The 56,436-nt window shown below is 71.5% G+C and carries 52 protein-coding genes and 1 pseudogene (1 of these 53 only partly in view); 29 read left to right on the top strand and 24 right to left on the bottom strand.

Features of this window, described 5'->3' with window-relative positions:
* Window positions 1–177, top strand: partial view of a transglycosylase domain-containing protein gene (locus G6038_RS13320; RefSeq protein WP_165038346.1) — the 3' end only. Its footprint begins 945 nt before the window's first position; 177 of the gene's 1,122 nt are visible here — the last part of the coding sequence; its start codon lies beyond the left edge, outside the window; it ends in the stop codon at window positions 175–177.
* A 68-nt stretch (window positions 178–245) separates the two neighbouring features.
* Here the strand turns inward: G6038_RS13320 and G6038_RS13315 are convergent, their stop codons facing one another.
* Window positions 246–1,910 carry a class I adenylate-forming enzyme family protein gene (locus G6038_RS13315; RefSeq protein WP_165038345.1) on the bottom strand — a complete coding sequence of 555 codons (1,665 nt, stop codon included), beginning with the start codon at window positions 1,908–1,910 and terminating at the stop codon, window positions 246–248.
* Between the two features lie 217 nt (window positions 1,911–2,127).
* Here G6038_RS13315 and G6038_RS13310 point away from each other — a divergent pair, with 217 nt between their 5' ends.
* The 10 genes from G6038_RS13310 (at window position 2,128) to G6038_RS13265 (ending at window position 12,565) form a co-directional block, all read left to right on the top strand.
* A complete protein-coding gene (locus G6038_RS13310; protein WP_165038344.1) occupies window positions 2,128–3,321 on the top strand; it encodes an NADH:flavin oxidoreductase in 1,194 nt (397 codons plus the stop codon).
* Window positions 3,322–3,335: 14 nt separating this feature from the next.
* A complete protein-coding gene (locus G6038_RS13305) occupies window positions 3,336–5,033 on the top strand; it encodes an AMP-binding protein (RefSeq protein ID WP_165038343.1) in 1,698 nt (565 codons plus the stop codon).
* A 3-nt stretch (window positions 5,034–5,036) separates the two neighbouring features.
* A complete protein-coding gene (locus tag G6038_RS13300; RefSeq protein WP_165038342.1) occupies window positions 5,037–5,909 on the top strand; it encodes an SDR family oxidoreductase in 873 nt (290 codons plus the stop codon).
* Entirely contained in the window at window positions 5,906–6,790 is an 885-nt protein-coding gene (locus G6038_RS13295; RefSeq protein ID WP_165038341.1) for an LLM class F420-dependent oxidoreductase, read from the top strand. Before G6038_RS13300 ends, G6038_RS13295 begins: the two co-directional genes overlap by 4 nt.
* A gap of 99 nt (window positions 6,791–6,889) precedes the next feature.
* On the top strand, window positions 6,890–8,056 hold the full coding sequence (locus G6038_RS13290; protein WP_165038340.1) for an acyl-CoA dehydrogenase family protein: 1,167 nt from the start codon (window positions 6,890–6,892) through the stop codon (window positions 8,054–8,056).
* Window positions 8,053–9,012 (top strand): MaoC family dehydratase N-terminal domain-containing protein, encoded by a 960-nt coding sequence (locus G6038_RS13285; RefSeq protein ID WP_165038339.1) that lies wholly within the window; start codon window positions 8,053–8,055, stop codon window positions 9,010–9,012. Before G6038_RS13290 ends, G6038_RS13285 begins: the two co-directional genes overlap by 4 nt.
* On the top strand, window positions 9,013–10,125 hold the full coding sequence (locus G6038_RS13280) for an acyl-CoA dehydrogenase family protein (RefSeq protein ID WP_165038338.1): 1,113 nt from the start codon (window positions 9,013–9,015) through the stop codon (window positions 10,123–10,125). It begins immediately after the preceding gene.
* Window positions 10,122–10,562 carry a MaoC family dehydratase gene (locus tag G6038_RS13275; RefSeq protein WP_165038337.1) on the top strand — a complete coding sequence of 147 codons (441 nt, stop codon included), beginning with the start codon at window positions 10,122–10,124 and terminating at the stop codon, window positions 10,560–10,562. The genes G6038_RS13280 and G6038_RS13275 overlap by 4 nt, the downstream gene beginning before the upstream one ends.
* Window positions 10,559–11,734 (top strand): lipid-transfer protein, encoded by a 1,176-nt coding sequence (locus G6038_RS13270; RefSeq protein WP_165038336.1) that lies wholly within the window; start codon window positions 10,559–10,561, stop codon window positions 11,732–11,734. Before G6038_RS13275 ends, G6038_RS13270 begins: the two co-directional genes overlap by 4 nt.
* An 18-nt stretch (window positions 11,735–11,752) precedes the next feature.
* Entirely contained in the window at window positions 11,753–12,565 is an 813-nt protein-coding gene (locus tag G6038_RS13265) for a MaoC/PaaZ C-terminal domain-containing protein (protein ID WP_165038335.1), read from the top strand.
* Between the two features lie 42 nt (window positions 12,566–12,607).
* On the opposite strand, the gene G6038_RS13260 is transcribed toward G6038_RS13265, so the two are convergent.
* Window positions 12,608–13,384: an SDR family oxidoreductase gene (locus G6038_RS13260; protein ID WP_165038334.1), complete on the bottom strand. Its 777-nt coding sequence runs from the start codon at window positions 13,382–13,384 to the stop codon at window positions 12,608–12,610.
* Between the two features lie 170 nt (window positions 13,385–13,554).
* On the opposite strand from G6038_RS13260, the gene G6038_RS13255 reads away from it, so the two are divergent.
* Window positions 13,555–14,316: an SDR family oxidoreductase gene (locus tag G6038_RS13255; protein ID WP_165038333.1), complete on the top strand. Its 762-nt coding sequence runs from the start codon at window positions 13,555–13,557 to the stop codon at window positions 14,314–14,316.
* Between the two features lie 63 nt (window positions 14,317–14,379).
* Here the strand turns inward: G6038_RS13255 and G6038_RS13250 are convergent, their stop codons facing one another.
* The 6 genes from G6038_RS13250 to G6038_RS13225 all read right to left on the bottom strand — a co-directional run bounded on the left by G6038_RS13250 (window position 14,380) and on the right by G6038_RS13225 (window position 19,295).
* Window positions 14,380–15,216 (bottom strand): mycofactocin-coupled SDR family oxidoreductase, encoded by an 837-nt coding sequence (locus G6038_RS13250; RefSeq protein WP_165038332.1) that lies wholly within the window; start codon window positions 15,214–15,216, stop codon window positions 14,380–14,382.
* A gap of 107 nt (window positions 15,217–15,323) precedes the next feature.
* Window positions 15,324–15,695 (bottom strand): hypothetical protein, encoded by a 372-nt coding sequence (locus G6038_RS13245; protein ID WP_165038331.1) that lies wholly within the window; start codon window positions 15,693–15,695, stop codon window positions 15,324–15,326.
* A 79-nt stretch (window positions 15,696–15,774) separates the two neighbouring features.
* The gene (locus G6038_RS13240) at window positions 15,775–17,100 is read right to left on the bottom strand and encodes a glutamine synthetase (RefSeq protein ID WP_165038330.1); all 1,326 of its coding nucleotides are present in this window, start codon (window positions 17,098–17,100) and stop codon (window positions 15,775–15,777) included.
* A complete protein-coding gene (locus G6038_RS31300; RefSeq protein WP_165038274.1) occupies window positions 17,097–17,237 on the bottom strand; it encodes a hypothetical protein in 141 nt (46 codons plus the stop codon). Before G6038_RS31300 ends, G6038_RS13240 begins: the two co-directional genes overlap by 4 nt.
* 79 nt (window positions 17,238–17,316) lie before the next feature.
* On the bottom strand, window positions 17,317–18,333 hold the full coding sequence (locus tag G6038_RS13230) for an agmatine deiminase family protein (protein WP_165038328.1): 1,017 nt from the start codon (window positions 18,331–18,333) through the stop codon (window positions 17,317–17,319).
* Window positions 18,330–19,295 (bottom strand): nitrilase-related carbon-nitrogen hydrolase, encoded by a 966-nt coding sequence (locus G6038_RS13225; RefSeq protein WP_165038326.1) that lies wholly within the window; start codon window positions 19,293–19,295, stop codon window positions 18,330–18,332. The genes G6038_RS13230 and G6038_RS13225 overlap by 4 nt, the downstream gene beginning before the upstream one ends.
* A gap of 109 nt (window positions 19,296–19,404) precedes the next feature.
* On the opposite strand from G6038_RS13225, the gene G6038_RS13220 reads away from it, so the two are divergent.
* The gene (locus G6038_RS13220; RefSeq protein ID WP_165038324.1) at window positions 19,405–20,016 is read left to right on the top strand and encodes a TetR/AcrR family transcriptional regulator C-terminal domain-containing protein; all 612 of its coding nucleotides are present in this window, start codon (window positions 19,405–19,407) and stop codon (window positions 20,014–20,016) included.
* Window positions 20,017–20,059: 43 nt separating this feature from the next.
* Here the strand turns inward: G6038_RS13220 and G6038_RS13215 are convergent, their stop codons facing one another.
* The 4 genes from G6038_RS13215 to G6038_RS13200 all read right to left on the bottom strand — a co-directional run bounded on the left by G6038_RS13215 (window position 20,060) and on the right by G6038_RS13200 (window position 25,715).
* Window positions 20,060–21,646 carry an APC family permease gene (locus G6038_RS13215; RefSeq protein WP_165038322.1) on the bottom strand — a complete coding sequence of 529 codons (1,587 nt, stop codon included), beginning with the start codon at window positions 21,644–21,646 and terminating at the stop codon, window positions 20,060–20,062.
* 7 nt (window positions 21,647–21,653) lie between these two features.
* Entirely contained in the window at window positions 21,654–22,544 is an 891-nt protein-coding gene (locus G6038_RS13210) for a universal stress protein (protein WP_165038320.1), read from the bottom strand.
* A gap of 76 nt (window positions 22,545–22,620) precedes the next feature.
* On the bottom strand, window positions 22,621–24,048 hold the full coding sequence (locus tag G6038_RS13205; RefSeq protein ID WP_165038318.1) for a gamma-aminobutyraldehyde dehydrogenase: 1,428 nt from the start codon (window positions 24,046–24,048) through the stop codon (window positions 22,621–22,623).
* 254 nt (window positions 24,049–24,302) lie between these two features.
* Entirely contained in the window at window positions 24,303–25,715 is a 1,413-nt protein-coding gene (locus tag G6038_RS13200; protein WP_165038316.1) for an NAD(P)/FAD-dependent oxidoreductase, read from the bottom strand.
* 127 nt (window positions 25,716–25,842) lie between these two features.
* On the opposite strand from G6038_RS13200, the gene G6038_RS13195 reads away from it, so the two are divergent.
* Window positions 25,843–26,508 carry a TetR family transcriptional regulator gene (locus tag G6038_RS13195; protein ID WP_346772814.1) on the top strand — a complete coding sequence of 222 codons (666 nt, stop codon included), beginning with the start codon at window positions 25,843–25,845 and terminating at the stop codon, window positions 26,506–26,508.
* A 99-nt stretch (window positions 26,509–26,607) separates the two neighbouring features.
* Here the strand turns inward: G6038_RS13195 and G6038_RS13190 are convergent, their stop codons facing one another.
* Together G6038_RS13190 and gabT are read right to left on the bottom strand one after the other, a co-directional pair.
* Window positions 26,608–28,053, bottom strand: coding sequence for an NAD-dependent succinate-semialdehyde dehydrogenase (locus G6038_RS13190; RefSeq protein WP_165038314.1), 1,446 nt, complete (start codon window positions 28,051–28,053; stop codon window positions 26,608–26,610).
* Window positions 28,050–29,438, bottom strand: coding sequence for a 4-aminobutyrate--2-oxoglutarate transaminase (gene gabT / locus G6038_RS13185; RefSeq protein WP_165038312.1), 1,389 nt, complete (start codon window positions 29,436–29,438; stop codon window positions 28,050–28,052). Before gabT ends, G6038_RS13190 begins: the two co-directional genes overlap by 4 nt.
* Window positions 29,439–29,572: 134 nt before the next feature.
* Between gabT and G6038_RS13180 the strand changes: the two genes are divergently transcribed.
* Both G6038_RS13180 and G6038_RS13175 read left to right on the top strand, forming a co-directional pair.
* Window positions 29,573–31,096, top strand: a complete 1,524-nt coding sequence (locus G6038_RS13180) for a PucR family transcriptional regulator (RefSeq protein ID WP_165038311.1) — start codon at window positions 29,573–29,575, stop codon at window positions 31,094–31,096.
* A gap of 298 nt (window positions 31,097–31,394) precedes the next feature.
* Entirely contained in the window at window positions 31,395–33,233 is a 1,839-nt protein-coding gene (locus G6038_RS13175) for an FAD-dependent oxidoreductase (protein ID WP_165038309.1), read from the top strand.
* A 154-nt stretch (window positions 33,234–33,387) separates the two neighbouring features.
* Here G6038_RS13175 and G6038_RS13170 read toward each other — a convergent pair whose 3' ends face one another.
* Window positions 33,388–36,423: an NAD-glutamate dehydrogenase domain-containing protein gene (locus G6038_RS13170; protein WP_165038308.1), complete on the bottom strand. Its 3,036-nt coding sequence runs from the start codon at window positions 36,421–36,423 to the stop codon at window positions 33,388–33,390.
* Window positions 36,424–36,569: 146 nt separating this feature from the next.
* Complete coding sequence (locus G6038_RS13165; protein WP_165038306.1) at window positions 36,570–37,364, bottom strand: LysR family substrate-binding domain-containing protein; 795 nt, start codon at window positions 37,362–37,364, stop codon at window positions 36,570–36,572.
* Window positions 37,365–37,412: 48 nt separating this feature from the next.
* Between G6038_RS13165 and G6038_RS13160 the strand changes: the two genes are divergently transcribed.
* Window positions 37,413–37,949, top strand: a complete 537-nt coding sequence (locus G6038_RS13160; RefSeq protein WP_206024666.1) for a hypothetical protein — start codon at window positions 37,413–37,415, stop codon at window positions 37,947–37,949.
* Window positions 37,950–38,026: 77 nt separating this feature from the next.
* Window positions 38,027–39,409, top strand: coding sequence for an NAD-dependent succinate-semialdehyde dehydrogenase (locus G6038_RS13155; RefSeq protein ID WP_165038305.1), 1,383 nt, complete (start codon window positions 38,027–38,029; stop codon window positions 39,407–39,409).
* 77 nt (window positions 39,410–39,486) lie between these two features.
* On the opposite strand, the gene G6038_RS13150 is transcribed toward G6038_RS13155, so the two are convergent.
* Entirely contained in the window at window positions 39,487–40,449 is a 963-nt protein-coding gene (locus tag G6038_RS13150; RefSeq protein ID WP_165038303.1) for an intradiol ring-cleavage dioxygenase, read from the bottom strand.
* A 211-nt stretch (window positions 40,450–40,660) separates the two neighbouring features.
* On the opposite strand from G6038_RS13150, the gene G6038_RS13145 reads away from it, so the two are divergent.
* Window positions 40,661–40,858 (top strand): DUF4177 domain-containing protein, encoded by a 198-nt coding sequence (locus G6038_RS13145; protein ID WP_006935226.1) that lies wholly within the window; start codon window positions 40,661–40,663, stop codon window positions 40,856–40,858.
* 10 nt (window positions 40,859–40,868) lie between these two features.
* Here the strand turns inward: G6038_RS13145 and G6038_RS13140 are convergent, their stop codons facing one another.
* A complete protein-coding gene (locus tag G6038_RS13140) occupies window positions 40,869–41,474 on the bottom strand; it encodes a TetR/AcrR family transcriptional regulator (RefSeq protein WP_165038301.1) in 606 nt (201 codons plus the stop codon).
* 191 nt (window positions 41,475–41,665) lie between these two features.
* Between G6038_RS13140 and G6038_RS13135 the strand changes: the two genes are divergently transcribed.
* The 6 genes from G6038_RS13135 to G6038_RS13110 all read left to right on the top strand — a co-directional run bounded on the left by G6038_RS13135 (window position 41,666) and on the right by G6038_RS13110 (window position 49,334).
* Entirely contained in the window at window positions 41,666–42,988 is a 1,323-nt protein-coding gene (locus G6038_RS13135; protein WP_165038299.1) for an NAD(P)-binding domain-containing protein, read from the top strand.
* Window positions 42,989–43,026: 38 nt separating this feature from the next.
* Entirely contained in the window at window positions 43,027–43,989 is a 963-nt protein-coding gene (locus G6038_RS13130) for an alpha/beta hydrolase (protein WP_165038298.1), read from the top strand.
* Between the two features lie 3 nt (window positions 43,990–43,992).
* The gene (gene fadD1 / locus G6038_RS13125; protein ID WP_165038296.1) at window positions 43,993–45,597 is read left to right on the top strand and encodes a fatty-acid--CoA ligase FadD1; all 1,605 of its coding nucleotides are present in this window, start codon (window positions 43,993–43,995) and stop codon (window positions 45,595–45,597) included.
* Window positions 45,598–45,679: 82 nt separating this feature from the next.
* Window positions 45,680–47,110 (top strand): aldehyde dehydrogenase family protein, encoded by a 1,431-nt coding sequence (locus tag G6038_RS13120; protein WP_165038294.1) that lies wholly within the window; start codon window positions 45,680–45,682, stop codon window positions 47,108–47,110.
* 48 nt (window positions 47,111–47,158) lie between these two features.
* Entirely contained in the window at window positions 47,159–48,274 is a 1,116-nt protein-coding gene (locus tag G6038_RS13115) for an NDMA-dependent alcohol dehydrogenase (RefSeq protein ID WP_165038293.1), read from the top strand.
* Window positions 48,275–48,293: 19 nt separating this feature from the next.
* Window positions 48,294–49,334 carry a TIGR03617 family F420-dependent LLM class oxidoreductase gene (locus tag G6038_RS13110; protein WP_165038292.1) on the top strand — a complete coding sequence of 347 codons (1,041 nt, stop codon included), beginning with the start codon at window positions 48,294–48,296 and terminating at the stop codon, window positions 49,332–49,334.
* 28 nt (window positions 49,335–49,362) lie between these two features.
* Here G6038_RS13110 and G6038_RS13105 read toward each other — a convergent pair whose 3' ends face one another.
* Together G6038_RS13105 and G6038_RS13100 are read right to left on the bottom strand one after the other, a co-directional pair.
* Entirely contained in the window at window positions 49,363–50,043 is a 681-nt protein-coding gene (locus G6038_RS13105) for an IF2 family translation initiation factor (RefSeq protein ID WP_165038290.1), read from the bottom strand.
* Between the two features lie 29 nt (window positions 50,044–50,072).
* Complete coding sequence (locus tag G6038_RS13100; RefSeq protein ID WP_165038289.1) at window positions 50,073–50,630, bottom strand: CsbD family protein; 558 nt, start codon at window positions 50,628–50,630, stop codon at window positions 50,073–50,075.
* Between the two features lie 181 nt (window positions 50,631–50,811).
* Between G6038_RS13100 and G6038_RS13095 the strand changes: the two genes are divergently transcribed.
* Complete coding sequence (locus G6038_RS13095; protein ID WP_165038287.1) at window positions 50,812–52,248, top strand: protein kinase family protein; 1,437 nt, start codon at window positions 50,812–50,814, stop codon at window positions 52,246–52,248.
* A gap of 18 nt (window positions 52,249–52,266) precedes the next feature.
* Here G6038_RS13095 and G6038_RS13090 read toward each other — a convergent pair whose 3' ends face one another.
* Window positions 52,267–52,599, bottom strand: coding sequence for a hypothetical protein (locus tag G6038_RS13090; RefSeq protein ID WP_165038285.1), 333 nt, complete (start codon window positions 52,597–52,599; stop codon window positions 52,267–52,269).
* 223 nt (window positions 52,600–52,822) lie between these two features.
* Between G6038_RS13090 and G6038_RS13085 the strand changes: the two genes are divergently transcribed.
* From G6038_RS13085 to G6038_RS13075, 3 genes are all read left to right on the top strand, one after another.
* Window positions 52,823–53,062 carry a hypothetical protein gene (locus tag G6038_RS13085; protein WP_165038283.1) on the top strand — a complete coding sequence of 80 codons (240 nt, stop codon included), beginning with the start codon at window positions 52,823–52,825 and terminating at the stop codon, window positions 53,060–53,062.
* A gap of 146 nt (window positions 53,063–53,208) precedes the next feature.
* A complete protein-coding gene (locus G6038_RS13080; RefSeq protein ID WP_165038281.1) occupies window positions 53,209–54,525 on the top strand; it encodes an MFS transporter in 1,317 nt (438 codons plus the stop codon).
* Entirely contained in the window at window positions 54,518–55,183 is a 666-nt protein-coding gene (locus G6038_RS13075) for a metalloregulator ArsR/SmtB family transcription factor (protein ID WP_165038280.1), read from the top strand. Before G6038_RS13080 ends, G6038_RS13075 begins: the two co-directional genes overlap by 8 nt.
* 112 nt (window positions 55,184–55,295) lie before the next feature.
* On the opposite strand, the gene G6038_RS13070 is transcribed toward G6038_RS13075, so the two are convergent.
* The 3 genes and pseudogenes from G6038_RS13070 to G6038_RS13060 form a co-directional block, all read right to left on the bottom strand.
* Window positions 55,296–55,697 (bottom strand): TIGR03668 family PPOX class F420-dependent oxidoreductase, encoded by a 402-nt coding sequence (locus tag G6038_RS13070; protein WP_165038278.1) that lies wholly within the window; start codon window positions 55,695–55,697, stop codon window positions 55,296–55,298.
* A gap of 27 nt (window positions 55,698–55,724) precedes the next feature.
* Complete coding sequence (locus G6038_RS13065) at window positions 55,725–55,991, bottom strand: hypothetical protein (protein WP_165038276.1); 267 nt, start codon at window positions 55,989–55,991, stop codon at window positions 55,725–55,727.
* A 46-nt stretch (window positions 55,992–56,037) separates the two neighbouring features.
* Window positions 56,038–56,436: pseudogene (locus tag G6038_RS13060) on the bottom strand (cell division protein FtsH); the annotation flags it as partial.

The following is a 56,436-nucleotide window of genomic DNA, read 5'->3' as shown; positions in this document are numbered from 1 at the left end:
GCCCGCTTCGCCGGCTGGGGCGGCTGGGAGAACATCGTCGCGTCGGTGGGCATCGAGGACTCGGCCGCCGACCACGCCGACGACCGGCCCAGCGAGGATTCGTGCTCGACGATGCCCGAGCCGGTGCGCCAGCGTCTGGCGGTCGAGGATCCCGGGTTCGTGTCCCGGTCGCAGTAGCCGCATCCGCGACCGGCGGTGCTTCTTGCGCGCGTGAGAACGCGCGCAAGAAGCACCGCCCCGCGCAACTAGATGCTGACCTCGCGGCGCACCGTCTTGCCCGTCGCGTTGCGGGGCAGCAGGTCGGAGGTGATCCGCCAGCGGGTGGGGACCTTGAAGTACGACAGACGCTCGGCCGTGTACTCGCGCAGTTCCTCCTCCGTCACGCTCGCCCCGTCGGCGAGGACGACGACCGCCGCGACCTCCTGGCCGAGGTCGGGGTGCGGAACACCGATCACGGCGCACTCGCGCACCGCCGGGTGCTCGTCGAGGGTCTGCTCGATCTCGGTGGGATAGACGTTCTCGCCGCCGCGCAGGATCAGGTCGGAGCGACGGCCCGTCAGTCGCAGCCGGCCGTTCTCGATGACGCCGTAGTCGCCGGTGCGCAGCCACCGGTCCGGGGTGATGGCCGCGGCCGTGGCCTCCTCGTCCTCCCAGTAGCCGAGCATGACGAACGGGCTGCGCACGCACACCTCGCCCTCCACGCCGTCCGGCAACCACTCGCCGAACGGGTCGCGGATCTCGAGGCTCACCGTGATGATCGGCCGGCCGAGGGTGCCGGGGAACGCCTCGAGGTCCTGGGAGTTGGCCACCGCGATGGCGGTGCTGCACTCGGTGAGGCCGTAGCTGTCGACGAGGGCGTTGCGGGCGAACGGCACCTTCTCGCGCAGCCGGTCCTTGAACGCGATCGACGACGGCGCCGACGCGAGCGCGAACGCCGTCAGCGACGACAGGTCGTACTTGCCGAGGTCGTCGTGCTCGAGCAGCCGCGACGCCATCGTCGGCACCGCACCCCAGTTGGTGACGCGTTCGCGCTCGATCAGACTCAGTACCTTGTCCACGTCGAACGAGCCCTGGTGCATGATCACCGCGCTGCCCGTCGCCAGCCGCGGGATCACCAGGTTGTGCAGGCTCGCGATGTGGAACAGCGGCGAGGTGAGCAGGTACCGCAGGTCGCTGGGGACGTCGTCGCTGTAGGTCCGGCCGGTGAACGCCGCGAGCAGGGCGTCGCTGAACCGGTGGTAGTCGACGACCGCCAGCAGGTTGCGGTGCGAGTGCAGCGCGCCCTTGGGCCGGCCGCTGGTGCCGCTGGTGTAGAGGATGACGGACGGGTCGTCCTCGTCGATGTCGACGCGCGGCGGCACGGCGTCGGGGAACTGCGCGATCAGCCGCGGCAGGTCCTCCTCCATCGTCAGGACCGTGAGCCCGCCGGTGTCGACGTCGGCCAGGGCCGCGGCGCGCTTGGCGTCGACGACGAGGATCTTCGGGCGGCTGTGCTTCAGGCCGTACTCGATCTCCCGCGGCACCCACCAACCGTTGAGGCCCACGGTGATGGCACCGAGCACCTGGCTCGCCCAGAACGCGATCACCCATTCGGGAGTGTTCGCTCCCAGGATCGCGACGCGGTCGCCCTTCTCCACGCCGTACCGCTCGCGCAACGCATGGGCCAGGGAGTACGCCGCGGCGGCGTGCTCGGTGAACGACAGCCGGCGGTCGGCGGTGACGAGGTAGTCCCGCTCGCCCCAGCGCAGGGAGTCGGCGAGCAGATCTCCCACCGCCCTGCCGCGGTTCTTCATCACCGGCATCGAGGCGCCGAGCACCTCTTCCTCGACGATCTCGAACCGGCCACCCGGACCGGTGAGGCGGGAGACGACCTCGTCGAGGTACAGCCGGGGATCTGCGGACGCAGTCATGCGGGGACCTTTCCTTCGTGTCACGTGAATACCGTGTCGCCTGCTGCGATGGGCCTGGAACCCCACCCCGGCCGCGGCCGCGTGTGAGGCGTGCCACTGCAATTTCTCATGGCGGCTCGCGGCTGCGGAAGTGGTTACCACTGAGCGGGACTTCCCGTGATCCACCCGACAGCCGGGGCTACGTTCGGCGCAGAATCGCTGCCGGAGGAGCAACCGCATGTCCACATTTCTCGACAACCCGACGACGAGGATCGATCCCTTCGCCCCCGCGAAGCTCGGTCCGCTGACCCTGCGCAACCGGGTCATCAAGGCGGCCACGTTCGAGGGGCTCACCCCGAAGGGGCTCGTCACCGACGAGCTCATCGAGTTCCACCGCCGGCCCGCCGCCGGCGGCGTCGGCATGACGACGGTCGCGTACTGCGCCGTCGCGCCCGACGGCCGCACCGCGCCCGGCCAGCTGCAGTGGACCGACGAGACCCGGCCCGGCATGCGCAGGCTCACCGACGCGATCCACGCCGAGGGCGCCGCGGTGTCGGCGCAGATCGGGCACGCCGGACCGGTCGCCGCCGCCAAGTACCTCGGCACCCCGGCCCTCGGGCCGAGCCGCGCCTTCCGCATGACGACCCAGAACTTCAGCAAGCCCGCCACCAAGGCGGACATCGCCCGCATCACCGAGGGCCACGCCGAGGCCGCGCGCCGCGCCGTCGAGGCCGGCTTCGACGCCGTCGAGATCCACTTCGGGCACAACTACCTCATCAGCTCGTTCCTGAGCCCGAAGATCAACAAGCGCAAGGACGAGTACGGCGGGTCGCTCGAGAACCGCGCCCGCTTCGCGCGGGAGGCCGCCCGCGCCGTCCGCGACGCCGTCGGCGACAAGATCGCGATCCTCGCCAAGCTCAACATGGACGACGGCGTGCCCGGCGGCTTCTGGCTCGACGAGTCGATCCAGGTGGCCAGGTGGCTCGAGGCCGACGGCTCGCTCGACGCCCTCGAGCTGACCGCCGGCAGCTCCCTGCTCAACCCGATGTACCTGTTCAAGGGCGACGCGCCGCTGCGCGACTTCGCCGCCGTGATGCCGCAGCCGACGAAGCTGGGAATCCAGTTGGTGGGCAAGCACTTCCTGCGTGAATATCCCTACCGCGACGGCTACCTGCTCGAGGACGCCAAGCAGTTCCGGTCGCAGCTGAAGATGCCGCTGGTGCTGCTCGGCGGCATCACCAACCGGGCGATCATCGACGAGGCGATGGCCGAGGGCTTCCAGTTCGTCGCCGCCGCGCGGGCGCTGCTGCGCGACCCGGACCTCGTCAACCGCATGCAGGAGGACGCGGACGCCGCGTCGCTGTGCAACCACTGCAACAAGTGCATGACCGCCATCTACGGGGGCACCCACTGCGTGCTCCGGACGGCGTGAAGGGAGCCGCAACGATGACGAGCACCGTGAACCCCGGCACCGCCGCGACGGAAGCGGGGGTGCAGCGCGCCACCATCGCCGAGATGCTGCTCGACCGCGGCGGCGACGACCGGCTCGGCCTGCGGACCCGGGAACAGGACTGGACGTGGGACGCCGTGGTGCGCGAGAGCGCCGCGCGTGGCGCTCTCGCGCAGTCGCTGCGCGGCGACGGCCGGTTCCACATCGGCATCCTCCTCGACAACGTCCCGGACTTCCTGTTCTGGCTCGGCGGGGCCGCGCTGGTGGGCGCGACGGTCGTCGGCATCAATCCCACGCGCGGCGCGGCGGAACTCGAGGCCGAGATCCGGTATGTGGACTGCCAGCTCATCGTCACCGACACCGCCGGGATGGCGAAGCTGCGCGGCCTCGACCTGGGTCTCGACGAGGACCGATTCCTGCTGATCGACGATCCCGGCTACGCGGCGCGGCTCGATCGGGTGGAGCCGGCGATCGCCGACGGCGTCGGCGAGGACAGCCTGTTCCTGCTGCTGTTCACCTCCGGTACCACTGGCCGGTCCAAGGCCGTCAAGTGCTCCCAGGGCCGGTTGTCGCGGCTCGCGTACGCCAACACCGCCAAATACGGGCACCACCGCGACGACGTGGACTACTGCTGCATGCCGCTGTTCCACGGCAACGCGCTGATGGCACTGTGGGCGCCGGCCCTGGCCAACGGTGCGACGGTGTGCCTGACCCGCAAGTTCTCCGCGTCCGGGTTCCTGCCCGACGTGAAGTTCTTCGGCGCGACGTTCTTCACCTACGTCGGCAAGGCCCTGGCCTACCTGATGGCCACCCCCGAACAGCCCGACGACGCCGACAACCGGCTCGAGCGGGGCTTCGGCACCGAGGCCTCGCCGGAGGACAAGGCCGAGTTCGTGCGCCGGTTCGGCGCGGTGCTGTACGAGGGATACGGCTCGAGCGAGGGCGCCGGTTCGGTACGGCTCGATCCGGCGGCGCCGGAGGGCGCGCTCGGCCGGCCCGCGCACGCCGGGATCGCGGTGGTGCATCCCGACACGTTCGCCGAGTGTGCCCGCGCGGTGCTCGACGAGCACGGCCGGGTGCTCAACCCGGACGAGGCGATCGGCGAGATGATCAACAAGGAGGGCGCCCGCGCCTTCGAGGGCTACTACAAGAACGACGTCGCCGACGCCGAGCGGATCCGCAACGGCTGGTACTGGACCGGCGACCTCGGCTACGTCGACGAGGCCGGCTTCATCTACTTCGCGGGCCGCAAGGGCGACTGGATCCGGGTCGACGGCGAGAACACCTCGGCGCTGATGATCGAGCGGGTCCTGCGCCGGCACCCGAAGGTCGTGACCACCGGTGTCTATGCGGTGCCGGACCCGCGGTCGGGCGATCAGGTGATGGCGGCGATCGAGGTCGCTTCGCTCACCGACTTCGACCCGGCCGAGTTCGCCGAATTCCTCACCGGCCAAGCCGATCTCGGGTCGAAGGCGATTCCCCGGTTCGTGCGGGTGTCGACGAACCTTCCCGTGACCGGCTCGAACAAGGTCCTCAAGCGCGAGCTGCAGGCGCAGCGCTGGCACACCACCGAGCCCCTGTACCGGTGGGTGGGACGCGGCGCGCCGGAGTACACCGCGATGAGCGAGGCCGACAAGGCCGCCCTGGACGACGAATTCGCCGCACACGGTCGGCAGCGGCTGCTGAGCGTGTAGCCGATGCCCGGCACCCGCGTCGCCCTCGTCACGGGCGCCAGCCGCGGCATCGGACGCGAGACCGCCCTCGCGTTCGCCCGTGCGGGCTTCGACGTCGCCGTCACCGCCCGCACGGTCCGGGAGGGGCAGGGCGCCGTGCCGCCCCGCAGCCGCCGCGACGGCGACGAACCCATCGCCGTGCCCGGCAGCCTCGAGACCACCACCGCGGAGATCGAGGCACTGGGAGTGCGGGCGCTGCCCGTCCCGATGGACCTGCTCGACGTCGAATCGGTGCGCGGCGCGGGCCGGCGCGTCCTGGACGCGTGGGGCCGGATCGACGTGCTGGTCGCCAACGCCTACGCGCAGACCGCGGGAAACATGGACCGGCTGCTCGACATCGACCTCGCCGACGCCGCCGCCATGATCGACGGCAACTACCTGCACCAGGTGGCGTTGATGCAGACGGTGCTGCCGGCCATGCTCGAGCGCGGCAGCGGTGTGGTGATCGATCTGGTGTCCGGGTCGGCGGCGATCGACCCGCCCGCCCCACCGGGGGAGGGCGGCTGGGGCCTGTCCTATGCGGCGTCGAAGGCCGCGTTCGCCCGGATCGCCGGGATGATCAACGCCGAGTACCGCGCCCGCGGTATCCGGGCATTCAACCTCAGTCCGGGTTTCGTCGTCACCGAGTCGGGGCGGGCCCGGGGCGGCACCCGGGCGGTGCAGGACGCCGGCTTCGACGCGGTGCCGGCGACGGTGCCCGCCGACGCCGCCGTGTGGCTCGCGACCGCGCCCGACGCGGACCGCTTGCTGGGCAAGGTCGTGTGGGCGCCGACGCTGATCGAGAAGATGCCCGCTTCCGAGGCGGAGCGGCGGAACGAGAGGACGGACGTCACGTGAAGCTGGGTGTGGTGGTGCCGATCGAGCTGGGGCACAGCGGGGACCCCGAATGGATCCTCGAATTCGCCCGCACCGCCGAGAAACTGGGATTCGACGAGATCTCCGCCGTCGAGCATTCCGTCGTCGTCTCGAACACGGGCAGCGCGTACCCGTACTCGCCGACCGGCAAGTCGCACCTGCCCGACGACTGCGACCTGCCCGACCCGCTCGAGCTGCTGTCGTTCGTCGCCGGCGCGACCACCGACCTCGGGCTCGCTACGGGGGTGCTGGTGCTGCCCAACCACCACCCGGTGGTGCTGGCCAAACGCCTGGCCACCCTCGACCGGCTCTCCCGCGGCCGGGTGCGAATCTGCCTGGGGCTGGGCTGGATGCGGGAGGAGATCGAGGCGTGCGGCGGCGACTTCGACCGTCGCGGGAAGATCGCCGACGAGGCGATCGCGGTGATGCGCGCCCTGTGGGCCGGCACCGGCCCGGCCGGAGTGGACTTCGACGGCGAGTTCTTCGCGTTCCGCGGCGCCCACAGCTGGCCGAAGCCGCACCGCGAAACCGGCGTGCCGCTGTACATCGGCGGGCACAGCGCGGCCGCCGCGCGGCGGGCCGGCCGGCTCGGCGACGGGTTCCAGCCGCTCGGCCTGGCGGGGGAGGACCTCGACCGCGCGATCGGGCAGATGCGCCGCGCCGCCGAGGCGGCGGGCCGCGATCCCGGCGCCGTCGAACTGGTCCTCGGGGCGACGCTGCCGCGCCTGGACGAGGCCCGGATGGATCGGGCCCGGAAGCTGGGCGCCGGGCGGATGGTGCTGTCGGCCTCGCCGAAAGCCGGGTCGCTGAGCCGGGTCGTCGACGAGATGGCCGCCTGCGCCGAACGCCTCGGCCGGGTGTGACCGGCTGGTTCCCGCTGGTCGAGACGGTTCGCCCGCTCGGCGGCCACGCTGACTAGCGTCCGAGGTCACAACGACATTCGGTCGCTAGGAGAATTCGCGATGGATCTGAAGGAATCCCCGGAGCAGGTCGCGCTCCGGAAGGAGCTGCGCGCCTACTTCGCGTCGCTGCTGCCGGAGGACAAGCGCCGCCGCGCCGGTGAGCAGGGAGTGGGGGGCGAGCACTTCCGCGAGGTCGTCACGCTGCTCGGCAAGGACGGCTGGCTGGGGATCGGCTGGCCCACGGAGTACGGCGGGCAGGGCCGCTCGATCGAGGAGCAGTTCGTCTTCTTCGACGAGGTGCAGCGGGCGGGCCTGCCCTTCCCGTTCGTCACCGTCAACACGGTCGGGCCGACCCTGATGAAATACGGCACGCAGGAACAGAAGGACCGCTTCCTGCCCGGCATCCTCTCCGGCGACATCGTCTTCGCCATCGGCTACACCGAACCGGAGGCCGGCACCGACCTGGCGTCGCTGAAGACCCGCGCGGTGCGCGACGGCGACGAGTGGGTGGTCGACGGCAACAAGATCTTCACCTCGGGCGCGAACACGGCCGACTACGTGTGGCTCGCGTGCCGCACCGACCCGGACGTCCCGAAGCACAAGGGTATCTCGATCCTCATCGTGCCCACCGACGCGCCCGGGTTCTCGTGGTCGCCGATCCACACCGTCGGTGGCCTCTCCGTCACCGCCACCTACTACAGCGGTATCCGCGTCCCCGACCGGGACGTGGTCGGCGAGATCGGCGGTGGCTGGCCGCTGATCACCGCGCAGCTCAACCACGAACGCATCGGCCTCGCCGCGATCGGCGGTCGCACCTACGGGCTGTGGCAGCAGGTGCTGGACTGGGCGAGGGAGCACGGCGTCATCGAGATTCCCTGGGTGCAGCAGGAATTCGCCCGCACCCACGCCAAGCTCGAGGCGATGCGGCTGCTGAACTGGAAGATGACCGCCGCGGTCGCGGCCGACACCCTCTCCGGCGCCGACGCCGGCGCCACCAAGGTGTACGGCACCGAGACGCACGTCGACGTCTACCGGACGCTGCTGGGCATCCTCGGTGCCGCCGGCCGCATCCGTCCCGAGTCGCCGGGCGCGGTGCTGGCCGGTCAGATCGAGCAGATCTCCCGGCAGGGCATGGTCAACACGTTCGGCGGCGGCGTCAACGAGGTCCTGCGCGACATGGTCGGCACCATGGGCCTGGGCCTGGTGCGGGAGAAGAGGGTCAAGTGAGCGAACTGCTGACCGCGCTGCGGGCGTTCGAGGGACAGACCCTGACCCCCACCACGTGGGGTCCGGACCCGGTCAACACCCCGATGATCCGGCACTGGGTCGAGACCATGGGCGACGAGAACCCCGTCTACCTCGACGACGACGCCGCCCGCGCCACCGGCCGCGACGGCGCGGTCGCCCCCGCGCTCATGACGCAGGTGTGGACGATGCGCACCTTCACCGACAAGATGGCGAACAACGACCCGTCGCCGGTGTGGACCGAGCTGATCGCCACGCTCGACGCCGCCGGGTTCACCTCGGTCGTCGCCACCGACTCGGACTTCGAGTTCTTCGCCGAACTGCGCCCCGGCGACCGGGTTTCGCTCACCGAGGTGATCGAATCGATCTCCGAGGAGAAGACGACCGGGCTCGGCGCGGGACACTTCGTGACCACCCTCAAGACGTACCGCAGCGGGGACGGCGAGGTCGTCGCCACCCAGCGCTGGCGGACCCTGCGCTTCCGGCCGAAGTCCGGGAGCGGGTCCGGCGCGGAACCCGCCGCCCCGAAGGGCCTGCGCCCCCGTCCGGCGATCAACGCCGACAACGCCTTCTGGTTCGAGGCGGCCAGGGAACACCGCCTGGTGATCCAGCGCTGCACGGCGTGCGGCACGCTGCGGCACCCGACCGGGCCGATGTGCGGGCAGTGCCGTTCCCTCGACTGGGACACCGTCGACGCGGCGGGCCGCGGCACCGTCTACAGCTTCGTCGTCAACCACCACCCCCGGATCCCCGGGTTCGAGTACCCGCTCGTCGTCGCGACGATCGAACTCGAGGAGGGCACCCGGCTGATCGCGAACATGACCGGTGTCGAACCGCACGCGGTCGAGATCGGCATGGCGGTGGAACTGGACTGGATCGACGCCGACCCGGAGCTGACGCTGCCCGCGTTCCGGCCGGCCGCACGGGAGGATTCGTAGATGGATTTCAACTTCAGCGAAGAGCAGGAAGCGATTCGCGGCCTCGCGCACGAGGTCTTCACCGGCAAGGCCGGCATCGATCGGGTCAAGCAGGTCGAGCTGAGCGACGAGCGCCTCGACCGGGAGTTGTGGCGGGAGCTGGCCGTCACCGGTCTGCTCGGCATCGCCCTGCCGGAGGAACTGGGCGGCGGTGGGCTCGGCCTGGCGGAGCTGTACGTCCTGCTCGAGCAGCAGGGCCGGCACGTGGCGCCGGTGCCGATCTGGCAGTCGGTGCTCGCCGCGCTCGCCGTCGCCGAGTTCGGTACCGACGCCCAGCGCACCGCACTGGTGCCGGGTGTCGCCGACGGCAGCCGCTTCCTGACCGTCGGTCTCGAGGAGTTCGGCCCCTACGTCCCCGGTGACCCGCAGACCACCGCCACGGAGGCCGGCGGCCGGTGGACCCTGACCGGCGCGAAGGCCGTCGTCCCGGTCACCCACGTCGCATCCCGCGCGATCGTCTCGGCGACCACGCCGGCCGGTGCCGCGCTGTTCGTCGTCGATCTCGCCGGTGACGGTGTCGCCGTCGAGCAGACACACTCGACCAACTGGGAGATCTGCGGCAACGTCACGTTCGAGTCGGCCCCCGCCGAGCTGCTCGGCCCCACCGACGGCACCGCCGCGCAGTGGCTGCTCGACCGCGTCGAGATCGCGCTCGCCGCGATCCAGCTCGGTGTCGGCTCGGGTGCCGTCCAGCAGGCCGTCACCTACCTCAACGGGCGCATGCAGTTCGGACGTCCGCTTGCGACGTTCCAAGCCGTCAATCACCAACTGGCCGACTGCTACATCGACCTCGAGGCGATGCGCGTGACGCTGTGGCAGGCCGCGTGGCTGCTCGCCGAGGGACAGGACCCCGGCACCTCGGTGCTCGTCGCGAAGTGGTGGGCCACCGACGGCGGCCAGCGCGTCGTGCACCGCACCACGCACGTGCACGGCGGCATGGGCGTCGACACCGACTACCCGGTACACCGGCACCTGTTGTGGGGCAAGCAGATCGGTGCCACCCTCGGTGGCTCCGCATCGGATCTGGCGCGGCTGGGCGCCCAGCTCGCCGCCGGGGTCGAGGTGGTCGCGTGACCGCCACCGTGTCCACGGACCGCCGCTACGACGACATCGAGATCGGCGAGGTACTGCCCGAACTCGCGATCCCGCTCACCCGCACGCTGATCGTCGCGACGGCGCTCGCGACCCGCGACTTCCAGGACGTGCACCACGACCCCGAGTTGGCGCGCGAGCGCGGCTCGAAGGACGTGTTCATGAACATCCTCACCAGCAACGGTCTGGCGGGACGGTTCGTGACGGACTGGGCCGGCCCGTTCGCGACGGTGCGCCGGGTGAAGATCCGTCTCGGCGCCCCGAACTACCCGGGCGACACCATGACCATGACCGGCGAGGTGATCTCGAAGGAGAACGGCCTCGTCGAGGTGCGGATCCGAGGCGCGAACAGCCTCGGCAACCACCTCTCCGGAACCGTCACCGTCGCCTTCACCGATCGGCCGGGAGGAACCCGATGACCAGCCCGCTCTCCGGTGCCGCCGCGATCGTCGGCATCGGCGCCACCGAGTTCTCCAAGAAGTCCGGCCGCTCCGAGCTGCAGCTCGCGTGCGAGGCCGTCGTCGCGGCGCTGGCCGACGCCGGCATCGACCCGTCCGAGGTCGACGGACTGGCCACCTACACGATGGAGACCAACGGCGAGATCCTCGTCGCCCGCAACTGCGGACTCGGGGAACTGAAGTTCTTCTCCCGCATCGGCTACGGCGGTGGGGCGGCGTGTGCGACGGTGCAGCAGGCCGCGATGGCCGTCGCGACGGGCGTCGCCGAGGTCGTCGTGGTCTACCGCGCGTTCAACGAACGTTCCGGTATCCGGTTCGGCCTCGGCCAGCACGACCGGCCGATGGACACCACCGCGGACCGCGCCGCCTACGCCTGGCTCACCCCGCAGGGGCTGGCGACGCCCGCCCAGTGGGTCGCGATGTTCGCCCGCCGGTACATGCACCAGTACGGTGCCACGAGTGAGGATTTCGGCCGGGTCGCCGTCGTCGCCCGCAAGCACGCCGCGAACAACCCGGCCGCGTGGTTCCACGGCAAGCCCATCACGCTCGAGGACCACCAGAACTCGCGGTGGATCGCCGAGCCGCTGCACCTGCTCGACTGCTGCCAGGAGACCGACGGCGGCCAGGCCCTCGTCGTCGTCTCGGCGGAACGGGCCCGCGACCTGCGGCACCGGCCCGTGCTCGTCAAGGGGGCCGCGCAGGGCTCCGGCAGGGACCAGCACATGATGACCAGCTACTACCGCCCGGACATCACCGGCATCCCCGAGATGGGACTGGTGGGCCGCCAGCTCTACGGCCAGAGCGGCCTGAGTCCGGACCACATCGACGCGGCGATCCTCTACGACCACTTCACCCCGCTGGTGTTGCCGCAGCTCGAGGAACTCGGCTTCTGCGGCGTCGGCGAGGCCAAGGACTTCGTCCGCGAGGGCAACCTCGAGATCGGTGGCCGGCTGCCGTCCAACACCCACGGCGGGCAGGTCGGCGAGGCGTACCTGCACGGTGTCAACGGCATCGCCGAGGCGGTCCGTCTGGTGCGCGGCACCTCCACCAACCAACCCGACGGCGTCGAGAACGTGATCGTCACGGCGGGAACCGCGGTTCCCACGTCCGGACTGATCCTCGGTGCCGCCTGACCCCGGAAGGATTCGACAATGACGGCAGTGGAGCAGAAGGCCGGCGCGTGGCGCGGAGCCGGCCTCGGCACCCGCACGGTGGCCTACGACGAGCGCGACGCGATCCTCTATGCGCTCGCCGTCGGTGCCCAGCCGGCCACCGACCTGGACCTGGTGCTCGAGGACCGGCTGCGGGTGCTGCCGACGTTCGCGCTGACCCTGGCCCAGTGGGCACCGGACGAGCTGGGCTCGCGCGGCGCGTTCGACACCGGCTCGGCGCTGCACGGCTCGCAGGAGCTCACCGTGCTGGCCCCGCTGCCGCGTCGCGGCGAGGTGGAGCTGCGGGCATCGGTGGGTGAGGTGTGGGACAAGGGGGCAGCGGCCGTGTTCGAGGTCCGCGTCGAGTGCGAGTACTTCGTCGCGACGTGGTCGATCTTCGCGCCCGGCGCGGGCGGTTTCGGGGGCGAGCGCGGCCCGTCGAAGCCCGCGGCGCCGCAGGGCGAGCCCGAGCTGACCGGGGAACTGGCCACGGCCGCGAACCAGGCCGCGCTGTACCGGCTCACCGGCGACCGGCACCACATCCACATCGATCCGGAGGCGGCCGCCCGGATCGGTCAGCCGCGCCCGATCATGCACGGGCTGTGCACCCTGGCGGCGGCGACCCTGCCGCTGGCCCGGCTCCTCGGGGCGCACCCGGCGGACCTGACCGAACTGCAGGGCCGCTTCGCGGCGCCGGTCTTCCCCGGCGACGTCGCCGAACTGCGGGTATGGGGCGGACGCGACGACGCCTTATTCGAGCTGGCCGCGGACGGGCAGGCCGTGATCTCGGGGGCGCGCGCGTCGTTCGCGTGAGGCCGTGGACCGGTGCCCGGCTGCCGGGCACCGGTCCACGCGTCACTTGCCGTGCAGGGCCATGTAGCGGGCCGGGTACTCGCCGCCGCCGTGGACCGCCAGGTCGGCGCCGTTGACGTAGGACGCGAGGTCGCTGCCGAGGAACAGGCAGGCGCGCGCGATGTCCGACGGCACGGCCATCCGCTCCATCGGCAGGGTGCGGGTCACCGCGGCGCCGTCGTCGTCGCCGTACACCGCGGCCGCGGCCTCGGTGCGGATCAGGCCGGTGGTGATGTAGTTGACCCGCACCTTCGGCGCCCATTCGAGGGCGAGGGCCTTCGTCAGTCCCAGCAGGCCGGCCTTCGCGGCGGTGTACGCGGCGGTGCCGGGCTGCGGGTCGTGCGCCGAGACGCTGCCGATGTTGATGATCGAGCCGCCCTCGGGCCGCTCCTGCATCACCCGGTTGGCCGCCTGCGCGGCGTAGAACGGGGCGAGCAGGTTCAGGGCGACAATCTTCTCCACGAAGCGCGGGGAGACGGTGGCGGCGTCGGAGTCCGGCGACCCGCCGGCGTTGTTGACGAGCACGTCGAGCCGGCCGAACCGGGCGACGGCGTCGTCGACCAGGGCGGCCACGTCGGCGGGGTCGCGCACGTCGACGGCCCGGAACACCGCGCTCCGCCCGCCGGCCGAGGGCAACGTCCCGGGCTCGTTGCGGGCGCAGACCAGGACGTCGGCGCCGGCGGCGAGGAAGTGTTCGGCGACGACGAAGCCGATGCCCTTGGTGCCGCCGGTGACGATCACGGCGCGTCCGGTGTGGTCGACGGGATTGGGAAGGTGCACGTGGCTACCTTTCTGGAACTCGGGTCGGTTCGAGACTGATTGCCGTCGCGCGCCTTTCGTGGGCGCGCGCGGGAACCGACGTGGACAAGCAAGTGCTTGGTCAAGGATAGTGGACGGGACGCCTGGGACACCAGGACTTCCGCTGCGGCGAGAGAACGGGAGCAGGAGACATGGGCAAGCTGGACGGCAAGGTCGCGCTCATCACGGGCGCGGGACAGGGGATCGGACGGGGCATCGCCCTCGCGCTCGCCAAGGAGGGGGTGCACATCGCGGCCGCCGGCCGCACCGAATCCAAGGTGGTCGCGACGGCCGAGACGATCGAGGAACTCGGCGGCAAGGCGCTGGCGCTGCGCTGCGACGTCAGCAGTGCCGACGACGTCGGCGCGGCGGTGCGGCGCACCGTGGCGCACTTCGGCGGCGTGGACATCCTGGTCAACAACGCCAACGACTGCCGGCCCGGCCCGTTGCTGTCGTTCACCGACGCCGAGTACGAGCGGTCCTTCGCGACCGGACCGCTCGCGACGCTGCGGCTGATGCGGGCCTGCTACCCGGTGATGAAGGAGCGCGGAGGCGGCTCGATCGTCAACCTCGTCACGTCGGCGGCGGTCCGCTGGGACGCGAGCAACTACGGCGTCTACGGGTCGATCAAGGAGGGTATGCGGTCGCTGACCCGCGCCGCGGCCTGCGAGTGGGGTGTCGACGGGATCCGGGTCAACGCCATTGCACCACACGCGATGTCGCCCGGACTCGAGACCTGGATGGCGCGCAACCCGGAGGAGGCGGAGGAGTTCCGCGCGGGAATCCCGTTGCGCCGCATCGGCGACCCCGAGACGGACATCGGGCGGGCGGTGGTCTTCCTCGTCGGCGAGGACGCGGGATACCTCACCGGCGCGACGATCCCCCTGGACGGCGGTCAGTCGCGCTGGGGCTGACGCCCCCGGTGAGTCCTTTGGGCTGCCCTGGCCGCCCAAAGGACACACCGGCGCCGCAGGCGCCTATCCGGTGACTCGTCCCGCGTTACCGGCGTCGACCGGCAGCACGGTGCCGCTGATGTGGGCGCTCGCCTCGGCGGCGAAGAACAGCACCACGCGGGTGATCTCCGCCGGTTCGAGCCACGGCACCGGCTGCGCGTGCAGGCTCTGGAAGACCGGGGCCACGTCGTCGGCGCCGGGATGCTCGAGATCCGGGCGCATCAGGCCGTAGAGAAAGTCGTTGTGGATCATCGGTGTCGAGATGTTCCCCGGCGCGATCGCATTCACCGTGACACCGTGCGGTGCCAGATCCAGGGCGGCGCTCTTGGTCAGGCCGATCACGCCCCATTTCGACGCGCTGTACGCCGCCATGTTGGTGTTGCCCGCACGGCCGAGCATCGACGAGATCGTCACGATCCGCCCGTAGCCGCGCTCGACCATGCCGGGCGCCACCGCCCCGACGGTGTTGAAGACACCGGTCAGATTCGAGCCGATCGCCTCCGCCCACTGCGCCTCGGTCATCGCCTGGACCGGGGCGGCCACCGACACGCCCGCGTTCGCCACCGCGATGTCGATCCGGCCGAACTCGGCATGCGCCTGCGCCACGAGTTCGTCCATCGCGGGGCGGTCCGCGGTGTCCAGCTTCGCGGTCAGGCATCGGCGCCCGGTGGCGCGCACCGCCTCCGCGGTCTCCTCCAGGTCCGCCTCCGTGGCCAGCGGGTACGGCACCACCGGGCTGTCGGCACACCGGTCGCACAGCACGATGTCGGCGCCGTGCTCGGCCAGCGCCACCGCGTGGCTGCGGCCCTGGCCGCGTGCCCCACCCGTGATCAGCGCGACCCGGCCCTCGAACTCACTCATCGAATCCACTCCTGTCCTCGTCGGTCAGCAGGTCGATGCTCCTGCCCCGGCGGGCCCGCCGGGGTGCGGCGATCCCGCTCAGCGGGAAAAGGGCAGGCCGCGGGCCCTCACGCCACTGCTGCGGCGGGCACGAGCGCGGCGCCCAGGCCGGACGGCGCGTAGTTCGGCTGGTACGACGGCTGGGGCCGGTTCCCGGAGACGAGCAGTGCGACGACGACGAACGCGATCGCCAGCACGAGCGCGAGCGCGCCGACGATCGACCAGAAGTCCGGCCGCAACGATCGTCGGCGGGGTTCGTCGCCGTAGGTGAGCCGCTTGACGCGCCGGACCTCTGCGGCGGTGGGCGGGGCGGAGTGCGCGGCCGCCGCGCGCCGGGAAGCCGGCGGGCGCACCTGCTCCGCCGCGGAATCGCCCGGCGTGAGCACCTGTGCGATGGGCTGTGTGATCGCCTGGGGGTCCACCGACTCGAGGTTGTGCATGGCCGTCCGTTCTCTCCATTGCCGACGGCCGTGAATCGCCGATTCGGAGACGTCCGTTACCGTGATCTTCGCGACACGGTCAGTCGGTCCACGCGAAGCGGAACCGCTCCGCGAGTTCGGCGGGCGGCCGCGCGCGGTACTTCCCGAACTCGTAGCGTTTCACAGCGAGCAGGGCCTCCATGATCGACGGTCCGAACAGGCGCTGCGCGAGCAGGGAGGACCCGAGCGCGGCGAGCAGGCCGTCGGGGTCCGTCGGCAGGACGCGGACCCCGAGTTCGACGCGTTCGGCATCGGTCATCCGGCCCGGATCGACCGGGATCTCCGGCGGAACCGGGAGTGCGTCGGTGAGACCGGCGTGGGCTGCCCCGAGGATCGCCGCGCCGGCGAGGTAGGAGTTGGCCGACGGGTCCACTGGCTTGACCTCGAGGTGGGCGCCGTAGGGGTTGCCGGGCGTGAGCGCGCACAGCCGCAGCGCGGCTTCGCGGTTCTCGAGCCCCCAGCAGCACCACGCGCCGGCCCACATGCCCGGCTGCAGCCGCAGATGCGAGAGCACGGACCCGGTGAGGACCGCCCCGAACTCGGGCAGCGCGCGCAGGATGCCGGCGACGACGCTTCCGCCCGCGTCCGTCATCCCGTGCGGGCCGTCGCCGCCGGACAGGAGCGGCCGCCCGTCCCGGGTGAAGGACACGTGGACATGGGCCCCGTTGCCCGCCCCGCCGACGACGGGGACGGGGGAGAACGACGCACGCAGACCGTGCTCCCGGGCGGTGCGGCTGATCAGGATGCGAGCGAGCACAAGGTCGTCGACCGACTCCACGGGGGCTGCCGGGGACAGGGAGAGTTCGAACTGTTGCGCGCCCGCCTCGGCGTGGATCTGTTCGATGCCCAGACCCGCGTGGGCGGCCGCGTGCAACAGATCCGCGACGAACGGGTCCCGTCCGAGGACGGCACCGAGACCGTATGCGGACCATTCGCCGCGCCCGCCGTCGAAGAGCGTGAACTCGACCTCGTGCCCCACGCGGGCCTGCACGCCGGCCGCGGCGAGCTCCTCGACGACGCGTTCGAGCGCTCCGCGGGTACACAACGGCGACCGCGTCCCGTCCTGCTCGTACAGGCCGGCGGGCGCCCACCGGACGCCGTCGCCGACGGGTCGGAGCCGGTCGCGGTCGATCCGCAGCCGGAGATCGCCCGTCACCGACAGCGACGGCGTGAACGCCAGGTGGTCGTCGGCGCAGAAGACCGCCCAGCTCGGCGACGCGCCCGCGCCCGACTCGACGAACGACGAAAGCCTTTGTCCGGGAAACGCCTTCGCCCGCGAGATGCCGGTCGAGTCGACGACCGAGCCGACGATGCGTTCCTCGCGGGCGCGTTCGCCCGTCCCGGGGGCGAAGCGTTCCTCCGTCACAGGACCTCCCGCCCGCGCCGTCGGCCACCGGCGGCATCGCGGGGCACCAGGACGCTGGGCACGAGGACGCCGGGTACGAGGACGCTGGGCACGAGGACGCCGGGTACGAGGACGCTGGGCACGAGGACGCCGGGCACAGGGACACAGTAGAGGCGAGGGCGGGTCACGGGGACCGTCTTCGCCGACACCGGACCGTGCCGGCGACGACGGGCGTCGTCACCGCGGTTGATGCTGGGTGATGCAGTGGATGCCGCCGCCGCGGCGGAAGAGGGGGCGCGCGTCCACACCCACGACGCGGCGGCCCGGATACGCGTCCGCCAGGATCTCCGCGGCCTCGTCGTCGGCGGGGTCGCCGAAGCGGCAGGCGATCACCCCACCGTTGACGACGTAGTGGTTGATGTAGCTGTAGTCCACCCAGCCCTCGTCGTCGCGGACCGTCGCCGGGGCCGGCACCCGGACGATGCGCCACGGCTCGCCGCGCACGTCGGTCGTGCGCTGCAGGCGATCGACGATCAGCGCGGTGACGCCGAAATCCGGGTGGTCCCGGTTGCGCTGGTCGTGGACGAGGACCACACCCGGGGACGCGATCGCGGCGACGATGTCGACGTGACCGCGGGTGCCGTAGCGCTCCTGGTCCCGCGTCAGCCCGCGCGGGAGCCAGATCGCGCAGGTCGCGCCGATGGTGCGCCGCAGTTCCGCTTCGACCGCGGCCTTGTCGAGGTGCGGGTTGCGCCCGGGGTCGAGCTGGACGGTCTCGGTGAGCAGGACGGTGCCGAGACCGTCCACCTGCATGCCACCGCCCTCGTTGACGAGTGTCGACGCGATCCGTTCCACGCCGGCCCGCTCGAGCACGAACGACGCGATCCGCGCGTCGTGGTCCCACCGGGCCCAGTCCTGCGCGCCCCAGCCGTTGAACACCCAGTCGACCCCGCCGCACCGGCCGTCGTCGTCGAGGACGAAGGTCGGCCCGATGTCGCGCATCCAGGCGTCGTCGAGCGGAGCCTCGACGAGTTCCACGTCGCGGGACAGGTACCGGCGGGCCGCGTCGACCTGGCCGGGATCGGCCACGACGGTGACCGGTTCGAACTCGGCGACGGCGTGCGCGACCGCGGCCCACGTGGAGCGGGCCTCGTGGTGCTCCTCCGCGGTGTCGCCCAGCGAGTATCCCTCGGTGGGGAAGGCCATCCACGTGCGCTCGTGCGGTCCGCTCTCCGCGGGCATGCGCCAGGTCATCGCGTGGCTCCGAAGGGTGCGTGCGCGTCCACCGGTGCGGTCAGCGGGCCGTAGGTGTCCGGGCGGCGGGTGGTCAGGAACGGGAACAGCGACAACCAGTCCCGGCGCTGCGCGAGGTCGAGATCGGCCACCAGCACGGCGGATTCGTCGCGCGGTGCCTGCACCAGGATGCGCCCGTAGGGATCGGAGACGAACGAGGAGCCGTAGAAGGTGATGGCTCCCTCGCAGCCGTGCCGGTTCGGCACGATCATGAACGTGCCGTTGGCGATGCCGTTTCCGACGATCACCTGCTGCCACAGCGGGCGGGTGTCGAACGCGGGGTGGTCGGGTTCGGAGCCGATCGCCGTCGGGTAGACGAGGATCTCGGCCCCGGCGAGCGAGTACGCCCGCGCCACTTCCGGGAACCACTCGTCCCAGCAGGTCGGCATGCCGATGCGGGCGCCGTCGAGGCCGTCGGGGGTGTGGACGGGATACGGGTCGACGGCGGGCCCGCCCCGGAAGTAGGTGTCCTCGTAGTACCCGGCGGTCACGGGGATGTGCAGTTTCCGGGTCCGGGCCACCGGTTCGCCGGCGGGGGAGACGAGGACGGCGGTGTTGTAGCCGAGGCCGTCGGGTGCGTCGGCGCGTTCGTAGAGGGACGCGTGCACGAACACGCCGTGGGCGGAGGCGGCGGCCGCGGCGAAGGCGACGGTCGGGCCGGCCCGCAGGTCCTCGGCGGTCCGGGCGGCGTCGGCGCCGCCGGGGGTGTCGGCGGGGTAGCGGCTCAGCGTGAGTTCGGGCAGGAACACGACGCGCGCGCCGAGTCCGGCGGCGCGGGCGATGCCCTCGGTGAGTTCGGCGTGCAGCGCCCGCTCGTCGTCGTGCCAGCGGTGCTGGACCAGTCCGACGCGCAGCGGTGGCCGATCGGGGGCGGCGACCCGGCACGGCGAGTCGGGCGGGTTGGTGGCGGTGATGGTGAGCATGGTGAGTCCTCGGGAGTCGATCCGGGGGATAAAACGAATGTGATTCGTTAAGTATGGTGGACGAGCGCGTCCCGGGCAAGAGCCCACGACGATTTCGAGGAGTTTTCGTATGCCACGACCGCCGCAGCGTCTGCTGTCGCCCGAAATCATCACGGACGCCGCGATTCACATGGTGGACACGGCGGGCGACTTCACCATGCCCGGGTTGGCCGAGCGGCTGAAGGTGCGGCCGTCGTCGCTGTACAACCACGTGTCGGGACGCGCCGAGATCGTCGAGGCCATGCGGGCGCGCATCATGTCCGCCATCGTCGTGGGCGACCCCACCGGCGACTGGTCCGAGACGGTCGCCGCCCTCGCCCGCGAGTACCGTCGCGCCTACGCCGCGCATCCGCGGCTGATCCCGTTGTTCACCGCGCAGACCGTGCAGTCGCCGGTCGCGTTCGGGCTCTACAACGCTCTGGCCCAGGCCTTCACGGATGCCGGATTCACGCCCGCACAGGTGCTGCACGCCGTCACCACCGTGGACAGCTTCGTCCTCGGCTCGGCGCTCGACCTCGCCGCGCCCGAGGTGGTGTGGGCGAACGTCCCCGAAACCGGCGCCGCGATGCGCGCCGCGCTGCAGACCGCAGGCCCGAATCCGCAACGGGCCGACGCCGCCTTCGAATTCGGCCTGCGCGCACTGGTGGCCGGCCTGATCGCGCAGACGCCGGCCGGGCCCTGAACGGCCCGGCCGGCGTCTGCGCGGTGGTCGGTGCGGTCCGGGTTCAACCGCGGTCGGTGGTGAACACGTCCGTCTCCCCGGTGAGGGCGGCGGTGCTGCGGGTGAGGGTCTCCCCGCGGAAGAACTGCGGATTGCGCACCCGCATCACCAGCATCAGGACCGCGCCGAGCAGCAGGATGCCGAAGCCGAGGAAGAACACCAGCCCGACGCCGCCGATCTCGGCGCCGCTGCCGTTGTCGGGATTCATGCTCTCGCCCACCGAGATCGCGAAGACGGCGGCGAGCAGGATCCCACCCGACAGGGGGAAGACGAATCGGAACACGGCGTTGCGGGCACTGGTGAACAGACGTCCGCGGAAGTACCACACGCACGCGAACGCGGTGATCCCGTAGTACCAGCAGATCATGATGCCCAGCGCCGCGATGGTGTCGAGCAGGGTCCGCTCGGACAGGAACGTCACGCCGGCGTAGAAGACCGCGGTGACGACCCCCGCGACGACCGTCGCGTACGAGGGCACCAGAAAGCGCGGATGCACCGCGGCCAGCCGGCGCGGGAACGCGCCGTAGGCACCCATCGCGAGCATCGTCCGCGCCGCCGGCAGGAAGGTGGTCTGCAGGCTCGCCACCGACGAGACGAAGATGGCGAGGAAGAGCAGCAGACCGCCCCACTGGCCCAGGACGGGATCGGCGAGGGCGCCGAAGATGTTCTCGGAGTTGTCGGGATTGCCCAGCCCGAGACCCGTCGTACCGACACCGGCATACATCATCGCCGCGACCGACACCAGCAGGTAGGTCAGCAGGATCGTCGCCACGCACAACAGGCCGGCCCGGCCCGGGGTCTTCTTGGGGTCCCGGGACTCCTCCCCCAGGGTGAGGCACGTGTCCCATCCCCAGAACGCGAAGATCGAACCGGTCACGCCGATCACGAAGGCGCCGATCGCAAGCCCGTGGAACGGGTCGAACCAGGCGGCGTCGAGCGACAGTCCGGCGGGCGCGTCGCCCGCGCCGACGTGCACGAGTGCCGCGACAGCGAACGCGAGCAGCAGCACCATCTGGAAGCCGACGAGCGCGTACTGGACGCGCTCGCTCGTGGTGATGCCGCGGCTCGCGATCCACGTCGCGATCGCGATGAACACCAGGGTCGTGCCCACGTTGACGAACTTGTTCCCGGGCAGATCCGCGATCGCCGAGTCTCCGGTGATGCGGGCGAGGAACAGGTAGAAGAACTGGACGGCGATCGCGGCCAGGTTGGACAGCACGATGATCGTCGCGATCACCATGCCCCAGCCGCACATCCACCCGACGTACGGGCCGAAGGCCTTCGTCGACCACGTGAACGACGCTCCGCAGTCCGGTGATTCGGAATTGAGTTCGCGGTAGGCGTACGCGGTGAGGAACATCGGGACGAACCCGGCGATGAAGATCGCCGGCATCTTCAGCCCCACGGCCGCGACGATCAGGCCGATGCTCGCGGTCAGCGTGTAGCCCGGCGCGACGGACGAGATGCCCAGGACGGCACCGCCGAACGTGCCGATCCGGCCGGCGGCCAGGCCCTTCGAGACGACACCGTCGGTGGGTGCGGCCATCGGGGGGACCTCCCGGATCTCGGTGGTGGGAAGCGAATTCGTCATGGCGGGTCTACTCACTGTTCTCGAACTCGTGCTTGGGAACGACGATCATGGGCACCGGAACGACCCGCAGCATCTTCGCTGCCGTCGAACCCAGGAAGAGCCGGTGCGGCTGGGCGAGCCGGCTCGAGCCGACCATCACGACGTCGCCGTCGTGCCATTCGAGCTTCGCCACCGCCGATTCGACGGTGTCCCCGTCCGCGACGAGCGACCGGACCGGGTAGTCGCCGGGAAGCTCGGCGCGGGCGGTGTCCAGAAGGGTGCGGGCGTGGGCCCGCGCCGACTCGAGGGCGAGTTCGTGCGACTTGCGCGCGTCGCGGCCGAGACCGTGCGGATCGAGGGCGACGAGCGAGACGAGCCGCAGCGGCGTGCGCATGTGCTCGCAGGCGCGCACCGCGGTCCGGAGCAGGACGTCCGCTCCGGGGCGGGTGCCGAGAGCACACGTGACCTCGCGGATCCGGGGGGCGGCGGAGTGCCGGAATCCCCGCGGTGCCAGGGCCAGCGGCACGGGCGCGGAATGCAGCAGCTCGGACGACACCGTGCCGATGGAGTGCCGGCCGAGGAGCCCGTCGCCCGCGGCACCGACGACGACGGCACGGGCGCCGAGCCGCGCCACCTCGTCGAGAAGGCCCTGTGCGAAGGACTCATGGAAGCTCAGGTGGGTGTGTGCCCGCACGTCGTCGGGCACCGTGGCCGCCGCCTGGGCGAGCCATGCTTCGCCCGTTCCGGCGAGGACGTCCTCGTACCCGGGCTCGGTGGGTGCCCGGGAGGGCACCGGGCGGTCCGGGGGCAGGACCATACAGATGTCGAGTTCGGCGCCCAGGCTGCGGGCCAGTTGGACGCCGAGCGCCAGCCCGTCCGCGCCGCTGGGGGTGGCGAGGTATCCGACAACCAGTCTCATGGGATTCCGATCCGGTAGGGAGGCCGGAGCCGGCGTGGTGCCGGCTCCGGCGACGGCGCGGTGGGGCCGCGGAAGGTCAGTCGTGGGTGCTCATCACGTGCTTGATGCGGGTGTAGTCCTCGACGCTGTAGGCGGAGAGGTCCTTGCCGTAGCCCGAGTGCTTGAACCCGCCGTGCGGCATCTCCGCGACGAGCGGGATGTGGCAGTTGATCCACACCGCCCCGAAGTCCAGCGCGGCGGACAGGCGCTGGGTGCGCCCGTGGTCGCGGGTCCACACGCTCGCCGCGAGCCCGTAGCGGACGTCGTTGGCCAGGGCGACGGCCTCGTCCTCGGTGGCGAAGGACTGCACCGTCAGAATCGGGCCGAACGTCTCGTCCTGCACGATGGGGTCGTGCTGGTCCACGCCGGTGACGATCGTCGGCTCGAAGAAGAAGCCCTTCTCGCCGGCGCGCGTGCCGCCGGTGACGATCGTCGCCGAGGCGGGCAGGGCGGCGATCTTGTCGGTGACGCGCTGGAAGTGCACGGCGTTGTTGAGCGGGCCGTAGAAGGCGTCGGGGTCGTCGGGACGGCCCGGTCGCAGCTGCTCGGCCTGGCGTGCCAGCGCGTCGACGAGGTCGTCGTGGACGGACTCGTGGACCAGTACCCGGGTGGCGGCCGTGCAGTCCTGGCCACCGTTGAAGAAGGCGGCCGCCGCGACGGCCTCGGCGGTCTTGGCCACGTCGGCGTCGTCGAACACCAGGACGGGGGCCTTGCCGCCGAGCTCGAGGTGGGCGCGCTTGAGCTGCCGGGCCGCGGAGACCGCCACCTCGATGCCGGCGCGGACCGAGCCGGTGATCGACACCAGGCCGAGCGCGGGATGGTCGACGAGGGCGGCCCCGGTGGCGGCGTTGCCGAGCACGACGTTGAAGACACCGTCGGGCAGGATGCCCTGGGTCAGGCGGGCCAGCACCAGCGTGCTGTCCGGGGTGGTGTCGCTGGGCTTGAGCACGATCGTGTTGCCGGCGGCGAGCGCGGGACCGATCTTCCACAGCGCCATCATCAGCGGGTAGTTCCAGGGCGTGACCTGGCCGACCACACCGATCGGCTCGCGCCGCACGTAGGAGGTGTGGCCCTCCATGTACTCGCCGGCCGCCTTGCCCTCGAGCAGACGGGCCGCCCCGGCGAAGAAGCGCAGCTGATCCGCGCCGACCTTGACCTCCTCGTCCGCGATCATGGACTTCGGCTGGCCGGTGTTGCGGCACTCGGCCTCGACGAGTTCGTCGCAGTGCTCCTCGAGGGCGTCGGCGAGCTTCAGCAGCGCCGCCTGGCGTTCCTTGGGGGTGGTCCTGCCCCAGGTTCGGAACGCGCGCTGCGCGGCCGCCACCGCGGCGTCGACGTCGGCGGCGGTCGACACCGGGATCGAGCCCACGAGGGATTCGTCGACCGGGTCGATCAGCGGCAGGGATTCGGTGGCCGTCGAGGGCACGAATGCGCCGTCGATGTAGTTCTCGCGGAGATCGGTCATGGCTGGGTTCCTCTCGGAGGCCTGCCCGACCGGGGCAGGGACTCTGGTGATCAGTGTGGGCCGCACCGGCGGTGCCGGGCCAGGGGATCCGGCGGCCGGATCGTGCGGAAGGTTCGGAGGGCAGCGGCGCCGCCGGGACCGGAATGCTCACCTCGTCGTGAGCGGGTCGGACGCCGAGACGGGCGCCGAGAGATCGTGAAAAGTGCTGGGAAACAGAATGTTCGGTCTTGCCGCGGTCCAGGCGCGGGACGCGGTCAGTGCGCCGGGGCGCCCGCCGCCGCGGTCGCGCGGGAGCCGAGGGCGTCGAGGATGCGCCGGGCCGTGTCCTCGCCCATGCGCACGGCTCCGTCGACGTGCTGGTAGCCCTCCGCGGCGAGGTCGGACGACGAGAAGAGGATCGGACCGACGGGGTTGAGCTGGTCCTTGCCGTAGCGGTGCAGGCCGCCGAGGTCGTAGCTCGCCGCGTAGGCCCCGCGGGTCCACTCCTCCGAACCCCAGTCGGATTCGTAGTAGACGACCGGGTTCAGTGCCTTCTCGCCGAGGTAGCCGGCCATGGACGAGAGGATCGCGGCCTTGCGTTCCGCGGCGGGGAGTTCGAAGACGGCGTCGGCCTTCTCGTCCGCCACGAAGGCCACCAGGGTGCCGCGCGGATCCTCGAAATTGGTGTTGTCGTAGATCTCCTGAACGAGTGCCCCGGCGCCGAAGCACGTGCCGGACAGGCCGTCCTCGCGCCAGAACGGCGTGTCGTACACGGCGTGCACCTTGATGACGAGCCCGAGGGACTGGTGCTGGTGCATCTGGTGCTGGCGGCGCGGCAGCGGCGGGACGTAGGAGATCCGGGAGTACAGGTTCGGCGGCACGGCCAGCACGGCGAACCGGGCATCGACGGTGACGCCGTCGGCGACCGCCCGCACGTGCCCGGGCGCGCCCGGCTCGTCGCCCTCGGACCAGTGCAGGGTCCGGACCGGGCTGCCGAGAAAGACGTCCTCGCCGAGCTTTTCGGCGAGCCGCTGCGACACCTGCTGCATGCCGCCCACGACGCGCTGGTCGAGGATGAAGTCCTCGTCCACGAGGTTGCTGAACGAGCCCGCGGAGGCCGCCATGAGGATCGCCTGCAGCGCGGAGAACGCGTGGGCCGGCTTGGTGAGCATGCCCCCGGCGATGAACAGCCCGATGTTGTTGCACGCCTCCTCGTCGTCGGAGTTGGCCCGCAACCAGTGATGGAAGGAGACGGTGTCGAGTTCCCGCGCCCGCGGATGCGCCCACGGCTCCCGGGGGCCGATGTCGGCGGCGAGTTCGTCGAGCAGCGCGATCAGCTTGTCCATCTCGGCGCGGGTGTGCTCGGACGTGGGGAACATCTCGCCGCGGTACCGGACGGGCCGGCCCTCGGCGTCGAGGTAGATGTTCTCGCCCTCGCGGTAGCGGGAGAACGTGCGCAGGCCCAGTTCGTCGAGCAGCGCGATGAGGGCGGTCTGGTCGGGGGACACCCACTGACCGCCGATCTCGAGCATCGCTCCGTCGATCGTGTCGGTCCAGGTGCGGCCGCCGACGCGGTCGCGGGCTTCGAGGACGGCGACCCGCAGGCCCGCCTGCCGGAGACGGTAGGCGGCGGTCAGGCCGGACGGGCCCGCCCCGACGACGACGACGTCACGCTCGATGGATTTCATGGGATTCCCCTTCGAGAAAATGAACGACATTCATATGTGTCGCATCACACTGTAACCTCATCGAGGCGCGAGGAGAAGACCCTCGCGACAATTCGTGGCCGGAAATCGTGAGACGAAGGGGAGCGGCGTGGGAGAGGGGACGCACCGGCGCGCCGGCCGGCCGTCGACGAAAGTGCTGTCCCGGCAGGCGATCACCGACGCGGCGCTCGACGTGATCGAGCAGGGCGGCTACGACGCCTTCACCGTCGCCAAGCTCGCCCGGGCCCTCGGCGTGGCCCCGTCCGCCCTGTACAACCACGTGAGCTCGAAGCAGGACGTCCTGCTGTGGGTGCAGGAGGACCTCATGACCAAGATCGACGTGAGCGGCTTCGGTGCCGAACCGTGGGCGGTGGCGACGCGGCGGTGGGCCCTGTCCTACCGGGAGGTGTTCGCCCGGCACGCGCCGCTGGTCCCGGTGATCGCCGTGATGCCCGTCGCGGGCGCGCCCCGCACCCTGGCGGTGTACGAGGCGGTGGCCGCGGGCTTCGCCGAGGCCGGGTGGCCGATCGACACGATCGTGCCGGTCGTCGTCGCGCTCGAGTCGTTCATCTTCGGCTCCGCGCTCGACGCCAACGCACCAGCCGACATCTTCGACACCGCCGATCTCGCCGGCGACAGCCCGGTGTTCACCGCGGCGATCGACGCGTTCGCCGGATCGGGCGGCCACTACACCCCGGACGCCGGTTTCGACGCCGGCCTCGACGCGATGATCGCCGGACTCGAAGCGCGCCTGGATCGGCTCCGGAAGGGCTGAGCCGCAAAAGGATACGGCTCGGTCCGGGACCGGCGGTGTGCCGTGATCCCGGACCGAGCCGGTATTCGATTGCCGGGGCGGGGTGTCCCGCCGCGGGGCCTACAAGGCGATGTACTTGGTGTCGAGGTACTCCTCGATGCCCTCGGCCGCGCCTTCGCGGCCGAAACCGGACTCCTTGACGCCGCCGAACGGGGCGGCGACGTCGGAGATGATGCCGCGGTTGACGCCGACCATGCCGGTCTTCAGCGCCCCCGCCACACGCATCGCGCGGTCGAGATCGCGGGTGTAGAAGTAGGCGGCCAGGCCGTATTCGGTGTTGTTGGCGGCGGCGATCGCCTCGTCCTCGGTGTCGAAGACGGTGATCGCCGCGACCGGCCCGAAGATCTCTTCCCGCAGCAGCCGCGCGTCGGCCGGCACCTCGTCCAGCACGGTCGGCGGGTAGAACGTGCCGGGACCGTCGGGGATCTGCCCGCCGGTGCGGACCCGGGCACCGCGCTCGACGGCGTCGCGCACCAGCGCGTCGACCGTGGCGCGCTGCCGGGCGGTGATGAGCGGGCCGAGGTCGGTGCCGTCGTCGAGGCCGTGGCCGGTGCGCAGCGCCGCGATGCGGGCGGTGAGCTTGTCGGTGAACTCGCCCGCGACGCTGCGGGCGACGTGGAAGCGGTTGGCGGCGGTGCAGGCCTCGCCGCCGTTGCGCATCTTCGCGGCCATCGCGCCGTCCACGGCGGCGTCGACGTCGGCGTCGCCGAACACCAGGAACGGGGCGTTGCCGCCGAGTTCCATCGAGGTGCGCAGCAGCCGGTCGGCGGACTGGCGGACCAGCAGCTTGCCGACGCCGGTGGAACCGGTGAAGGTGATCTTGCGCAGCCGCGCGTCGGTGAGCAGCGGCCCGGTGAGGGCGGCGGCGTCGGTGGCGGGCAGGATCGACAGCACCCCGGCCGGCAGCCCGGCGTCGGCGAAGACCTGCCCGAGCAGCAGCATCGTCAGCGGGGTCTCGGCGGCCGGCTTGACCAGGATCGGGCAGCCCGCGGCCAGGGCCGGGCCGATCTTGCGGGTGGCCATCGCCAGCGGGAAGTTCCACGGGGTGATCGCCAGGACGGGGCCGACCGGTTCCTTGGTGACGAGGATGCGCCCGTTCCCGGCGGGGGCGGTGGCGGTGCGGCCGCCGATGCGCACGGCCTCCTCGGCGAACCAGCGCAGGAACTCGGCGCCGTAGTTCACCTCACCGCGCGCCTCGGCGACGGTCTTGCCCATCTCGAGGGTGATGACGCGGGCGAAGTCGTCGGCGCGGGCGTGGACGAGTTCGAAGGCGGTGCGCAGGATCTCGCCCCGCACGCGCGGCGGGGTCGCGGCCCACTCGGCCTGCGCGGCGACGGCGAGGTCGAGGGCGCGCAGCCCGTCGTCGGCGGAGGCGTCGGCGACCTCGGCGAGCACCGCGCCGGTGGCCGGGTCCTCGACGGGGAACGTCGCGCCGGTGGACGAGTCGGTGAGCTTGCCGCCGAGCCAGAGCCGGGTCGGGACGCCCGCGGGGAGGGTGTGGGTCATCGGGTGGCTCCTGCCAGGGTCGGGCGCACGCCCGCGACGTCGCGGACGGCGGCAGCGAGGACGTCGAGTCCGTCGGTGAGCAGTTCGTCGGAGATCACCAGCGGCGGCAGCAGGCGGACGACATTGCCGAAGGTGCCGCAGGTGAGCACGATGACGCCCTGCTCGAGCGCCTTCGCGGCGATCACCTTGGTGGCCTCCGGATTCGGCTCGCGCGTGCCGGGCTGCACGAACTCGACGGCGAGCATCGCACCGCGGCCGCGGACCTCGCCGACGATGTCGACGTCCGCGGCGAGCGCCCGCAGCCGCTCGGTGGCGATCTGCTCGATGCGCCGGGCGCGGCCGCACAGGTCCAGCTGCTCGATCCGGTTCAGCGTGGCCAGCGCCGCGGCGCACGCGACGGGGTTGCCGCCGTAGGTGCCGCCGAGGCCGCCGCCGTGGACGGCGTCGATCAGCTCGGCGCGGCCGGTCACCGCGGCGAGCGGCATGCCGCCGGCGATGCCCTTGGCGAGGGTCATCAGGTCCGGCACGACGTTCTCGTCGTTGCTGGCGAACCAGTCGCCCGTGCGCGCGAACCCGGTCTGCACCTCGTCGGCGACGAAGACGATGCCGTTGGCCTTCGCCCAGTCGACGAGGGTCGGCAGGAAACCCTTGGCCGGCACGATGAATCCGCCCTCGCCCTGGATGGGCTCGAGCACGATCGCGGCGACGTTGTGCGCACCGATCTGCTTGTCGATCTGCGCGATCGCGCGGTGGGCGGCCTGCTCGCCGGTGACCTCGGTGCCGTCGTAGTTGCGGCCCTCGCGGAACGGGTACGACGCCGGCACGCGGTGGATGTCCGGGGCGAACGGGCCGAAGCCCTCCTTGTAGGGCTGGTTCTTCGCGGTCAGCGCCATCGTCAGGTTGGTGCGGCCGTGGTAGGCGTGGTCGAAGACCACCACGGCGCTGCGACCGGTGGCGACGCGGGCGATCTTGACCGCGTTCTCCACCGCTTCGGCACCGCTGTTGAACAGCACCGTGCGCTTGGCGTGGTCACCGGGGGTCAGGGCCGCGAGCTTCTCGGCGACGGCGATGTAGCCCTCGTAGGGGGTGACCATGAAGCAGGTGTGCGTGAAGTGCGCGACCTGCTCCTGCACCGCCGCCACGACCGCCGGGTCCGAGGCGCCGACACTGGTGACCGCGATGCCGGAGCCGAGGTCGATCAGGGCGTTGCCGTCGACGTCGACGACGATGCCGCCGTCGACGTCGGCCGCGTACACCGGCACGGAGGAGGCCACACCCGCCCCGACGGCCGTGCGGCGACGTTCGGTCAGTGCCGCCGAGCGCGGGCCGGGCAGCGCGGTGACCAGGCGACGCTGCTGTGGAAGGCGGTATTCGATGCTCGTCATGGGGGACTTCCTCGGGCTCGGCGGCGTAGAGACGATTCGAGTATGGGAGCGGCCACGTACCAGAGACAGGGCCGATCCGTACAACCCGGCGAATCGCACCGCGCCATTTCGTCGAGGGGTCTTACGATGGCCCCATGAGCGTCGGCATCGCCTGGCTGCTGCGGCAGCCGGGGCTGGGATTGACACTGCGCGGCGGCCGGACCGGGAAGGATCGGCCGATCGGCTTCGTCCAGCCCACCGAACTGCTGGACCCGCGGCCCTGGCTCTCCGGCGGGGAACTCGTCCTCACCACCGGCCTGGGACTGCAGCCCGAGGAGGGCGGCGACTACGTGCGCCGCCTCGCGGAGGCGGGCATCGCCGCCCTGGGGTTCGGCACCGGGCTGTCGCACGAGCGGATCCCGCCGTCGGTGCTCGAGGCGGCCGACGCGGTGGGGCTGGCGCTGCTGGAGGTGCCGTACACGACGCCGTTCGCGGCCGTGAGCCGTGCCGTCACCGCCCGGCTCGCCGAGCAGCAGTACGAGCTGGTGCGGCGCGCCGCCGACACCCAGGTCCGCATCACCCGCGCCGCGCTGCGCGGCGGCGTGGCCGCGATCGTGCGGGAACTGGCCGTCGCCGCCAGTGCCGCCGTCGCCTACCTCGACGAGCGCAGCGGGGAGGTGGCCGCCCACCCCGAGGCCGCGGCGGAACTGGCAGAGCAGATCTCGGAGCTGCGCCGGGACGGCGCCGGTTCGGTCACCACGAGCCGGCCCGGCCGGACGCTGACGGTGCAACCGGTCATGCACGCCGGCCTCGTCAGCGGGCACCTGGCCGTGCAGGCCGACCGCCCGCTCGAGAACGTCGAACTCGTCCTGATCGGCCACGCCGTTTCCCTCGTCACCCTCGAGCTGGACAAGCCGCGGCGGCTGCGTGCGGAGCGGAACTCGCTGGGCGCGAAGGCGTTCGGTCTGCTCGTCGACGGCGTCCTCGACTCCGGCGACGCCCTGGAATACCTCGCCGATGCGGTCGGCGCCCGCAACCGCATCCGGATCCTGCGTCTGCACACCCCGGCCGCGGCCGACGTGCGGCGCGTGCTGGACGCCGGCCTCGGGGCCCGGCAGCGTCCGCTGTACGCGCGCAGCGGCGACGAGGCGCTCACCGTGCTGCTGCGCGGTGAGGACACGCTGTCCGACGTGGCGGAGCTGCTGGCGGACCTCGCCCCGCCGCAGGCGCGCACCCTCCGCGCCGGGCTCAGCGCCGCGCACCGGCTCGCCGACACCCGCCGCGCCGTCGAGCAGGCCGAACACGCCGTGGCTGCGGCGGACGCGGCCCACCGCCTCGTCGAGTTCGACGCCACGCACGGAACGGCCCTGCTCGCCTCCCCGGCGGTGCGGGCCGTGCTCGAATCCGTGGCCGCGTCCACAGTGTCCGCTCTCGCCGACTACGACCGCGGCCGAGGGACCAGGCTCGTCGCGTCGCTGCGGGCGTTCCTCGAGGCGAACGGGCAATGGGAGGCGGCGGCCGCGGCCCTGGAGGTGCACCGGCACACCCTGCGCAGCCGGATCGCCAAGGCGGAGCAGGTGCTCGGCGTCGATCTCGGCGACGCCCGAGTCCGGGCCGAGCTGCTGCTCGCCCTGCTGATCGGGGAACCGGCGCCCCAGTCCTGCAGTCGCAGTTCGTAATGTCTTGGGGCGTAGTGGCACAGCCGAGTCCCGGTTCGGGATACCCACCGCCACAGCGACCGTCGCCGAATGTGCGCGGGCGAATGACGGAGCGGGTCGGAAATGTGATCGAAAGTCGTCGGAGCCGGCACGGCACCGTTCCCGGGGAAGTCCGAGTGGCCTTCACGGGGTGACTCCGGACGGGAATATGCGCATGTGGTTGAGTGTTCAACTATATGATTGAGTAATCAACTATATGACGCGCGTCGCGCCCTTCCGGTCGGGAGGGTCGTGACCGGAACCGACCGTACGGAGGATCATGGCCAGCAGTTCGACCAAGCACAGCGGCTCCATCGGGACCGTGTCCCAGAAGGGCATCCCCGACGAGGTGGACGTGGCGATCGTCGGGTCCGGCGGCGCAGGCCTGATGGCGGCGCTCACCGCCGCCGGGGAGGGTGCACGAGTCCTCGTGGTCGAGTCCCGGGAGATCGTCGGGGGCGCCACCGGGATCTCGGCGGGTGCCGCCTGGATCCCCAACCACGGCTTCTCGACCAAGGACCTGAAGGTGCACGACGACCTGGACCAGGCGCGGCGGTACATCTACGGCCAAGGTCGCGACCGGATCCTCGACCACGACCTGGTGGAGAAGTTCCTCGAAACCGGACCGCACGTCGCCCGGTTCATCGAAGAGCACACCTCCTTCGGGTGGATCCCGACGATCTGGCCGGACTACCGCTCCGACATCGACGGCGCGTCCGTCGGCCGGGCACTGTTCCCCGGCCCGTACTCCCCGGAGGGCCTCGGGGAGAACGCGAAGTACGTGCGACCGGCCCTGACCACGGGCATGGCCAAGAACCCGCTCCCGTTCTGGTTGCTGGGCGGGATCGGCATCGACGACGTCTGGCTCGCCGGACCGGCCTTGATCGGAGCCCTGCTCGAGGCGAGCCTGCGCAACGGCGTCGACGTTCGCGTCGAGACGCCCGCGACCCGGCTTGTCACCGACGAGTCGGGGGTGCGGGGGATCGTCGTGCGGGCCGACGGCGCCGAGCACACGGTGCGGGCCACCCGGGGGGTCCTGCTGGCCAGCGGCGGGTTCGAGAGCTCGACCGAGATCACCACGACCTACCTCGACGCGCCCTTCGGCGTGCAGGTCTCCCCCCAGGGCCACGACGGCATCGCGGTGCAGCTGGCGCAGGAGGTGGGCGCTGATCTGACCGGCATGGAGGACGCCTGGTGGATGCCCGGCGTGCAGTTGCCCGGTGAAGAGCTGGAGGGCCGCCCGCTCAGTCGGGTGTTCCTGGGCGAGCGAGCGCTGCCGCACAGCATCATGGTCAACAGCAAGGGTGAGCGCTTCGCGAACGAGGCCCTGGCCTACGACCAGTTCGGGCAGATCATGCGCGAGGTCGACCCGGAGACGGGCACCATGCCCAATGCCACGGCCTGGCTGATCTTCGACCACAACTACTGGACGAAGTTCGGGATCTTCGGCGTCACGCCGGGCGGAGAGGTGCCCGACTACCTCCACCGCGCCGACACCCTGTCGGAGCTCGCGGACAAGATCGGGGTCGACGAGGTGGGGCTGCTCCGCACGGTCGACCGGTTCAACCCCGAGGCCGCCCGCGCTCGCGACCCGCAGTTCCACCGCGGGGACACCTTGTTCGACCGCTACTTCGGCGCCTACTATCCCCGGCTGGGCAAGAACTCGCCCGACGCGCGGTTCCCCGCCGCCACCGCAAAGGCGCGGATGCGCATCGCCGCGGCGATCGGTCCGATCGTGAGCAAGCTCGCCGGACGGGTGGCGAAGAAGAACGACCCCGAACGCGTGCGTTCCCTCGTGGTCGGACCCCTGGCGAAGATCATCCGACCCATGCTGAAGAGCCCGAAGTCGAGCGTGCTGGGACCGGTCGACACCGCGCCGTACTACGCGCTCGAGGTCGAGGCCAGCGCGCTCGGCACCGTGGGCGGCCCGAAGACCGACGCACTCGGACGCGCGCTGAACACCGAAGGCAAGGTCATTCCAGGCCTGTACGCCGCCGGCAACGCAGGAGGCGCACCCACGAAGGGCTTCTACGGCGGCGCCGGAGGGACGATCTCGCTCGGACTGGTGTTCGGTTACCTCGCGGGACGGGAAGCAGCCAAGCGGCAGGATGACGCGTAAGCATCTCGTCGGTGCCCTCGACCGTCGGCACGACGGTCGAGGGCACCCTCACGAGCAACGGCCTTCGCCGCAGGTGACCGAGCGCGAAGACAGCGCATCGACCACGACATAACACCATGCCGCACACAGGGTCCCGTCCCTGCGAGGCACGCGCTCAACGGTCGAGCAGGCGCAGCTCCCCGGCGATCACGGCCAGCCGTGCGGTGTCCACCGGGTCCTCGCCGCGGAGCCGGTCGAGGAGCCGTACGAGGCGGTGCGCGCGACCGGCCGGGTCCGCGGCACTCGCCTCGAGCGCGGTGACGACGAGGGCGTCGAGGCGGTCGGAGATCTCGTCGCGCAGGGCCGCCGCACCCATGGCCTCCCAGTAGGAGGCGCGGACGCGGGTCGCGAAACCGTCCAGCAGCCAACGGATGTGAAGGCTGTCGATCAGTGCGTCCCGGGCCGCGGCGACACGGGCGGGGTCGGTGCCCAGGCGCAGCGCCACCGCGGCGTTCGCGAATGCGCCGCGGCAGTCCTCGGCCGACGGCCGGTCGCCCAGTGCGGCGGCGACGGGCGCGGCGAAGAGCGCCACGAGAGCCTCCGGTGTGTCCGCGTCGTCGCACGCACCCGTGAGCACGTCGCGGAGCGCCCGGCGGGCGGTGTGGCGCAGCAACCACGCCATCTCGGCCTCGACGACGCGCGCGAGCGCGCTCAGCTCCGCCAGCGTGCTGCGTGCATCGGCGCCTGCCGCCAGGATCCGGGTTCGGATGTCCTCGGTGTGCAGTACCCGGCTGACCACCACGTAGGCGAGCGCCGAGTCCGCGGTGGCGGCGCCGAACCGTTCCTCGAGCCGGTACAGGGCTCCCGGGCCGAGACGGTTGACGAGCTCGTCCGCGAGCGACGCGACGACGATCTCCCGGCGCAGCGGATGCTCGGCCACGCCGCTTCCGGCGCGGGCCAGGATCTCGGCGGGGAAGTAATTCTCGGCCCACGGGCTGCAGGCCGGGGAGTCCGGCAGCGACGACGCGGCCAGCTCGCTCGCGACGACGTTCTTCGACTGCGCCAGCAGCACAGCGAGTTCCGGTCGCAGCAGGCCCGTTCCCGCCCGGCTCCGCTCCCGGATCTCCTCCGCCGGGGGCAGGCCGTCGCCGTCGCGGGCGATCCGGCCGGCCCGCGCCAGGTCCTCGATCAGCCGCTCGTGCTGGGTGAGCAGCGCCGGGGCGTCGTGCTCGCTGCAACCCAGGGCCAGCACCTGATCCCGGGACGCCGTGAGCACGGCCTCGGCCACGTCGCCGGTCACCGCGGCGAGCAGCGTCTCCCGCTGTCCGGGCGCCAGCGTTCCGGCCGCGACCGCGCGATCGACCGCGATCTTGATGTTGACCTCCCGGTCGGAGGTGGCGACGCCGGCGGCGTTGTCGATGAAGTCGCCGTCGCAGCGGCCGCCGTGGCGCGCGTACTCGACGCGCGCGGCGCGGGTGAAGCCGAGATTGCCGCCTTCGCCGACGATGCGCGCACGCACCTCGCGGGCGTCGACGCGGACCCGGTCGTTGGCGGGATCGGCGGCGTCGCCGTGCGTTTCGCCGGAGGCCTTCACGTACGTGCCGACGCCGCCGTTCCACAGCAGGTCCACGGGCGCGCAGAGCACGGCCTTGATCAGCTCGTCGGGCGTCAGGGTCTCGGCGTCGATGCCGAGGGCCGCGCGGGCGGCGGCGGACAGCGGCACGGACTTGGCGGTGCGCGGCCACACGCCGCCGCCCGCGGAGATCGCCGCGGGGTCGTAGTCGGCCCAGGACGAGCGCGGCAGCGCGAACAGGCGCGTGCGCTCGCGGTGGGAGGCGGCAGGGTCGGGGTCGGGGTCGAGGAAGATGTGCCGGTGGTCGAAGGCCGCGACGAGGCGGATGCGGTCGCTGAGCAGCATGCCGTTGCCGAAGACGTCGCCCGACATGTCGCCGATGCCCGCGACGGTGAAGGTCTGCGTGTCGACGTCGTGGCCGAGTTCGGCGAAGCGGTGCCGCACGGCCACCCACGCGCCGCGAGCGGTGATGCCCATCGCCTTGTGGTCGTAGCCGGCCGACCCGCCCGAGGCGAAGGCGTCGCCGAGCCAGTAACCGTATTCGGCGGCAACGGCGTTCGCCGTGTCGGACATGCGGGCGGTGCCCTTGTCGGCGGCGACCACCAGGTAGGCGTCCGCGCCGTCGTAGGCGACGGTGTCGGCCGGGGTGGTCGGCGCTCCGTCGACGATGTTGTCGACGACGTCGAGCAGGCCGCGGATGAAGGTGGTGTATGCGGTGGTGAGGTCCGCGGTGGATCCGGGGCGGATCACGAAGGCGCCCTTGGCGCCGCCCGGGACAATGGGCGCGTTCTTGACGGCCTGGGTCGCCATCAGTCCGAGGACCTCGGTGCGGTAGTCCTCCGGGCGTTCGGAGAACCGCAGCCCGCCCCGGGCGACGAGCTCGGCCCGCACGTGCACACCCTCGACGTCGCGGGAGTGGACGTAGATCTCCCGCAACGGCACGATCGCGCCGCCGACGGTCAGCGCGGACGGATCGAGCTTGAACGACGCGTACGGTTTGGTGCCCCCGCTCTGGAACCAGTTGGTACGCAGGGTCGCGTCGACGAACGAGCGCAGCCCTCGCAGGGTCCGGTCGAGGTCGAAGGTCGCGGCGCGATCGATGTGGCCGGCCACCGCCGAGGCCGCGGCGGCGACGGCGGCTTCCCGGTCGGGCAGGCCGGGGCGGAACCGGGCGTCGAACAGTGCGGTGAGGGCCGCGGCGTAGCCGGGGGTGGCCGTCAGGCAGCCGAGCATGTACGTGGGCGACAGGCCGATACCGGCCTGCGCCAGGAACCGGACGGCTGCCCGGATCAGGTCGACCCACCGCCACGAGATACCCTCCTGCAGAACGAGTATCGAGAAGTCGTCGATGTCGGTGCGGCCCTCGGCCCCCGCGACGAACGCGCCCGCGATCAGATCGAGCACCCCCGCGTCCGGAGCGGCGGTTCCGGACGGCGCGATCGTGAAGTGGTGCGTCCCCGGCTCGTCCAGCGGCCGGTGGTCGCTCACGTGGAGACCGAAGCGCCGCAGGACGTCGACGACGTCGGTGAGGGTGAACCGGTGGTTCGGCCACGAGGCGAAGCAGCCGAGTGGACTGCCGTCGGCGGAGTCGAGGAAACGCAGCGTCGTCGTGTGCTGGGACAGGGAGGGGGCGCTCACGTGGGGTCCTTTCCGGGGCGGCGGCGATGGGGCGAGTCTGCCGCCCCCGGACCTCGGAAAGGCAGGGCCGAAGTGGAGCGTTCGAATCGCCGCGAACCGCCGATTCGGAGTGGACGACGACCGTCGCGGACGCTCGGTGCCATCCGTCAGGCGATCGGTACCTCGTCGAACCCGAGCACGACCTTCAGCACCATCTGGAGAGCGGGATTGGTGTCGTCACGCCGCCACGCCACGCGTAGGTCGACATCGGGGGTCGACTCGTCGAGCGGAACGAAGACGACGTGGAGATCGGTGACGTTGTGGGCCACGGAGGCCAACGTCAGGGGGCACCCGACCTCGGCGCTGACCAGGGCCAGGGCGGTCTGCGTATCGGGGGCTATCTGGACGACGTCGGCGACGGACCCGCCTACGTGAGAGAGCCGCCGCAGTCGATCCGGAAGGACCGCGCCCTCGTGGGGCGGGAGGGAGACGAAGCTTTCCGCGGCGAGCTGGGTGATCGACAATCGGCGCGCGCCGGCCAGGGGGTGGGTGTCGGGCAGCGCGACGACGAGGGAGTCCGGCATCACGACGCGCGCGGCGATCTCGGCGGGGACGATGTCCCAGCGCCCCAGGGCGAGGTCGGTGTCGCCGTCTACGAGTTTCTTCATCGCCGGCTGGGCGAAGTTCTGGCTGGAGAGCTCGAGCCGGATGCCCGGCCGCTGGGACCGCACCACGCGGGCGAGCCGGGCGACGAGCTGGTGGGTCGAGACGCCGGCGAAGGAGATCCGGACGAGGCCGACATCGCCGTCGTCGGCCGAGCGCACCGAGGCCTCGGCACGGCGCAAGGCGTCGAGCACTTCCCGCGCGGGACCGACGAGGGCCTCTCCGCTCGCGGTGAGTTTCACCGACCGGGTGTTGCGATCGAACAACACGGTGCCGAGCGCGAAGGTCGCCGAGATCATCGAGGACCCATCAAGGAGAACCCCATCCGTGAGGTCACTGTCAAGGGTGTGGTGACCGAGGACGGCGTCCTGCACGAGCTGGACGTGCTCGTCTTCGCCACCGGCTTCGACGCGGTGGACGGCAACTACCGCCGCATGGAGATCCGCGGCCGGGACGGCCTGCACATCAACGACCACTGGGACGGCCAGCCGACCAGCTACCTGGGCGTCTCCACGGCGAACTTCCCCAACTGGTTCATGGTGCTGGGCCCCAACGGTCCGTTCACGAACCTACCGCCGAGCATCGAGACGCAGGTCGAGTGGATCAGCGACACGGTCGCGTACGCCGAGCGCAACGGGGTGCGGGCGATCGAGCCCACGCCGGAGGCCGAGGCCGAATGGACCGAGACCTGCACCGAGATCGCGAACGCCACGCTGTTCACCAAGGGTGATTCGTGGATCTTCGGCGCGAACATCCCGGGCAAGAAGCCGAGCGTACTGTTCTACCTGGGCGGCCTGCGCAACTACCGTGCCGTCCTGGCCGAGGTCACGGACGCCGGATACCGGGGCTTCGACGTGAAGTCCGCCGAGATGGTCACGGTCTGACGCTCATCCCCAGCCGAGGACGGCCGGCCGCCATCGGGTGACACCGGCCGTCCTCCACTACCTGACAGGAGAACCCCATGGGTGTGTACACCACCACCGATCCGGCCACTGGGGAAGAGGTCGCGCAGTACCCGGAGATCTCGGACGCCGAGTTGGACGAGCTCATCGGGCGCAGCGCCGCGGCGTACCGCTCCTGGCGCACCACGCCGTTGGAACAGCGACGGGCGGTTCTCGCCCGGGCCGCCGAGATCCACCGGGAGCAGGCCGACGAGCTGGCCGCGCTCCTCACCCTGGAAATGGGCAAGCCGATCACCCAGGCCAAGGGCGAGGTGGCGCTGGTGGCCTCGATCTACCAGTACTACGCGGACCACGCGGAGGAGTTCATGGCGGATGAGCCCCTCGACATCGCCGGATCAGGTACCGCGGTCGTGCGCACCGAGGCGATCGGCCCGCTCGTCGGGGTCATGCCGTGGAACTACCCCTACTACCAGGTGGCCCGCTTCGCCGCCCCCAACATCGCCCTGGGCAACACGATCATCCTCAAGCACGCGCGGAACTGCCCGCAGTCCGCGCTCGCGATCGAGCGGGTCCTGACCGAGGCCGGGCTGCCCCACGGGGTGTACCTCAACGCGTTCATCTCCTCCGCCCAGGTCGCGGCGGCCATTGCGGATCCGCGTATCCAGGGTGTGTCGCTCACCGGATCCGAGAAGGCCGGTTCCGCCGTCGGTGAGGTCGCCGGCCGGCACATGAAGAAGTGTGTGCTGGAACTCGGCGGCTCCGACCCGTTCATCGTGCTCGGCGACGCCGATGTCGATGCGGCGGCCTCCGCCGCCGTCGTCGGCCGGCTCGGAAACGGCGGACAGGCCTGCACGGCGTCGAAGCGCTTCCTCGTGGAGGAACCCGTGTACGACGAGTTCGTTCGGAAGTTCCTCGACGGGATGACCGCCTGGCAGCCCAGCGACCCGGCCAGCCCCGAGACGAAGCTCGGGCCGTTGTCTTCACGCTCGGCCGTCGACGAACTGGACGAGCTGGTGCAAGATGCCGTCTCCCACGGCGCCGAGGTTCTGACGGGTGGGGACCGGCGGGACGAGAAGGGTGCCTACTATCCGCCCACCGTCCTGGTCGGCGTCACTCCCGAGATGCGCGCCTACCACGAGGAGCTGTTCGGGCCGGTGGCGGTCGTGCACCGCGTCGGTTCTCTCGACGAGGCGATCGAGGCGGCCAACGATTCGCCGTTCGGCCTCTCGTCCAGCGTGTTCACGTCGGACCCGGAGAAGGCCGACCGTGTGGCGGAGGAGCTCGAGACCGGCATGGTGTGGATCAACAGCACCAGCAAGAGTTCGCCGGACCTGCCGTTCGGTGGCGTCAAGCGTTCCGGCGTCGGCCGCGAGCTGGCCCGGTTCGGCTTCAACGAGTTCGCCAACAAGAAGCTCGTGCGAAACCCCGGCGGGAGGAAGTAACCGAGCGCGTCGACGGCAGGACTGCCGTGCGTCCGCGGGTGCAGTGCGGTCGCTGACGAAGGCGAAGTGAGCGACCGTCACTGCCCGGGCGGCGGACCTGCCGGGCGGCCGCCCGCGGGGCCGCCCCCCATCCCGCCCTGCGGCGCATCGGACTGGACGTTCGCGGACTTCTCGGCGACACCGACCGCGATGTCGACGGCGTAGCCGGTGTCGATGCTGCCGGTGACGGCGGCGAGTTCGGCGTCCCAGCCGTCGCCGAAGACGTTGTCGGAGTCGAGGCTGATCTGCGCGAGGTTGCGGGTGCTCTGCGCGTATCCGTCGGCGCCGGCGTACACCGTCTCGCACACGTCCTGGGGGAGGGCGATCTGCGAGGTCAGCCGCGCGTTGTCGCCGGCGACGGCGACCTCGAGGGAGTCGTACACCTCGAAGTGGATGTGCGGCCAGCGCCCCGAGTAGCAAGCCGGGAAGATCGAGGTGAACGAGACGGTGCCGTCGGCGTCGGCGACCTGCACGCCGCGCAGGTAGTTCTGGTCCGTCAGACCGTCGCTGTAGAGGGAGTACTGCCCGTCGCGGTCGCAGTGCCACAGGTACACGGCCATGCCCCGGCCGGGGGCGCAGCCGGCGGCGAGATCCTGCAGGTGCAGGGTGATGGTGGCCGGCACGCCCTCGGCGGTGCCGGTGTAGTCACCGAAGCTGGTGGTGATGTCCTTGCGGATGATTCCCGACTCGATCAAGACGTTGGGCCCGTTCGATCCGTCGCCGGGGTACGGGCCGGCCGTCTCCTGCGGTGCGGCGGCCACGCACTCGCCCGCGGCGGTCGCGGAGGTGGTCGACGCGGCAGTGGTGGAGGCCGACGCGGACGCCGAAGCGGACGTCGACCCGCCCGTCGAGCACGCAGCGAGGGCCGCGGTGCCGGCCGCGCCGAAGACGGCCAGCATCCGCCGGCGCGACAGCATCGTCCTCATGTCGTGGGCCAGGCCCAGGTCGTGCTCGTGGAGTTCGGGATCGGTGGGAACGCGACGCGCCCGGCGTGAACTCATGGCGGTGTCCTCTCGGCTCGGTTCGGTGAGGTTCACGCTACGAAGCGATGCTGGGGAAACCTTGGACGGAAGCTGGGAACCTGCTGGCAGCCGGGTTCGGGCGGATTCGTCCTTCGGTCGTCGAGCCCGGCTCGCGCCGGGGTGGGCGCGGGTAGGATGCGAAAGGTCGGCGCCCCTGCCGATTCCCGATCGCCACGACATGAGGGATGCGATGTACTCGTACAAGGTTGTCGAGGTCCGCGAGAAGATGCTCGGCGGGAAGATGTCCGGTGACAAGCTCGAGGATCTGCTCAACGAGCACGCCCGGCAGGGGTGGCGCCTGAAGGCGATCACCTCCGCCGAGATCAAGGGCCGCGTCGGCCCGGGCGGGGTCGAGGGATTGCTCGTCACCTTCGAACGCGAGGGCTGACGGGCGCCGATCAGCGCGGCGCGTGGGGTGACAGGCCCGCGAGCACGTAGCGCCGCACGTAGCGCAGCACGGCGTCGTCGTTGTCGGGGTCGAGGGTGTTGCCGGGCACCGTGGTGAGGCTGATGAGCGAGCGCGCCACCCACTCGGCGGCCTCGACGGGATCGACGTCGTCGCGGACCTCCCCGCGTTCGATCGCCGCGACGACGAACTCGAGCCAGAACGCCGCGAGGTCGGGAACGAGTTCGCGCACCCCTGCGCCGGCGCACGCCTCGAACTCCTCGGGCTCGGCGGCGCGCAGCCGGAGGGGGAGCGCTCCCGGATCGTCGTAGGTGGCCCGGCCGATCCGGACGCCGGCCGCGAGCTGCTCGGTGAAGGTGCCGTACCCGGCGAGTGCCGTCCTGGCGGCGGTCCAGTACGCGTCGTCGAGCCGGACGATCACGCTGCCGACCAGGCTCGCCTTATCCGGGAAGTGCCGGTACAGCCAGGCCCGGGACACACCGGCCTCCTCTGCCACCTCGGCCATCGTGGTTGCCCGGATTCCCTTGGCGCGCAGCGATTCTTCGGTCGCGGCGAGCAGCCGCTCGCGGACGCTTCCGGGTTTGGTCTCGGTGGGCACGCGCTGTTCCTCTCGGCTCGCGGACCGCGCGGCCCGCGAGCCGACCCTACGCGCAGTAGACACTTTCCGGAATGTGTATACACCCGCGGTGAACATGTTCTACATTGTGGTCGTCGTCACCGGACGCGCTCGCGCCGGAGATCGGACCGGCTCACCGGGGTGGCCGGAACCTGCACACGAGGAGCTGCCACATGCCGGCACCGACCACCGCCGTCATCGGCGCGGGAATCAGCGGTCTGACCGCCGGCAAGATGCTCGGGGACTACGGCGTGCCCTACACGTGCTTCGAGTCGTCGGACCGGATCGGCGGCAACTGGGCGTTCGGCAACCCCAACGGGCACAGCAGCGCCTACCGCTCGCTGCACATCGACACGTCGAAGCATCAGCTCTCGTTCAAGGACTTCCCGATGCCGGAGTCCTTCCCCGACTTCCCGCATCACACCCAGATCAAGCAGTACCTCGACGGATACGCCGCGGCCTTCGACCTCGAGTCGAGGATCGAGTTCCGCAACGGCGTCCTGCATGCCCGCCGGAACGCGGACGGCCGATGGGAACTCGACACCGAGGACGGGTGCACCCGGTACTTCGACTTCCTCGTCGTGGCGAACGGCCACCACTGGGACCCTCGGATCCCGGACTTTCCGGGTGAGTTCACCGGCACGTCCCTCCACTCGCATCACTACATCGACCCGCGCACGCCGATCGACTTCTCGGACAAGCGCATTCTCGTCGTCGGGATCGGCAACAGTGCCGCCGACATCGCGGTGGAGCTGTCGTCGAAGGCGCTCGGCAACGAGGTCACGCTCTCCACCCGCTCGAGCGCCTGGATCGTACCGAAGTACATCGCGGGGCGTCCGGCCGACAAGTACTACCGGACCAGCCCCCACCTTCCGCTCTCGTGGCAGCGCAAGCTCGCCCAGCTCGGTCAGCCCGTCATCGCGGGGCGTCCCGAGCGGTACGGGCTGCCCACGCCCAACCACAAGTTCTTCGAGGCCCACCCCACCCAGTCGGTGGAACTGCCGCTGCGCCTCGGCTCCGGCGACGTCGTCGCCAAGCCCGACATCCGCCTGCTCGACGGCGCGACGGTGCACTTCGAGGACGGCACCTCGTCGGAGTTCGACGTCGTCGTCTACGCCACCGGCTACAACATCACCTTCCCGTTCTTCGACGAGGACTTCGTCAGCGCGCCCGGCAACCACCTCCCGCTCTACAAGCGGATCTTCAAGCCCGGCCTCGACAACCTCGCCTTCGTCGGGTTCGCACAGGCCACGCCCACCCTGTTCCCGTTCGTCGAATGCCAGGCCCGGCTCGTCGCGGCCCACGTGATCGGCCGGTACCGGCCGCCGCCGGTCGACGAGATGGAGCGGGTGATCGAGGCCGATCAGCGTAAGTACACCGGGCACATGCTCGACCGGCCCCGGCACACCCAGCAGGTCGACTACTTCCTCTACGAACACGACCTGCGGGTACACGAACTGCCCGCGGGCAGGAAACGTGCCCTCACGCACCGGTAGTCGCGTTCGTCCGACCGTCCTCCCCGAGAAGGTACCGAATGGCATACCGACACCACACCTTCCGATCCGGCGACGACCTCTGCGACGCCTGGCACTTCCCCGGCCGGGGCGAGGCGTTCACCGGTGACGACGGCCGCCCGGTCGTCGTGATGGCGCACGGGCTCGGCGGCACCAAGGACTCCGGCCTGCAGGCGTTCGCGGAGCGGCTCGCCGCGGCCGGTCTCGACGTCCTCGCCTTCGACTACCGGGGATTCGGCGCCTCCGGTGGTGTGCCGCGTCAGCGGGTCGACCTGCGGGGCCAGGCAGACGACTACCGGGCCGCCCTGTGCGCCGCCGCCCGCCTCGACGGCGCCGACCCGAATCGTCTGATCCTGTGGGGTGTGTCGCTGTCGGGGGGACACGTGCTCTCGGTGGGGGCGCGCCGCCCGGACGTCGCCGCCGTCGTCGCCCTCACACCGTTGGTCGACGGTCCCGCCGCGGGTCTGCTGGCGGCCCGGCACCATTCGACGCTGTCGATGCTGCGGTCCACCGCAACCGGAACCCGCAGCCGTGTCGCGGTCCTGCGGGGCCGCCCACCCGTGACGATTCCGATCGTGGGCCGTCCCGGCGAGACCGCGGCGCTGACCCTGGACGGGTATTTCGAGGACTACACGACCCTCGCCGGCCCGACGTGGCGCAACGAGATCGACGCGAGCGTCGCGCTCGAGCTCGGCACCTACCGTCCGGGCAGGGACGCCGCCGGACTGCGGTGCCCGCTGCTCGTCCAGATCGCGGACTTCGACCGCAGCGCACCGCCGCACGCCGCCGCGGTCGCCGCCGCTCGGGGGCGGGCCGAGGTCCGCCACTATCCGTGCGACCACTTCGACGTCTGGCCGGGGCACGAGTGGTTCGATGCCGCGGTCGCCCATCAGATCTCGTTCCTGTCCCGGCATCTCGGTGCCGGGAGTCCGGCCGCCGGGATTCCCCGGGCCGACGATGCCGCCCCCACGACGACGAGGTAGACCATGGCAGAGACCGTCCAGCAAGCCCTGCGCGAGCGATGCGACCAGGACACCACCGCGATCGTGTACGGCGACCACACGTGGACGTGGCGCGAGCACCTCGGCCGCGCGTCCGCCCAGGCCGCGGCCCTGCTGGGCGTGGCGGACCCGGACCGCCCGATGCACGTGGGCACCCTGCTCGGCAACACCCCCGACATGCTCGAAGCCATGGCGGCGGCCGGACTCGGCGGATACGTCCTGTGCGGCATCAACACCACCCGCCGCGGCGACGGCCTGGCCCGCGACATCCGGCGCGCCGACTGCCAGATCGTCGTCACCGACCCGGAACACCGGCCGCTGCTGGACGGGCTCGACCTGCCGGGGGTGCGGATCCTCGACACGTCGTCGCGGGAGTGCGCCGATCTGCTCGCCGGCGCCGGTGTCCTCCGGCCATACCGCGAGGTCGGGGCCATGGACACCTTCATGATGATCTTCACGTCGGGCACGAGCGGCGATCCGAAACCGGTCCGCGTCGCACACCTGATGGTGCTGTTCGCGGGACAGAACCTCATCGGCCGGTTCGGCATCACCGGCGCCGACGTCTGCTATCTGTCGATGCCGCTGTTCCATTCCAACGCCGTCCTCGCCGGTTGGAGCGTGGGCATCGGCAGCGGCGCGGCCATGTCCCCGGCCGCCTTCTCTGCGTCCCGGTTCCTCGACGACATCCGCCGCTGCGGCGCCACATACATGAATTACGTCGGCAAGCCTCTCGCCTACGTGCTCGCGACCCCCGAACGCCCCGACGACCGCGACAACCCGCTGCGCGTGGCGTTCGGCAACGAGGCCACCGACCGCGACATCGAGGAGTTCGCGCGCCGGTTCGACTGCACGGTGTGGGACGGCTTCGGCTCCACCGAGAACGCCGTCATCGTCACCCGCGAACCGGGCACGCCGCGCGGGTCGATCGGCAAGGGACTCGACGGCGTCGCCGTCTACAACCCCGCCACCGTCACGGAATGCCCCGCCGCGGAGTTCGACGCCACCGGCGCCCTGATCAACGCGGACGAGGCGATCGGCGAACTGGTCAACACCCACGGTGCGGGGTTCTTCTCCGGGTACTACAACGACCAGGAGGCCACCGACGAACGGCTTCGGCACGGCATGTTCTGGTCCGGTGATCTCGCGTACAAGGACGCCGACGGATGGATCTACCTGGCCGGCCGCACCGCGGACTGGATGCGGGTCGACGGCGAGAACCTCGCCACCGCCCCCATCGAACGGATCCTGCAGCGCCTGCCCGCCCTGAACCGCGTCGCCGTCTACGCGGTGCCGGACGAGCACGTCGGCGACCAGGTGATGGCCGCGATGGTGCTGCAGGACGACGCCGAACTCACCCCCGAGATGTTCGAGGAGTTCCTCGCCGCCCAGCCCGACCTGTCGCCGAAGGCGTGGCCGCGGTACGTGCGGATCGCCGCGGACCTGCCCAGCACCGCCACGAACAAGATCCTCAAACGCGAACTGGCGCAGCAGGGCCCGACCCCCGGTGACGGCGTGCTGTGGACCCGCCGCGACCGCCGGGCGCCGGGCGCGGGGACTGGGGAGGGGCGCCGCTTCGTCGCGACCCGATGACCCGGCGGGTACGCCGTTCGCGGGGTCTCGCTGAGCGGGATCTCGCCCGGGGCGGGCCGGGTGCGCTCATAGCATCCGCGCCATGACCGCAACCACCGGCGCCGCCTCCGACGTGCACGCGCTGCTCGAACGCCAGCAGCAGGAATCACGCTCGCGGCGGACGAGTTCCGCGGCGGGCCGCCGTGCCCGGATCCAGCGGGTGATCGACCTGCTCGTCGCCCGCCGCGACGAGATCGTGGAGGCGATCGACGCCGACTTCGGCGGGCGTCACCCGGGATACTCGACCCTCAACGACGTGCTCGGGTCCCTGACGGCGCTGAAGTACTCGCGCGACCACCTCGAGGAGTGGATGCGGCCCGAGGAGCGCGCGGTCTTCTCCCCCTACGACCAGCTCGGTGCCACCGCCTCGGTGCACTACCAGCCCAAGGGGTCGGTGGCGATCATCGGAACCTGGAACGCCCCCGTCTTCACGCTCCTGAGCCCACTCGCCGGGGTGCTGGCCGCCGGCAACCGGGCCGTGCTCAAGCCGTCCGAACTCGTGCCGCGCACCGCACAGGTGCTGGCCGCCGCGGCCGCGGAATTCCTCGATCCCGCCGAGGTCGCGGTCGTCACCGGCGGACCCGACGCCGCTCAGGCCCTGACGTCCCTGCCGTTCGACCACATCGTGTTCACCGGCAGCCAGGCCGCCGGGCGCTCGGTGATGGAGAACGCCGCCCGCAACCTCGTGCCGGTCACCCTCGAACTCGGCGGCAAGTCCCCGACGATCGTCGGACGTTCGGCCGACCTCGCGGCGGCCGCGTTCCGGATCGCGGTCGGAAAAGCCACCAACGCCGGTCAGCTCTGCGTCAACCCGGACACCGTGTACGTCCCGGCCGGGAGCCTCGAGGCGTTCGTCGCCGCGGTCCGCGAGTCCTACACCGAGCTGCTGCCCACGGCCGCCGGCAATCCCGACGTCACCGCCGTCGTCGCCGATCGGCACGCCGCCCGCATCGACGGCTACATCCGCGACGCCGCGCAGCTGGGGGTGCGCATCGAGACCGTCCCGCCGGAACCGATCAGCACCACCGAGCGGCGCCGTCCGCTGCGCATGGTCGTCGACCCGCCCGAGTCGGCCGCGATCTCGCAGGAGGAGATCTTCGGGCCCGCCATGGTGGTGCGGACCTACGACGACGTCGGGCAGGTCCTCGCGCGGATCAACGCCGGACCGAAACCGCTGGCGCTGTACTACTTCGGCCGGGATGCGGAGGAGCAGCGCACCGTCGTCGACTCCACCACGTCCGGCGGCGTCACGATCAACGACGTGATGATGCACCCGGGCATGCTCGACGCGCCGTTCGGCGGAATCGGAGCGTCCGGCACGGGGCACTACAACGGCCGCGAGGGCTTCCTCGAATTCAGCCACGCCCGAACCGTGTTCGTCGCCCCGGAACAGGACCCGCGGCGCGAATGGGGGATGCTACCGCCCTACGGCGACGGCTACCGCGCCACGATGGCCGCTCAGGTGAGTCCCTGATTCCGGCCGCCCGCAACGACCACCCCCCACGAATCCCGGAGGAACCCGATGAGAACCCGCGGCGCGATCATCCGTCAGGCACCCGGCGCATACGAGATCGCCGACCTCGAGCTGGACGAGCCGCGGCGCGGCGAACTGACGGTGAGGATGGTGGCGTCGGGACTGTGCCACTCCGACGACCACATCGCCACCGGCGACCACGCGGTGGGCAGCTACCCGATCTGCGGCGGCCACGAGGGCGCCGGCGTCGTCGTGCAGGTCGGCCCCGAGACAGCCGGCTGGAGCGAGGGCGACCACGTGGTGTTCTCGTTCCTCGCCGCGTGCGGGCGGTGCCGGTGGTGCGCCAAGGGCCTGCAGAACCTGTGCGACCGCGGTGCCGCCATCATGACCGGCAGCCGCCCCGACGATCCGACGAGTTTCCGGATGAGCCTCGACGGAGTGCCCGTCGCGCAGACGTGCGGACTGTCCACGTTCAGCGAATACACCACGGTCAGCGTCGATTCGGCGGTCAAGGTCGCCAAGGACCTGCCCCTCGACACGCTGTGCCTGCTGGGGTGCGGCGTCGGCACGGGATGGGGCGCGGCGGTGAACTCCGCCGAGGTGTATCCCGGGCAGACCGTCATCGTGCAGGGCATCGGCGGCATCGGCATCAACGCCGTCCAGGGTGCCGCGCACGCCGGGGCGGCGCAGATCATCGCCGTCGATCCGGTGCCGTTCAAGCGCGAGAGCGCACTGCGGTTCGGGGCGACGCACGCCGTCGCGGACATGGCGGAGGCGACGGAGATTGCCCGCTCCTGCACCGACGGGCAGGGCGCCGACGCGGCGATCGTCACCGTCGGCGTCACGACCGGCGAGCACATCGCACAAGCGTTCTCGGCGATCCGCAAGGCCGGCACGTGCGTGGTCACCGGTCTCGGCAAGATGACGGACTTCGGAATACCGATCAGCGCCCTGGAACTGGTGCTGTACCAGAAGCGGCTGCAGGGTTCGCTGTTCGGCGCTTCCGCCCCGACCGCCGACATCCCGTGGATGATCGAGCTGTACACCTCGGGCAAGCTGAAGCTCGACGAGCTGGTCACGTCCACTTACAAGCTCGACGACATCGCGCAGGGCTTCACCGACATGCACGAGGGCAGGAACCTGCGCGGGATCGTCGTCTTCTGATCGACACGGAGGTCCCGAGATGGAAGTGGTGGCATCACTGCCGGCGGACACACAGCTGAGCCGGGTGGCCGAGCGGGTACGCCGGATCGAAGCGCTGGGGTACGACACCGTGCACGTGTCGGAGACGGTGCGGGACCCGTTCGCCGTGTGCGCACTGGCGCTGGAACACACCTCGCGGCTGACGGTGCGCACCAGCATGGTTGTGGCGTTCGCCCGAAGCCCGATGGTGACCGCGTATTCCGCGTGGGAGCTCGCCCGCTTCTCCGGGGGCCGCTTCCAGCTCGGTCTCGCGACGCAGGTCCGCGGCAACATCGTCGGCCGGTTCTCCATGCCGTGGAGCGACCCCGCCGCACAGCTGCGCGACTACCTCGACTCCCTGCGAGCGATCTTCGGATCGTTCGCCACGGGAGAGCCTCTGTCGCACAGCGGACCGCACTACACATTCGACCGATTGCAGCCGTACTTCCGACCGGGCCCCGTCGACGTCCCGGCGCCGCAGTTGTGGACCGGTGGCGTCAACCGGCGGATGTGTGTGCTCGCCGGTGAGCGCTCCGACGGATTCGTCACCCACCCGACGAACTCGCACCCCACGTTCCTGCGCGAACGTGTCCTGCCCGCGCTGCGCGAGGGCGCCGACCGCCGCGGCCGGCGCGACGGCGGTACCCGCGTCGTGGTGGTTCCCAAAGCGATCACCGGCGGCGACGACCGGACCGTCGCCGCCGCCCGCGAGAGGGCCCGCTCCGAATTCGCGTTCCTGTACTCGACGCCCGCCTACCGCCGAACGCTGGAGACGCTCGGTCTCGCCGACCTCGGCGACCGGCTGACCAGGATGGCGCGGGAGCAGCATTGGAACGAGATGCCGCAGACGGTGACCGACGACGCGCTGCGCACCCTCGTCCCGCAGGGCACCTACGCTCAGCTGCCGGCCGTCCTCGAATCCTGGTACGGCGGCACGTGCGACGGGCTGTCGATCGACCCGCCCGAGGATCCGGCCGACGACGACGAATTCGCGGACCTTCTCGACCGCATCCGCGCGATCCCGGAGCGGCCGGTGCGGTGAGACCCCCGGCGCCCCACCTGTCGCCTCGTCAGGCCGGTCCGCCCGGGGTCTGTCCGTTCCGCTCGGCCTTTTCCTTGCCGACCAGCTCCTCCATCCGCTCGGCGCGGGCGCGCTTGTCGGCGGCCTCGCTCTGCTTGCCGGCGGCGTCCTTCAGCTGCGCCTCGGCCGGGGCGGCGGCGGCCTGCTCGGCCGCCCTGATCTGCTCCTGTTCCTTCCGCCGGGCGGTCTCCACCGCCTGCGTGCGCCGTGCCGCCTCGGCGTCGGCCTGCTGCTTCGCGGCCTTCGCGCGTTGTTCGGAATCGCGCGCGGCGGTGCGCTTGCGCTCCTCCTCCCGCTCCCGGGCCTGCGCCACCTCACGCTGCTTCGCCTCGTGGGCCTGCGACTGCTGCGCCCGCGCCTGCTCGCGCTCGGCGCGCAGCGCGGCGTCGGCCTCCTGCTCCTTGCGGGCGGCCTCCTCCTCGAGGGCCGTCGCCCGGGCGAGCGCGTCGGTGCGCTCGGTCATCGCGGCTCCGCGCTGCTGCACGTCGCGCGCGCCGAGGACGGTTCCCACGGTCCCGTCGAGCATGCCGAGGCCCCGCTCGTACATCAGTCGTGGGGGTGCATCGGGCGGGAATCGCGAGAACACCTGCTGCTCGATCATCTGCAGCGGGAATCGGAAGATCTGGTACTGCAGGCGCAGCACGGCCAGGGGCACAGTGGTGATGTTCATGTCGTCTCCGCTTCGTCGGGTATGAGAGGTCAGGGCGTTTCGGCGTCGTCGTCGAGGCTCTCGGCCTTGCGCCGAGCGCGCGTGGCCTCGGCACGCGCCTCGGCGGCCTCGTCCATCGCCTCGCGGTGGTCCTCGGTGGCCTCGATCGCGTCGGCGGTGGCCTCCGCCACCCGAGCGCGCTCGGCGGCCTCCGCGCGCGCCGTCTCGGCGCGGGCGTCTTGTTCGGCCTCGAGCTGCCCGGCCGCGGCCCGGTGCTGCGCCTGCTGCTCGGCGGCCACGTGCTCGGTCTGCTGCCGGCGGCGCACGTCCTGCTCGGCGGCCGCGGCCTCCTGCCGGACCGTGTCCCGCTCCTGCGCGCCCTGCTCGCGGACCCGGCCGAGTTCCTCCGCGGCCTCCTCGGTCTCGGCCCGCGCGACGGCTTCGGCGGTGTTCGCCTCCTTGCGGTCGTGGGCCTCGGCCTGCTGGAGCTGCCCTTCGGCGGTGAGCGAGTCGTTGCCGGTCACCGCGCCCGCGACTTCCTTCGCCTTGCCCTTGATCGAGTCCAGCAAGCCCTCGCGAGCCTCCGCGGACGTGCCTTTTTCGTCCATGACGTCGTGCTCCTCGGTGGTAGGGAACGTCTGTGCGGGGTTGTCCGCTACCGGGGGGTAACCGGAAATGTTCCGCTCCAATCACGCAGGCGGGGATTTCCGAGTGCGGATCCGGGTCCGTCCGCGTGCGCTCCGGCGGACAATGAGGCTCGAGGATCCGGCTCAGGGGGAGGCGACGTCGATGACCGGGAACGACGGCTCGGGTCCGGACGGGACGCCTCGACGGGTGCTCCCGGAGGCCGGGTCGCATGTCGGGGGCGGCCGCTACCGGCTGGTGGAGCGGCACGGCACCGTGGGCGGCCTGCAATGCTGGCGGGGGCGCGACACGGCCATGAACCGGACCGTGGCGCTGACCCTCATGCCCCGGCCCGCCCCGGATGCCGGTTTCTTCCCGGAGGTGTGCGTGCGGACCGCCTCGGCGGCCTTCGATCGGGTGGGGGCCGCGGCCCGCGTCTTCGACGTCGTCGACGACACCGACCACTGCGTGGTGGTGGCGGAGTGGACGCGGGGCCGGTCGCTGCGCGACGTGGCCGGCGACCGTCCGGACCCGGCCACGGCCGCGCGGATGACCCTTCGCCTGGCCGAGACGGTGCGTGCCGCGCACCGGCAGTCCACGGTCCTGTGCCTCGACGATCCGGTCCGCGTCCGCGTCGGCGAGTGCGGCACCGCCGTCCTCGCGTTCCCCGCGATCCTGCCCGGGGCAGACGAGGCGACCGACGTCGCCGGGCTCGGCGCGGTGCTGCGCTGCCTGCTCGGTGCCGGCGACGGGTGTCCCGGCCCACGCCCGCTGTGGACGCTCGCCGACGATGCCGTAGACGGACGAGTGTGCACCGCAATCGATTTCGTCGAACGTTTGGTCCGGATGCTCCCGCGCGACGATGTTCCGTTCCGGGGCGCGGAACACGGGGCCGAGGCTGTACGTGACGTAACCCCTTCGCCGGTGTCGGACCGGCTCTCCGTGGATCGGCCGTCCGAGACCGCCTCGCGCGGCGTCGGGGCCGTGTCCGCCTCGGCTGCAATGGTTCTGGTGGCGTGCCTCGCCGCGGTCGGCTGGGTCGCCGGCACCGCTGTGAGCGGCCCGGGTGGCGACACCGCGGTGACGGCACCGACGATGCCCGCAGTCGCCGTCGCACCGCCGCCGATCGGTGCCCGGGCGGCATCGTCCGGCGTCCCCCTCGTTCCGCTGTCCGTGCGCGCCCAGTCGCGGGACGGGACTTCCGACAATGCGGTGACGGCGGACCTTGCGGCGGACGCCAACCCGAACACGGCCTGGAGCACCGACCTGTATCCCCGGCAGGTCCCGGCCGGGCGGAGCGGCGTGGGCCTGACGATCGCCTTCGCGCGGCCGGTCCGGCTCAGCGAGGTCCGGATCGACAGTCTCAGTGCCGGTTCGCGTGTCGAGATCCGAACCGCGCCCCGCGGGGGCGGTCCGCACCACGCGTCGCAGACGATCGGCGGCGCTGTCCTCGTCTCCGGCGTGACCCGCATACCGGTGGCGGCGACGGCGGCACCGATGTCGGAGGTGCTCGTCTGGATCACGGAACTCGCGGCGGCCGGGCCCGACCGCTTCCGGACGTCGCTGTCCGAGCTGGGATTCAGCGGAGACACCGGATCGTGATCGTCCGCTCGCACCTGGTCAGTCGTACGCGCGCACGTGGAGCACGACCACCCGCGGACCGTACCGTGCGCGCGCACGGGCCAGTGCCTCCGACCGCACCTGCTCCTCGGTCACTCCCGTCGGCAGGGACAGGATCAGGCTCTGCGCGGGGTGGTCCGGGTCGGCCGGATCCTCGACCAGGCACATCCAGTCGAACGTTCCGCCGGCGCGTCTGCGGGCCAATTCGATCCGGGCCGCCTCGACAGGTCCGCACCCCACGGCGGCATCGCGCGTCGTGCTCTGGTCCACGAGCCGAACGAGATGCTCGGTGGACCACCGGTGCACACCGCTGTTCAGCCGAACAGGATCCATCGCGTCACCGCCTCCCCGCGGCACATTCCCGGACCATTCGTTGCGTGCGTCGTATCCGGTGCGGGAGCTTTCCGGTGATTCTTCCACCCGTGCGGCCGGACGAGAAGGCCGGTTGCGGCGAATCCGCCGAGCGGGCCCACCGGGTGACGGGCGTGGCGCCGGAGCACCCCGTCGGCCACGATGACTTCACCCACCGTACGTCGAATCGAAGGACGGTCCCGCAATGAGCACCCCCGAGCTGGCCCGGCACGCCTCGCGGTTGCGGGCCGATCTGCACGTGTTCGATCGGCGTATCAAGGAACTGAGCGATGAGTTCGGGCGGATCGATCGCCATTCGCACGGAGACTCCGCCGAGGCCGCGCTCCTCGAGATCCTCGACCTCCTCGCCGACGCGCGCCTGGATCTGCGCAGCGTCGACAAGCATCTGGAGACGGCGGTCCGGCACGCCGAGAACCTGCACTGATCGCCGCGGGGGCACGCCTGGTTCGCCGTCGGTGGCATTTCATTCCATAATTCCATAGAATGTCGTAGCGACGTCGTTCGCGTCTCCCGTCGGGACGCCCCCGCGCGCGGCGACCCCGATTCCACACGTCCCCCGGAGGGCGGCTCATGAACAGCCCCACGCGTCCCACCACCCCGTCCGCCGAACGGATCGGCCTCGGCCTGCGCCGCAACGCCGCCCAGTTCACGCTGCTGGTGGTGGTCAACGCCCTCGTCGGCGGCATGCTCGGCCAGGAACGCACCGTGCTGCCGTTGCTCGCCGAGGAAGAGTTCGGCATCCGCGCCTACACCGCCGGCCTGTCGTTCATCCTCGTCTTCGGCCTGTCGAAGGCGCTCACCAACTACTTCGCGGGCACCTTCTCCGACCGGTACGGGCGCAAGCCGGTGCTCGTGGCCGGCTGGCTGGTCGCGCTCCCGGTGCCGCTGCTGCTCATCTGGGCTCCGTCGTGGGGCTGGGTGATCTTCGCCAACGTGCTGCTCGGCATCAGCCAGGGACTGACCTGGTCCACCACGGTGGTGATGAAGATCGACCTGGTCGGCCCGGCCCGCCGGGGTCTCGCGATGGGACTGAACGAGGCCGCGGGGTATGCCGCCGTCGCCGCGACCGCGCTGGCCACCGGCTACCTGGCCGAGGCCTACGGTCTGCGGCCGGCACCGTTCCTGCTCGGCATCGCCTTCGCGGCCCTCGGCCTGGGACTGTCCACGCTCGCCGTGAAGGAGACCCGGGAATACGCGCGCCTCGAGGCCGTCGGCCACGTGGCCCGTGCCGACGGACGCCACGACCACCTGCACGACAAGCTCACCGACGGGCAGGTGTTCGTCCAGACCAGCTTCAAGGAACCGGCGCTGTCGTCCGCCAGCCAGGCCGGCCTGGTCAACAACCTCAACGACGGCCTCGCCTGGGGCCTGTTCCCGATCCTGTTCGCCGCCGCCGGTCTGTCCGTAGGGAAGATCGGTGTGCTCGCCGCGCTGTACCCGGCCGTGTGGGGAGTCGGCCAGCTGGTCACCGGCGCGTTGTCGGACCGGTGGGGCCGCAAGTGGATGATCGTCGCCGGCATGTGGCTGCAGGCCCTGGCCCTGGCCGTGATCGCCGTCTCGGATGCGTTCCTGCCGTGGGCGATCGCCGCGGCGGCGCTCGGCGCGGGCACCGCGCTGGTCTACCCGACCCTGCTCGCCTCGATCGGCGACGTCGCCCACCCCGCCTGGCGGGCCCGGTCGGTGGGCGTGTACCGGCTCTGGCGCGACGGCGGATTCGCCGCCGGCGCCCTGCTGGCCGGTATCGTCGCCGACGCGTTCGGCGTCCACGCCGCCGTGTGGGTCGTGGCCGCGCTGACCGCCCTGTCCGGGCTGATCGTCGCGGTGCGCATGTACGAGACCCACCCCCGACCTGCCCGCGTCGCACAGGAGGACCCCGCCCATGGCTGACCGAGCCGCCAAGGACGCCCTCTTCGGGGAGTTCGCCGCCGTCGGCAAGGTGCTCGGCAACCCCGCGCGCCTGGAACTGCTCGACCTGCTCGCGCAGGGCCCGCGCAGCGTGGACGAGCTCGCCGCCGCCGCCGGGCTCGGGGTGAGCACCTGCTCGGCACACCTGCAGACGCTGCGCGCGGCCGGGCTGGTACAGTCCCGCCGCGACGGCAAGCGGATCTTCTACTCGCTCGCCGGGGACGACGTGGCCGTCCTGTGGGACACCCTGCGCCGCGTCGCCCAGCGGCACCGCCCGCACACCGAACTCGCCCGTCGCGCCTATCTCGGCCCGGACGACACCACGGCCGTCGACACCGAGGATTTGCTGCACCGCCTCGAGACCGGCGAGGTGGTCCTGCTCGACGTGCGCCCCGAGGCCGAGTACGCCGCCGGGCACCTGCCCGGCGCGCTGCACGTGCCACTCGACGAGCTGACCGAGCGGCTCGCGGACCTGCCGGCGGGCCGTGAGATCGTCGCCTACTGCCGCGGCCGGTACTGCGTGCTCGCCCACGACGCCGTCCGGCTGCTGCGCATCCACGGCGTGCCCGCCCGGCGCGCCGCCGACGGTGTGCTCGAGTGGAGACTCGCCGGGCTGCCCGTCGACTCCGACGTCGCCTGACCGCCTCCGCGACGTTCGCGTCCGGTTCGATTCGCGGTCACCCGCCGTCGACGGAACCGGACTTTCCGGCACCGCGAGCGCATGGCCCGCGCCGCGCCGCGGGCCGTGCGCGTCAGGCGGACCAGGACCGCCAGCGCAGATCGGCGATCCGGAGCACCGGCCCCGCCGGGCGCGCGGCGCGGTACTGCGCGTACTTGACGGCGAGCGCATCGAGACCGGCCGTGCCGATCGCGGAGCGCGGGTCGTGGACCGTGGCGGTGCCGTCGAGACGGACCCACCACAGGTGCGTCCAGTCGTCCTCGTAGTGGTCGACGAGCACCGTGACGTGCGGGTTGCCCTCGATGTTGCGCAGGCGCCGCAGCCGACGCGTCGTCTTCGGTTTGTCGTCGACGCAGGTGTAGAGGACGTCGCCGGCGAGCGCGAACACGATCGGGACGAGGTGCGGGCGCCCGTCCGGCCCGGCGGTGGCGAGCCGTGCGACGCGGGCGGCGGTGACGAGAGCGCGTGCGTCCACATCCCCACGGTAGGCGCCCGCCGGCCGTCACCTTCTCGGTCCGGGGATGCGCCTGTCGGGGCCGAACCGCGGGCCCGCGAGGCCCGGCGGGGCCGGCCGCCAGTTGTACTGGTTCTGCGCCGACGGGGATTCCAGGTCGGCCCAGGCTTCCCGCGCCCAGGACTCGGCCTCCGGTCCCGGGCCGAAATCGATGCCCAGCGACGGGTCGTGGGTGCCGATCACCCAACGGTGACCGTCGGGGGTCTCGTGGATGCGATAGTGCCGCGCCGTCGGGGGGTCGGGGAAAGGTGCCATGAGAACGGGGTTCCCGCGACGCGGCGAATCATGTCCGGCGCGTCGCTCAGGTGCTGCCGAGACGCTGCGGCCGGGCCGTGTCCGCTTCCGCGCGAAGCACATCGAGGACGACGTCGCCGTCGACGGTCTCCTCCTCGACGAGGATCGCGGCCAGCCGGTCCAGCGCCGCCCGATGCTGCGTCAGCAGCGCGACCGCCCGTTCCTCGGCGGCCCGCAGCAGCCGGGCGACCTCGCGGTCCACGAGCTGCTGGGTGTGTTCCGAGTAGGGCCGCACGAGGCTCCGCTCGCTGGTGTCGGCATGGAGGTAGTTGGGATCGCCGGAGCCGTACCCCACCGGGCCGAACGCTTCGGACAGCCCGAATTCCCGCACCATGCGCACAGCGATCCGGGTCGCGCCGCTCAGATCGTCGGCGGCGCCGGTCGATCCCTCCCCGAACACGACGAT

It is taken from the genome of Rhodococcus sp. 14C212 (genome assembly GCF_011058195.1).
Classification (GTDB): domain Bacteria; phylum Actinomycetota; class Actinomycetes; order Mycobacteriales; family Mycobacteriaceae; genus Rhodococcus; species Rhodococcus aetherivorans.
Note: the sequence above shows the minus strand (reverse complement) of the source record. Positions and strands in the feature narration are given on the sequence as shown.

Excerpts from the sequence above, each read along its gene's own strand:
- G6038_RS13155 (WP_165038305.1), top strand. The coding sequence starts at position 38,027 with ATGGGTGTGTACACCACCACCGATCCGGCCACTGGGGAAGAGGTCGCG.
- G6038_RS13165 (WP_165038306.1), bottom strand. The coding sequence starts at position 37,364 with ATGATCTCGGCGACCTTCGCGCTCGGCACCGTGTTGTTCGATCGCAAC.
- G6038_RS13150 (WP_165038303.1), bottom strand. The coding sequence starts at position 40,449 with ATGAGTTCACGCCGGGCGCGTCGCGTTCCCACCGATCCCGAACTCCAC.
- G6038_RS13095 (WP_165038287.1), top strand. The coding sequence starts at position 50,812 with ATGACCGGGAACGACGGCTCGGGTCCGGACGGGACGCCTCGACGGGTG.
- G6038_RS13310 (WP_165038344.1), top strand. The coding sequence starts at position 2,128 with ATGTCCACATTTCTCGACAACCCGACGACGAGGATCGATCCCTTCGCC.
- gabT (WP_165038312.1), bottom strand. The coding sequence starts at position 29,438 with ATGACGAGCATCGAATACCGCCTTCCACAGCAGCGTCGCCTGGTCACC.
- G6038_RS13270 (WP_165038336.1), top strand. The coding sequence starts at position 10,559 with ATGACCAGCCCGCTCTCCGGTGCCGCCGCGATCGTCGGCATCGGCGCC.
- G6038_RS13250 (WP_165038332.1), bottom strand. The coding sequence starts at position 15,216 with ATGAGTGAGTTCGAGGGCCGGGTCGCGCTGATCACGGGTGGGGCACGC.
- G6038_RS13315 (WP_165038345.1), bottom strand. The coding sequence starts at position 1,910 with ATGACTGCGTCCGCAGATCCCCGGCTGTACCTCGACGAGGTCGTCTCC.
- G6038_RS13085 (WP_165038283.1), top strand. The coding sequence starts at position 52,823 with ATGAGCACCCCCGAGCTGGCCCGGCACGCCTCGCGGTTGCGGGCCGAT.
- G6038_RS13305 (WP_165038343.1), top strand. The coding sequence starts at position 3,336 with ATGACGAGCACCGTGAACCCCGGCACCGCCGCGACGGAAGCGGGGGTG.
- G6038_RS13210 (WP_165038320.1), bottom strand. The coding sequence starts at position 22,544 with ATGAGACTGGTTGTCGGATACCTCGCCACCCCCAGCGGCGCGGACGGG.
- fadD1 (WP_165038296.1), top strand. The coding sequence starts at position 43,993 with ATGGCAGAGACCGTCCAGCAAGCCCTGCGCGAGCGATGCGACCAGGAC.
- G6038_RS13120 (WP_165038294.1), top strand. The coding sequence starts at position 45,680 with ATGACCGCAACCACCGGCGCCGCCTCCGACGTGCACGCGCTGCTCGAA.
- G6038_RS13200 (WP_165038316.1), bottom strand. The coding sequence starts at position 25,715 with ATGAAATCCATCGAGCGTGACGTCGTCGTCGTCGGGGCGGGCCCGTCC.
- G6038_RS13230 (WP_165038328.1), bottom strand. The coding sequence starts at position 18,333 with ATGACCTGGCGCATGCCCGCGGAGAGCGGACCGCACGAGCGCACGTGG.
- G6038_RS13100 (WP_165038289.1), bottom strand. The coding sequence starts at position 50,630 with ATGGACGAAAAAGGCACGTCCGCGGAGGCTCGCGAGGGCTTGCTGGAC.
- G6038_RS13075 (WP_165038280.1), top strand. The coding sequence starts at position 54,518 with ATGGCTGACCGAGCCGCCAAGGACGCCCTCTTCGGGGAGTTCGCCGCC.
- G6038_RS13090 (WP_165038285.1), bottom strand. The coding sequence starts at position 52,599 with ATGGATCCTGTTCGGCTGAACAGCGGTGTGCACCGGTGGTCCACCGAG.
- G6038_RS13290 (WP_165038340.1), top strand. The coding sequence starts at position 6,890 with ATGGATCTGAAGGAATCCCCGGAGCAGGTCGCGCTCCGGAAGGAGCTG.
- G6038_RS13300 (WP_165038342.1), top strand. The coding sequence starts at position 5,037 with ATGCCCGGCACCCGCGTCGCCCTCGTCACGGGCGCCAGCCGCGGCATC.
- G6038_RS13190 (WP_165038314.1), bottom strand. The coding sequence starts at position 28,053 with ATGACCCACACCCTCCCCGCGGGCGTCCCGACCCGGCTCTGGCTCGGC.
- G6038_RS13080 (WP_165038281.1), top strand. The coding sequence starts at position 53,209 with ATGAACAGCCCCACGCGTCCCACCACCCCGTCCGCCGAACGGATCGGC.
- G6038_RS13265 (WP_165038335.1), top strand. The coding sequence starts at position 11,753 with ATGACGGCAGTGGAGCAGAAGGCCGGCGCGTGGCGCGGAGCCGGCCTC.
- G6038_RS13130 (WP_165038298.1), top strand. The coding sequence starts at position 43,027 with ATGGCATACCGACACCACACCTTCCGATCCGGCGACGACCTCTGCGAC.
- G6038_RS13215 (WP_165038322.1), bottom strand. The coding sequence starts at position 21,646 with ATGACGAATTCGCTTCCCACCACCGAGATCCGGGAGGTCCCCCCGATG.
- G6038_RS13065 (WP_165038276.1), bottom strand. The coding sequence starts at position 55,991 with ATGGCACCTTTCCCCGACCCCCCGACGGCGCGGCACTATCGCATCCAC.
- G6038_RS13110 (WP_165038292.1), top strand. The coding sequence starts at position 48,294 with ATGGAAGTGGTGGCATCACTGCCGGCGGACACACAGCTGAGCCGGGTG.
- G6038_RS13225 (WP_165038326.1), bottom strand. The coding sequence starts at position 19,295 with ATGCTCACCATCACCGCCACCAACCCGCCCGACTCGCCGTGCCGGGTC.
- G6038_RS13135 (WP_165038299.1), top strand. The coding sequence starts at position 41,666 with ATGCCGGCACCGACCACCGCCGTCATCGGCGCGGGAATCAGCGGTCTG.
- G6038_RS13245 (WP_165038331.1), bottom strand. The coding sequence starts at position 15,695 with ATGCACAACCTCGAGTCGGTGGACCCCCAGGCGATCACACAGCCCATC.
- G6038_RS13115 (WP_165038293.1), top strand. The coding sequence starts at position 47,159 with ATGAGAACCCGCGGCGCGATCATCCGTCAGGCACCCGGCGCATACGAG.
- G6038_RS13280 (WP_165038338.1), top strand. The coding sequence starts at position 9,013 with ATGGATTTCAACTTCAGCGAAGAGCAGGAAGCGATTCGCGGCCTCGCG.
- G6038_RS13145 (WP_006935226.1), top strand. The coding sequence starts at position 40,661 with ATGTACTCGTACAAGGTTGTCGAGGTCCGCGAGAAGATGCTCGGCGGG.
- G6038_RS13180 (WP_165038311.1), top strand. The coding sequence starts at position 29,573 with ATGAGCGTCGGCATCGCCTGGCTGCTGCGGCAGCCGGGGCTGGGATTG.
- G6038_RS13105 (WP_165038290.1), bottom strand. The coding sequence starts at position 50,043 with ATGAACATCACCACTGTGCCCCTGGCCGTGCTGCGCCTGCAGTACCAG.
- G6038_RS13255 (WP_165038333.1), top strand. The coding sequence starts at position 13,555 with ATGGGCAAGCTGGACGGCAAGGTCGCGCTCATCACGGGCGCGGGACAG.
- G6038_RS13205 (WP_165038318.1), bottom strand. The coding sequence starts at position 24,048 with ATGACCGATCTCCGCGAGAACTACATCGACGGCGCATTCGTGCCCTCG.
- G6038_RS13175 (WP_165038309.1), top strand. The coding sequence starts at position 31,395 with ATGGCCAGCAGTTCGACCAAGCACAGCGGCTCCATCGGGACCGTGTCC.
- G6038_RS13220 (WP_165038324.1), top strand. The coding sequence starts at position 19,405 with ATGCCACGACCGCCGCAGCGTCTGCTGTCGCCCGAAATCATCACGGAC.